The 56,318-nt window shown below is 71.4% G+C and carries 56 protein-coding genes (1 of these 56 running past the window's edge); 34 read left to right on the forward strand and 22 right to left on the reverse strand.

From position 1 onward, the window contains the following. Positions 1-317: 317 nt before the first annotated feature. From ACIA6T_RS04630 to ACIA6T_RS04645, 4 genes are all read left to right on the forward strand, one after another. Positions 318-1,391 (forward strand): nitronate monooxygenase, encoded by a 1,074-nt coding sequence (locus ACIA6T_RS04630; RefSeq protein ID WP_399445078.1) that lies wholly within the window; start codon positions 318-320, stop codon positions 1,389-1,391. Continuing rightward, positions 1,388-2,128, forward strand: a complete 741-nt coding sequence (locus tag ACIA6T_RS04635; protein WP_399445079.1) for a 16S rRNA (uracil(1498)-N(3))-methyltransferase — start codon at positions 1,388-1,390, stop codon at positions 2,126-2,128. Before ACIA6T_RS04630 ends, ACIA6T_RS04635 begins: the two co-directional genes overlap by 4 nt. Before the next feature lie 250 nt (positions 2,129-2,378). Beyond that, on the forward strand, positions 2,379-2,903 hold the full coding sequence (locus ACIA6T_RS04640; RefSeq protein ID WP_399445080.1) for a hypothetical protein: 525 nt from the start codon (positions 2,379-2,381) through the stop codon (positions 2,901-2,903). Positions 2,904-2,948: 45 nt separating this feature from the next. Continuing rightward, positions 2,949-6,191, forward strand: coding sequence for a S41 family peptidase (locus tag ACIA6T_RS04645; protein ID WP_399445081.1), 3,243 nt, complete (start codon positions 2,949-2,951; stop codon positions 6,189-6,191). Positions 6,192-6,465: 274 nt separating this feature from the next. Here the strand turns inward: ACIA6T_RS04645 and ACIA6T_RS04650 are convergent, their stop codons facing one another. The 5 genes from ACIA6T_RS04650 to ACIA6T_RS04670 form a co-directional block, all read right to left on the reverse strand. Next, positions 6,466-7,458 carry an adenosine deaminase gene (locus ACIA6T_RS04650; RefSeq protein WP_399445082.1) on the reverse strand — a complete coding sequence of 331 codons (993 nt, stop codon included), beginning with the start codon at positions 7,456-7,458 and terminating at the stop codon, positions 6,466-6,468. A 20-nt stretch (positions 7,459-7,478) separates the two neighbouring features. Continuing rightward, positions 7,479-8,384, reverse strand: a complete 906-nt coding sequence (locus ACIA6T_RS04655) for a ribonuclease Z (RefSeq protein ID WP_399445083.1) — start codon at positions 8,382-8,384, stop codon at positions 7,479-7,481. A 6-nt stretch (positions 8,385-8,390) separates the two neighbouring features. After that, positions 8,391-8,744: a histidine triad nucleotide-binding protein gene (locus tag ACIA6T_RS04660; protein WP_385049090.1), complete on the reverse strand. Its 354-nt coding sequence runs from the start codon at positions 8,742-8,744 to the stop codon at positions 8,391-8,393. A 95-nt stretch (positions 8,745-8,839) separates the two neighbouring features. Beyond that, positions 8,840-10,174 carry an MFS transporter gene (locus tag ACIA6T_RS04665; protein WP_399445084.1) on the reverse strand — a complete coding sequence of 445 codons (1,335 nt, stop codon included), beginning with the start codon at positions 10,172-10,174 and terminating at the stop codon, positions 8,840-8,842. Positions 10,175-10,360: 186 nt separating this feature from the next. Continuing rightward, the gene (locus tag ACIA6T_RS04670; protein WP_399445085.1) at positions 10,361-11,143 is read right to left on the reverse strand and encodes an IclR family transcriptional regulator; all 783 of its coding nucleotides are present in this window, start codon (positions 11,141-11,143) and stop codon (positions 10,361-10,363) included. A 110-nt stretch (positions 11,144-11,253) separates the two neighbouring features. Here ACIA6T_RS04670 and ACIA6T_RS04675 point away from each other — a divergent pair, with 110 nt between their 5' ends. The 10 genes from ACIA6T_RS04675 (at position 11,254) to era (ending at position 20,728) form a co-directional block, all read left to right on the forward strand. After that, positions 11,254-12,216, forward strand: coding sequence for a 5-dehydro-4-deoxyglucarate dehydratase (locus tag ACIA6T_RS04675; protein WP_399445086.1), 963 nt, complete (start codon positions 11,254-11,256; stop codon positions 12,214-12,216). Further along, positions 12,213-13,520 (forward strand): glucarate dehydratase family protein, encoded by a 1,308-nt coding sequence (locus ACIA6T_RS04680; protein ID WP_399445087.1) that lies wholly within the window; start codon positions 12,213-12,215, stop codon positions 13,518-13,520. Before ACIA6T_RS04675 ends, ACIA6T_RS04680 begins: the two co-directional genes overlap by 4 nt. 95 nt (positions 13,521-13,615) lie before the next feature. Further along, entirely contained in the window at positions 13,616-14,737 is a 1,122-nt protein-coding gene (locus ACIA6T_RS04685; protein WP_399445088.1) for a carbohydrate kinase family protein, read from the forward strand. A gap of 649 nt (positions 14,738-15,386) precedes the next feature. Then, positions 15,387-16,457 (forward strand): PhoH family protein, encoded by a 1,071-nt coding sequence (locus ACIA6T_RS04690; protein WP_399445089.1) that lies wholly within the window; start codon positions 15,387-15,389, stop codon positions 16,455-16,457. Between the two features lie 12 nt (positions 16,458-16,469). Then, positions 16,470-16,967 (forward strand): rRNA maturation RNase YbeY, encoded by a 498-nt coding sequence (ybeY, locus tag ACIA6T_RS04695; protein WP_073931956.1) that lies wholly within the window; start codon positions 16,470-16,472, stop codon positions 16,965-16,967. Then, entirely contained in the window at positions 16,964-18,274 is a 1,311-nt protein-coding gene (locus ACIA6T_RS04700; protein ID WP_399445090.1) for a hemolysin family protein, read from the forward strand. The genes ybeY and ACIA6T_RS04700 overlap by 4 nt, the downstream gene beginning before the upstream one ends. Then, positions 18,271-18,630: an MmcQ/YjbR family DNA-binding protein gene (locus ACIA6T_RS04705; RefSeq protein ID WP_399445091.1), complete on the forward strand. Its 360-nt coding sequence runs from the start codon at positions 18,271-18,273 to the stop codon at positions 18,628-18,630. The genes ACIA6T_RS04700 and ACIA6T_RS04705 overlap by 4 nt, the downstream gene beginning before the upstream one ends. A 20-nt stretch (positions 18,631-18,650) precedes the next feature. Further along, positions 18,651-19,004: a cytidine deaminase gene (locus ACIA6T_RS04710; protein WP_399445092.1), complete on the forward strand. Its 354-nt coding sequence runs from the start codon at positions 18,651-18,653 to the stop codon at positions 19,002-19,004. A gap of 184 nt (positions 19,005-19,188) precedes the next feature. Then, entirely contained in the window at positions 19,189-19,668 is a 480-nt protein-coding gene (locus ACIA6T_RS04715) for a hypothetical protein (protein ID WP_399445093.1), read from the forward strand. Positions 19,669-19,774: 106 nt separating this feature from the next. Beyond that, positions 19,775-20,728, forward strand: coding sequence for a GTPase Era (gene era / locus ACIA6T_RS04720; RefSeq protein ID WP_399445094.1), 954 nt, complete (start codon positions 19,775-19,777; stop codon positions 20,726-20,728). A 257-nt stretch (positions 20,729-20,985) separates the two neighbouring features. Here the strand turns inward: era and ACIA6T_RS04725 are convergent, their stop codons facing one another. Genes ACIA6T_RS04725 through ACIA6T_RS04735 form a run of 3 tightly spaced genes read right to left on the reverse strand, consistent with a single transcriptional unit; the run spans position 20,986 to position 23,713 of the window. Continuing rightward, the gene (locus ACIA6T_RS04725; protein ID WP_399445095.1) at positions 20,986-22,308 is read right to left on the reverse strand and encodes a GH1 family beta-glucosidase; all 1,323 of its coding nucleotides are present in this window, start codon (positions 22,306-22,308) and stop codon (positions 20,986-20,988) included. Between the two features lie 46 nt (positions 22,309-22,354). Further along, positions 22,355-22,621 (reverse strand): protealysin inhibitor emfourin, encoded by a 267-nt coding sequence (locus ACIA6T_RS04730; RefSeq protein WP_385049050.1) that lies wholly within the window; start codon positions 22,619-22,621, stop codon positions 22,355-22,357. A 21-nt stretch (positions 22,622-22,642) separates the two neighbouring features. After that, complete coding sequence (locus ACIA6T_RS04735) at positions 22,643-23,713, reverse strand: M4 family metallopeptidase (RefSeq protein WP_399445096.1); 1,071 nt, start codon at positions 23,711-23,713, stop codon at positions 22,643-22,645. A 346-nt stretch (positions 23,714-24,059) separates the two neighbouring features. Between ACIA6T_RS04735 and leuA the strand changes: the two genes are divergently transcribed. The 6 genes from leuA to ACIA6T_RS04765 all read left to right on the forward strand — a co-directional run bounded on the left by leuA (position 24,060) and on the right by ACIA6T_RS04765 (position 29,822). Beyond that, positions 24,060-25,781, forward strand: a complete 1,722-nt coding sequence (gene leuA / locus ACIA6T_RS04740) for a 2-isopropylmalate synthase (protein ID WP_399445097.1) — start codon at positions 24,060-24,062, stop codon at positions 25,779-25,781. Between the two features lie 185 nt (positions 25,782-25,966). Beyond that, on the forward strand, positions 25,967-26,668 hold the full coding sequence (locus ACIA6T_RS04745) for a TerB family tellurite resistance protein (protein ID WP_399445098.1): 702 nt from the start codon (positions 25,967-25,969) through the stop codon (positions 26,666-26,668). Positions 26,669-26,800: 132 nt separating this feature from the next. Next, positions 26,801-27,553, forward strand: a complete 753-nt coding sequence (locus ACIA6T_RS04750; protein WP_399445099.1) for an SCO2525 family SAM-dependent methyltransferase — start codon at positions 26,801-26,803, stop codon at positions 27,551-27,553. A gap of 55 nt (positions 27,554-27,608) precedes the next feature. Beyond that, entirely contained in the window at positions 27,609-27,824 is a 216-nt protein-coding gene (locus tag ACIA6T_RS04755) for a hypothetical protein (protein ID WP_399445100.1), read from the forward strand. 3 nt (positions 27,825-27,827) lie between these two features. Next, complete coding sequence (locus ACIA6T_RS04760; protein ID WP_399445101.1) at positions 27,828-28,745, forward strand: SCO2523 family variant P-loop protein; 918 nt, start codon at positions 27,828-27,830, stop codon at positions 28,743-28,745. Between the two features lie 132 nt (positions 28,746-28,877). Continuing rightward, the gene (locus ACIA6T_RS04765; RefSeq protein WP_399445309.1) at positions 28,878-29,822 is read left to right on the forward strand and encodes an FAD-dependent oxidoreductase; all 945 of its coding nucleotides are present in this window, start codon (positions 28,878-28,880) and stop codon (positions 29,820-29,822) included. Here ACIA6T_RS04765 and ACIA6T_RS04770 read toward each other — a convergent pair. After that, complete coding sequence (locus ACIA6T_RS04770; protein WP_399445102.1) at positions 29,815-31,062, reverse strand: GNAT family N-acetyltransferase; 1,248 nt, start codon at positions 31,060-31,062, stop codon at positions 29,815-29,817. The genes ACIA6T_RS04765 and ACIA6T_RS04770 overlap by 8 nt on opposite strands. A gap of 131 nt (positions 31,063-31,193) precedes the next feature. Here ACIA6T_RS04770 and ACIA6T_RS04775 point away from each other — a divergent pair, with 131 nt between their 5' ends. The 6 genes from ACIA6T_RS04775 (at position 31,194) to ACIA6T_RS04800 (ending at position 38,572) form a co-directional block, all read left to right on the forward strand. Beyond that, positions 31,194-32,156 carry an SCO2522 family protein gene (locus tag ACIA6T_RS04775; protein WP_399445103.1) on the forward strand — a complete coding sequence of 321 codons (963 nt, stop codon included), beginning with the start codon at positions 31,194-31,196 and terminating at the stop codon, positions 32,154-32,156. A gap of 1 nt (position 32,157) precedes the next feature. Next, positions 32,158-33,174 carry an SCO2521 family protein gene (locus ACIA6T_RS04780; RefSeq protein ID WP_399445104.1) on the forward strand — a complete coding sequence of 339 codons (1,017 nt, stop codon included), beginning with the start codon at positions 32,158-32,160 and terminating at the stop codon, positions 33,172-33,174. 73 nt (positions 33,175-33,247) lie between these two features. After that, positions 33,248-34,360, forward strand: a complete 1,113-nt coding sequence (locus ACIA6T_RS04785; protein WP_399445105.1) for a hypothetical protein — start codon at positions 33,248-33,250, stop codon at positions 34,358-34,360. 152 nt (positions 34,361-34,512) lie between these two features. Next, on the forward strand, positions 34,513-36,591 hold the full coding sequence (locus ACIA6T_RS04790) for an MMPL family transporter (RefSeq protein WP_399445106.1): 2,079 nt from the start codon (positions 34,513-34,515) through the stop codon (positions 36,589-36,591). Between the two features lie 62 nt (positions 36,592-36,653). Continuing rightward, positions 36,654-37,913, forward strand: coding sequence for a sensor histidine kinase (locus ACIA6T_RS04795; protein WP_399445107.1), 1,260 nt, complete (start codon positions 36,654-36,656; stop codon positions 37,911-37,913). Further along, positions 37,910-38,572, forward strand: a complete 663-nt coding sequence (locus ACIA6T_RS04800) for a response regulator (RefSeq protein ID WP_399445108.1) — start codon at positions 37,910-37,912, stop codon at positions 38,570-38,572. The genes ACIA6T_RS04795 and ACIA6T_RS04800 overlap by 4 nt, the downstream gene beginning before the upstream one ends. Positions 38,573-38,583: 11 nt before the next feature. Here the strand turns inward: ACIA6T_RS04800 and ACIA6T_RS04805 are convergent, their stop codons facing one another. The 6 genes from ACIA6T_RS04805 to ACIA6T_RS04830 form a co-directional block, all read right to left on the reverse strand. Next, positions 38,584-38,820 carry a hypothetical protein gene (locus tag ACIA6T_RS04805; RefSeq protein WP_399445109.1) on the reverse strand — a complete coding sequence of 79 codons (237 nt, stop codon included), beginning with the start codon at positions 38,818-38,820 and terminating at the stop codon, positions 38,584-38,586. Between the two features lie 156 nt (positions 38,821-38,976). After that, the gene (locus ACIA6T_RS04810) at positions 38,977-40,455 is read right to left on the reverse strand and encodes an alpha/beta hydrolase (RefSeq protein ID WP_399445110.1); all 1,479 of its coding nucleotides are present in this window, start codon (positions 40,453-40,455) and stop codon (positions 38,977-38,979) included. Positions 40,456-40,562: 107 nt separating this feature from the next. Then, entirely contained in the window at positions 40,563-40,811 is a 249-nt protein-coding gene (locus tag ACIA6T_RS04815) for a hypothetical protein (RefSeq protein ID WP_399445111.1), read from the reverse strand. Beyond that, positions 40,808-41,317, reverse strand: a complete 510-nt coding sequence (locus ACIA6T_RS04820) for a DUF4328 domain-containing protein (RefSeq protein ID WP_399445112.1) — start codon at positions 41,315-41,317, stop codon at positions 40,808-40,810. The genes ACIA6T_RS04815 and ACIA6T_RS04820 overlap by 4 nt, the downstream gene beginning before the upstream one ends. A gap of 129 nt (positions 41,318-41,446) precedes the next feature. Further along, positions 41,447-41,644, reverse strand: a complete 198-nt coding sequence (locus ACIA6T_RS04825; protein WP_399445113.1) for a DUF397 domain-containing protein — start codon at positions 41,642-41,644, stop codon at positions 41,447-41,449. Then, the gene (locus ACIA6T_RS04830) at positions 41,626-42,459 is read right to left on the reverse strand and encodes a helix-turn-helix domain-containing protein (protein WP_399445114.1); all 834 of its coding nucleotides are present in this window, start codon (positions 42,457-42,459) and stop codon (positions 41,626-41,628) included. Before ACIA6T_RS04830 ends, ACIA6T_RS04825 begins: the two co-directional genes overlap by 19 nt. Positions 42,460-42,574: 115 nt before the next feature. On the opposite strand from ACIA6T_RS04830, the gene ACIA6T_RS04835 reads away from it, so the two are divergent. Genes ACIA6T_RS04835 through ACIA6T_RS04855 form a run of 5 tightly spaced genes read left to right on the forward strand, consistent with a single transcriptional unit; the run spans position 42,575 to position 45,188 of the window. After that, positions 42,575-42,784 carry a hypothetical protein gene (locus tag ACIA6T_RS04835; protein ID WP_073931978.1) on the forward strand — a complete coding sequence of 70 codons (210 nt, stop codon included), beginning with the start codon at positions 42,575-42,577 and terminating at the stop codon, positions 42,782-42,784. After that, positions 42,781-42,996, forward strand: coding sequence for a hypothetical protein (locus ACIA6T_RS04840; RefSeq protein WP_399445116.1), 216 nt, complete (start codon positions 42,781-42,783; stop codon positions 42,994-42,996). Before ACIA6T_RS04835 ends, ACIA6T_RS04840 begins: the two co-directional genes overlap by 4 nt. Positions 42,997-43,017: 21 nt before the next feature. Then, positions 43,018-43,764: a DNA repair protein RecO gene (gene recO, locus ACIA6T_RS04845; RefSeq protein WP_073931980.1), complete on the forward strand. Its 747-nt coding sequence runs from the start codon at positions 43,018-43,020 to the stop codon at positions 43,762-43,764. Between the two features lie 21 nt (positions 43,765-43,785). Further along, positions 43,786-44,625, forward strand: coding sequence for an isoprenyl transferase (locus ACIA6T_RS04850; RefSeq protein WP_385048992.1), 840 nt, complete (start codon positions 43,786-43,788; stop codon positions 44,623-44,625). A 32-nt stretch (positions 44,626-44,657) separates the two neighbouring features. Next, complete coding sequence (locus ACIA6T_RS04855; protein WP_399445117.1) at positions 44,658-45,188, forward strand: YcxB family protein; 531 nt, start codon at positions 44,658-44,660, stop codon at positions 45,186-45,188. Between the two features lie 127 nt (positions 45,189-45,315). On the opposite strand, the gene ACIA6T_RS04860 is transcribed toward ACIA6T_RS04855, so the two are convergent. The 4 genes from ACIA6T_RS04860 to ACIA6T_RS04875 all read right to left on the reverse strand — a co-directional run bounded on the left by ACIA6T_RS04860 (position 45,316) and on the right by ACIA6T_RS04875 (position 48,498). Then, positions 45,316-45,729 (reverse strand): Fur family transcriptional regulator, encoded by a 414-nt coding sequence (locus ACIA6T_RS04860; protein WP_399445118.1) that lies wholly within the window; start codon positions 45,727-45,729, stop codon positions 45,316-45,318. Between the two features lie 65 nt (positions 45,730-45,794). Further along, positions 45,795-46,697, reverse strand: a complete 903-nt coding sequence (locus tag ACIA6T_RS04865; protein WP_399445120.1) for a metal ABC transporter permease — start codon at positions 46,695-46,697, stop codon at positions 45,795-45,797. A 5-nt stretch (positions 46,698-46,702) separates the two neighbouring features. Continuing rightward, complete coding sequence (locus ACIA6T_RS04870) at positions 46,703-47,473, reverse strand: metal ABC transporter ATP-binding protein (RefSeq protein WP_399445121.1); 771 nt, start codon at positions 47,471-47,473, stop codon at positions 46,703-46,705. Positions 47,474-47,496: 23 nt separating this feature from the next. Further along, positions 47,497-48,498, reverse strand: a complete 1,002-nt coding sequence (locus ACIA6T_RS04875) for a metal ABC transporter substrate-binding protein (protein ID WP_399445122.1) — start codon at positions 48,496-48,498, stop codon at positions 47,497-47,499. Between the two features lie 161 nt (positions 48,499-48,659). Between ACIA6T_RS04875 and ACIA6T_RS04880 the strand changes: the two genes are divergently transcribed. Beyond that, complete coding sequence (locus tag ACIA6T_RS04880; RefSeq protein ID WP_399445123.1) at positions 48,660-50,042, forward strand: glycine--tRNA ligase; 1,383 nt, start codon at positions 48,660-48,662, stop codon at positions 50,040-50,042. Between the two features lie 41 nt (positions 50,043-50,083). Here ACIA6T_RS04880 and ACIA6T_RS04885 read toward each other — a convergent pair whose 3' ends face one another. Continuing rightward, positions 50,084-50,326, reverse strand: a complete 243-nt coding sequence (locus ACIA6T_RS04885) for a hypothetical protein (protein WP_399445124.1) — start codon at positions 50,324-50,326, stop codon at positions 50,084-50,086. A gap of 313 nt (positions 50,327-50,639) precedes the next feature. Then, positions 50,640-52,085, reverse strand: coding sequence for an MFS transporter (locus ACIA6T_RS04890; protein WP_399445125.1), 1,446 nt, complete (start codon positions 52,083-52,085; stop codon positions 50,640-50,642). A gap of 106 nt (positions 52,086-52,191) precedes the next feature. Between ACIA6T_RS04890 and dusB the strand changes: the two genes are divergently transcribed. Beyond that, positions 52,192-53,346 (forward strand): tRNA dihydrouridine synthase DusB, encoded by a 1,155-nt coding sequence (gene dusB, locus ACIA6T_RS04895; RefSeq protein WP_399445126.1) that lies wholly within the window; start codon positions 52,192-52,194, stop codon positions 53,344-53,346. On the opposite strand, the gene ACIA6T_RS04900 is transcribed toward dusB, so the two are convergent. Further along, complete coding sequence (locus ACIA6T_RS04900) at positions 53,347-55,050, reverse strand: CDP-alcohol phosphatidyltransferase (protein WP_399445127.1); 1,704 nt, start codon at positions 55,048-55,050, stop codon at positions 53,347-53,349. It lies immediately after the preceding gene. Between the two features lie 482 nt (positions 55,051-55,532). On the opposite strand from ACIA6T_RS04900, the gene ppdK reads away from it, so the two are divergent. Continuing rightward, positions 55,533-56,318: the start of a pyruvate, phosphate dikinase gene (gene ppdK / locus ACIA6T_RS04905; RefSeq protein ID WP_399445128.1), read on the forward strand. 1,935 nt of this gene lie beyond the right edge of the window; 786 of the gene's 2,721 nt are visible here — the first part of the coding sequence; the start codon lies at positions 55,533-55,535; the stop codon falls past the right edge of the window.

Here is a 56,318-nt window from a genome sequence, read left to right on the forward strand (position 1 = left end):
TGCCGGGGGTCCGGGGGTCGTCCCCCGGGTAGGTACGGTCAGCCGGGGCGGCAAGGACTCTTCTCGCGGTTGAAGGATGCCTTCGACGGGCGTTGACCGGTTGGTGCCGGGCGCGCGCGGGTGGTGGTCTGCTGCCGGGGGTCCGGGGGTCGTCCCCCGGGTAGGTACGGTCAGCCGGGGCGGCAAGGACTCTTCTCGCGGTTGAAGGATGCCTTCGACGGGCGTTGAGGCCCGTTCCGCCGTCCTGTCGAAAAGTGGCTTATGCCAAGGGGAAGGGCAGATTCGGTGTTGGTCGGGGGACGTGACAACATGCCGTCATGTCCTCCGTACTGACCGATATCTGCCCGCACCCGATCGTGCAGGCACCCATGGCGGGCGGTGTCGCCGTGCCGCAGCTCGCCGCGGCCGTGTCCGAGGCGGGCGGGCTCGGTTTCCTGGCCGCCGGGTACAAGACCGCGGACGGGATGTACCAGGAGATCAAGCAGCTACGGGGACTGACCTCCCGGCCCTTCGGCGTCAACCTCTTCCTGCCGCAGCCGGAGACGGCCGACCCGGCCGCCGTCGGCGTCTACGCCCACCAGTTGGCCGGTGAGGCCTCCTGGTACGAGACCCCGCTCGGCGACCCCGACAGCGGCCGGGACGACGGTTACGACGCGAAGCTCGCCGTACTGCTGGACAACCCCGTGCCGGTGGTGTCGTTCCACTTCGGTGTGCCGGCCCGCGAGGTCCTGGACTCCCTGCGCCGCGTCGGTACGTTCACGCTGGTCACCGCCACGACCGCGGAGGAGGCACGGGCCGTGGAACGGGCCGGCGCGGACGCGGTGATCGCGCAGGGCGTGGAGGCCGGCGGCCACCAGGGCACCCACCGCGACGTCCCGGAGGCGGACGGCTCCGGCGTCGGACTGCTCTCCCTCGTCGCCCAGGTCCGGGAGTCGGTCGGCATCCCGGTCGTCGCCGCCGGCGGCATCATGCGCGGCGGCCAGATCGCCGCCGTCCTCGCGGCCGGTGCCACCGCGGCCCAGCTCGGCACGGCCTTCGTCGCCGCTCACGAGTCCGGCGCGCACGCCCTGCACAAGCAGGCCCTCACCAATCCCCTGTACGCCCGCACCGAGCTGACCCGCGCCTTCTCCGGCCGCCCGGCCCGTGCCCTGGTCAACCGTTTCCTGCGCGAGCACGGCCCGTACGCGCCCGCCGCCTACCCGGACGTCCACCACCTCACCGCGCCCTTGCGCAAGGCCGCCGCCAAGGCCGGTGACGCGCAGGGCCTGGCGCTGTGGGCGGGGCAGGGCCACCGGATGGCCCGCGAACTGCCCGCCGGGCAACTGGTGGAGGTGCTGGCCGCCGAACTGGCCGCCGCCCGCACGGCGTTGTCGGCGGGAGGTGCCCGATGACCGCGCCGGTGTTCGTCGTCGACCACTTCGACGCGGGCGGCGGGGGCCGTTACGTGCTCGACGGCTCCGAGGGGCGGCACGCCGTCTCCGTGAAGCGGCTGCGGGCCGGTGAGGATGTCGTCCTCACCGACGGCGCGGGCCGCTGGGCGGACTGTGTGGTGCTCGGCACCGAGGGCAAGGACCGTCTGATCGTCCAGCTGGACTCGGTGGCCGAGGAACCTCCGGAGGAACCCCGGCTCACCGTCGTCCAGGCCCTGCCCAAGGGCGACCGGGGCGAGGTGGCCGTGGAGACGATGACCGAGGTGGGCGTCGACGCGATCGTGCCGTGGGCGGCGTCCCGTTGCATCACGCAGTGGAAGGGCGAGCGGGGGGCGAAGTCCCTCGCCAAGTGGCGGGCGACGGCCCGGGAGGCCGGCAAGCAGTCCCGCCGGGTGCGCTTCCCGCGGGTCGCGGACGCGGTGACGAGCAGGCAGGTTGCGTCACTTCTCGCCGAAGCGGACTTCGCGGCCGTGCTGCACGAGAGCGGTACGGAGTTCCTGGCGACCGCCGAACTTCCCCCTTCCGGGGACATCGTGCTGGTCGTCGGACCCGAGGGCGGTGTCTCCCCGGAGGAGTTGGCGCTCTTCGAGGAGGCCGGCGCGCGTGCGGTGCGGCTGGGGCCCAGTGTGCTGCGCACGTCCACGGCGGGTACGGCCGCGGCGGCGCTGCTGCTCGGGCGTACCGGGCGCTGGTCCTGACCTGGGGGTTTCTTCGCCCCCGCCGCCCTTACCCGTCCCATCCCGGGGGCGCTGCCCCCGGACCCCCGCTCCTCAAACGCCGGAGGGGCTAAATTTCAGCCTCTCCGGGGGTACCCCCTCTGGGGGAGTTTGAGGAGCGGGGTCTGGGGCGGAGCCCCGGGTTCGGGACGGGAAGGGGCGGCGGGGGCGAAGAACCAAGTGGCCATATGCGCCCTACCGCCCCGCCGGTGACGGTGGCAGGCTGCCGTTCATGGGGGCGATGAGAAGGGTTCCACGTCGGTGGCGACGACAGGCGCTCGCCGTCGGCTTCGCCGTGGCCGCCGTAGCCGGCGTCACCGCGTGCGAGGGCGGCGGACTCAGCTCCGCGGCCGTCGCGTTCACGACCGACGAGACCGTGACCAAGGAGCTCAACCAGCGGAAGGCCGACGTGCGCTGGCTCAGCTGCACCGGCTCCTTCGGGGACAAGGACACGGCGAGCCGGAACACCGTCGCCTCCGTCGACTGCAAGGGCGAGACCCAGGACGGCAAGGAGATCACCGTCACCGGCAGGATCACCCATGCCGTCAACGGCGCCTGCGTACGCGGGAACATCACCGCGAAGGTCGGCGGGAAGCAGGTGTTCCGGGTCGACGGCCTGGGCGACTGCGACTCCACCAGCCCCCCGCGCGTGGGCGAACCCACGCACCGCGGCCCGAACCCCACCGTCACCGTGACCGTCACGACGACCGTGTGGTGCGAGCAGTACCCCTCCTGTCGCCCCGTCGAGGGCAAGTGATCCAAACCCCTGTCCAGGCAGCTCCCCCGTGCGTAGGGTGACCGGGTGACACAGCCCGCATCGGTCGCATCCGCCGCTTATCTCCGGTTCCCGCATCTGCACGGCGAGTTGGTCGCCTTCACCGCCGAGGACGACGTGTGGCTCGCCCCGCTCGACGGTGGCCGGGCCTGGCGGGTCAGCGCCGACAACGTGCCCGTGACCCAGCCCCGTATCTCGCCCGACGGCACCACCGTCGCCTGGACCTCCACCCGCGACGGCGCCCCCGAGGTGCACATCGCACCCGTCGACGGCGGCCCCACCAGACGCCTCACCCACTGGGGCAGCACCACCACCCGGACGCGCGGCTGGACGGCGGACGGCAGGGTCCTGGTGACCAGCTCCCAGGGCCAGGCCAGTTTCCGCCGCACCTGGGCCCGCGCCGTCCCCCTGGACGGCGGCCCCGCCACCACCCTGCCCTACGGCCCCGTCGGCGACGTCGCCCAAGGACCGCACACCGTGCTGCTGTCCGCGCCGATGAGCCGCGAGGCCGCCTGGTGGAAGCGGTACCGGGGCGGTACGGCGGGCAAGCTGTGGATCGACCGCGAGGGCGACGGCGAGTTCGTACGGCTGCACGAGGACCTCGACGGGAACATCGAGTGCCCGCTGTGGGTGGGGGACAGGATCGCGTTCCTCTCCGACCACGAGGGCACCGGCGCCCTGTACTCCTCCCTCGCCGACGGATCGGACCTCCGCCGGCACACCCCCCTTGGGGGCACCTCCCGCTCGAGCGAAGCCGAGAGTGGGGGAGGCTTCTACGCCCGCCACGCATCCACCGACGGCACCCGCGTCGTCTACTCCAGCGCCGGTGAACTGTGGCTCCTTGACGGCCTCGACGGGGACGGGCCGCGCCGCCTCGACATCCGGCTCGGCGGACAGCGCGTCGACCTCCAGCCGTTCCCGGTGAACGCAGCCCGCTGGTTCGGCGCCGCGGCCCCCGACCACACCGCGCGCGGCAGCGCCGTCTGCGTGCGCGGCACCGTCCACTGGGTCACCCACCGCGCCGGCCCCGCCCGCGCGCTCGCCGCTACCCCGGGCGTACGGGCCCGGCGGCCCCGCACCTTCCGCGCGGACGGCGAGGAGTGGGTGGTGTGGGTGACCGACGCCGAGGGCGACGACGCCCTGGAGTTCGCCCCCGCCACCGGACTCGCCCCGGGCGCCACCCCGCGCCGGATCGCCGCCGGGCGGCTGGGCCGCGTCGTGGGACTCGCCATGGCCCCCGACGGCAGCCGCGCCGCCGTCGCCTCCCACGACGGCCGGGTCCTTCTCGTCGAGCGGGAGACCGGCGAGGTCCGCGAGGTCGACCGCAGCGAGGACGGCGACGTCTCCGGGCTGGTCTTCTCGCCCGACTCCTCCTGGCTCGCCTGGTCCCACCCCGGCCCGCGCCCGCTCAGCCAGCTCAAGCTCGCCAACACCACCGACCTGTCGGTCACCGAGGCGACCCCGCTGCGCTTCCAGGACTACGCGCCCGCCTTCACCCTCGACGGCAAGCACCTCGCGTTCCTGTCGACCCGCTCCTTCGACCCGGTCTACGACGAGCACGTCTTCGACCTGGCCTTCGTCGAGGGCGTACGCCCGTACCTGATCACCCTCGCGGCGACCACCCCGTCGCCGTTCGGCCCGCAGCGGCACGGCAGGCCCTTCGAGACACCGGACCGGGACGAGACACCCGACAGCGAGGGCACCCCCACCACCCGGATCGACCTCGACGGTCTCGCCGACCGCATCGTGCCGTTCCCGGTGGAGGCCGCCCGCTACACCAACCTGCGCGCCGCCAAGGACGGCGTGCTGTGGCTGCGGCACCCGGTGCGCGGTGTGCTCGGCGCGTCCCGCGCCACGCCCGACGACCCGGACCCCAAGACCGACCTGGAGCGCTACGACCTGGCCCAGCAGCGCGTCGAGCACCTGGCCGTGGACGCCGACCACTTCGAGGTCAGCGGCGACGGCAAGCGGGTGCTGCTGTGGACCGACGGGCGGCTGAAGGTCGTACCCAGCGACCGGCGTGCCTCCGGCGACGACGACAGCGACACCAACATCACCGTCGACCTGGACCGCGTACGTCAGTTCGTCGACCCGGCCGTCGAGTGGCGGCAGATGTTCGACGAGAACGGCCGCATCATGCGGGACAACTTCTGGCGTCCCGACATGAACGGTGTGGACTGGGACGGGGTCCTGGACCGCTACCGGCCCGTGCTCGACCGGCTCGCCACCCACGACGACCTGGTGGACCTGCTGTGGGAGGTGCACGGCGAACTCGGCACCTCGCACGCCTACGTCATCCCGCGCGGCGGCTACGGCGACGGGGCGCGGCAGGGGCTGCTCGGGGCGGACATCTCCCGGCACGAGGACGGCGGTTGGCGGGTGGACCGGATCCTGCCCGCGGAGACGTCCGACCCGGACGCCCGGTCGCCGCTCGCCGCGCCGGGGGTCGCCGTACGGGTGGGGGACGCGATCGTCGCCGTCGCCGGGCAGCCGGTCGATCCGGTGACCGGACCGGCGCCGCTGCTGGTCGGGACGGCGGGGAAGCCGGTGGAGCTGACGGTGTCGCCCGCGGGGGGCGGCGAGCCGCGGCACGCGGTGGTGGTGCCGCTCGCCGACGAGGAGCCGCTGCGGTACCACGCGTGGGTCGCGGGCCGGCGGGCGTATGTGCTGGAGAGGTCCGGCGGGCGGCTGGGGTACATCCATGTTCCCGACATGCAGGCGCCCGGGTGGGCGCAGATCCATCGTGACCTGCGGGTGGAGGTGCTGCGGGAGGGGCTCGTCGTGGATGTGCGGGAGAACCGGGGCGGGCACACGTCGCAGCTCGTGGTGGAGAAGCTGGCCCGGCGGGTCGTGGGGTGGGACCTGCCCCGCGGGATGCGGGCGGAGAGCTATCCGCGGGACGCGCCCCGGGGGCCGGTGGTGGCTGTCGCCAACGAGTTCTCCGGGTCCGACGGGGACATCGTCAACGCGGCGATCCGCGCGTTGGGGATCGGGCCGGTGGTCGGTACCCGGACGTGGGGCGGGGTGATCGGCATCGACAGCCGGTACCGCCTGGTCGACGGGACGCTGGTGACCCAGCCCAAGTACGCCTTCTGGCTGGAGGGGTACGGGTGGGACGTGGAGAACCACGGGGTCGATCCGGACGTGGAGGTCGTGCAGCGGCCGCAGGACTACGCGGCGGGGCGGGACGTGCAGCTGGACGCGGCGGTGAGGCTGGCGTTGGAGGCGCTGGAGTCGACGCCGGCGAAGGTGCCGCCGGTGTTGTCGTGAGCCGGGGGTGGGTCGCGCGGCCCGGCGCCTGCCGGGTACCTCCCCCACTCTCGGCTCCGCTCGAGCGGGGGGACCCCCATCGCCCACCCGTGCCGTCTGGGGGTACCTCCCAGGCCCTTCGGGCACCGGGGGAGGCACGACTGCCCGCAGTTGCGGCGGCGCGAGTGCCCGCAGCTATGGGGGTGGGGCGCCGCCCCAGCGGCACGACTGCCCGCAGTTGCGGGGGTGGGCGCGACGGCACCCCGTGGACGCCGGTAAGCGAAACCCACCCCGTTCAGGCGAAGTCGTACGCCTCCACCTCGGCGAGGTACCGGGCCCGCAGATCCTCGTCGTCCTCCAGGAACGAGGCCAGGAAGGAGTTGCGGGCCAGTTCGCGCAGGCGTTCCGGGCCGAGGCCCAGACTCTCGCGCACCGCGTCGAAGTTGTCCCCGGCGTAGCCGCCGAAGTACGCCGGGTCGTCGGAGTTGACCGTGCACATCAGACCGGCGTCGAGCATCGCGGGCAGCGGGTGGTCGGCAAGGACGTCGACCGTGCGCAGCCGCACGTTGGACAGCGGGCACAGCGTCAGCGGCACGCGTTCCCGCACCAGCCGCTCCACCAGCGCCGGGTCCTCCACACACCGCAGCCCGTGGTCGACCCGCTCCACGCCGAGGACGTCCAGCGCCTCGGTGATGTACTCCGGCGGCCCCTCCTCACCGGCGTGCGCCACGCGCCGCAGCCCCAGCGCGGCGGCGGCCTCGTACACCTCCCGGAACTTCACCGGCGGATGCCCGACCTCCGCCGAGTCCAGTCCGACCCCGGTGATCCGGTCCAGATGGGGCTTCGCGGCGTCCAGCGTCGCCAGCGCCGACCCGGCGGACTCGTCCCGCAGGAAACACATGATCAGCCGGGTCGAGACACCGTGCGTCTCCTCGCTCCTGCCCAGCGCCCGCCACAGCCCCTCGACCACCGTGCCCATGCCGACCCCCCGCGCCATGTGCGCCTGCGGGTCGAAGAAGATCTCCGCGTGCCGCACACCCTGCGCGGCGGCACGGGCGAGGTAGGCGTCGGCGAGGTCCTCGAAGTCCCGCTCGGTGCGCAGGACGGCCATGAGCTCGTAGTACAGGTTCAGGAAGGACCGCAGGTCCTCGAAGCGGTACGCCTCACGGAGCGCGTCGGTGTCGGCGTAGGGCAGCTCGACACCGTTGCGCGCGGCGAGGGCGAAGGCCAGCTCGGGCTCAAGGGTGCCTTCGATATGAAGGTGCAGTTCGGCTTTTGGTACGGGCATCGAAATATCGTACGGCGTTTTCACCGACGCTTCGGAAGCGCCACCCGTTGCAGATCACGCGCCACGGTCAGCTCGCCCTCGTACCCGGCCGCCCGCGCCTGCCGCTCGAACTCCTCCGGGTCGGTGTAGCGCTGGCTGAAGTGGGTGAGGACGAGATGCCGTACGCCCGCCTCCCGCGCCACCCGGGCCGCCTGTCCGGCGGTCAGATGACCGAAGTCGACGGCGAGCGCCTCGTCCTCGTCGAGGAACGTCGACTCGATGACCAGCATGTCGCAGCCCTCGGCGAGCGCGTACACCCCGTCGCACAGCCGGGTGTCCATGACGAACGCGAACCGCTGCCCGCGCCGCACCTCGCTGACCTCCTCCAGCGGGACCCCGTCGAGCACGCCCTCGCGCTGGACGCGGCCGACGTCCGGACCCTTGATGCCGTGCGCGGCCAGCCGCTCGGGCAGCATGCGCCGGCCGTCGGGTTCGACCAGGCGGTAGCCGTACGCCTCGACGGGATGGGAGAGCCTCCGCGCCTCCAGCGTGTAGCCGGGGGTGCGGTCGAGGGGGCCGTCCGTGTCGACCGGGGCCTCGGTGAGGGCGACGGTCTCGCGGTAGGCGGTGGCGTAGCGCAGACGGTCGAAGAAGCGCTGTCCGGAACGCGGGTAGTGGGCGGTGATCTCGTGCGGCACCTTGTCGAGGTTGACGCGCTGGATCACCCCGGCGAGGCCGAGGGAGTGGTCGCCGTGGAAGTGGGTGACGCAGATCCGGTTGAGGTCGTGGGCGGCGACCCCGGCGCGCAGCATCTGGCGCTGGGTGCCCTCGCCGGGGTCGAACAGGATGCCCTCGCCGTCCCAGCGCAGCAGGTAGCCGTTGTGGTTGCGGTGCCGGGTGGGGACCTGGCTGGCGGTGCCGAGCACCACCAGTTCGCGTGCGGACAAGGCGGCTTATCCGGGGGGCCACTCGAGACCGCGACCGCCCAGGACGTGGGCGTGCGCGTGCCAGACGGTCTGGCCGGCGCCGCTGCCGGTGTTGAAGACGATCCGGTAGCTCTCCAGCTTTTCCTCGTCGGCGACGGCCTGCGTCTCCCGCAGCACGTCCGCGGCGAGTTCGGGCGCGGCGGCGGCGAGGGCGGCGGCGTCCCGGTGGTGCGCCTTCGGAATCACCAGCACATGGGTGGGCGCCTGGGGGTTTATGTCACGGAACGCGACCGTGGTCTCGGTCTCCCGCACGATCGTCGCCGGAATGCTCCCCGCGACGATCTTGCAGAACAGACAGTCGTCCTGAGGCTCCCCAGCCATGAACCCTCCTCAAGCCAGCTGATCAAGTACGAAGCATCGTACCCGCGCCCACTCCCGCGGGAGCGAGGGCGGAAGCGGGTGCGGGAACGGAGGCATTAGTGGGCGGCGCCCGGTGCCCGGGTGGCCGCCGCCGTGTCGTAGGCGCGCTGGGCCGGGGCCGGGGTGCCGTCGAGGGGGATCTCCACCACCGGCTGTTCCGGGGCGCCGACCTCGGGGACCGTACCCGTCGGGGTGCCCGGCGCCGCCGCGACCACCGCCGCCGGGTGACCACCGCGGCGGCGGACCGCGCCCGGCAGCAGCGGACGCCCCCCGGTGTGCAGCGCGACCGCGGTCATCGGCAGCGCGACCAGCAGCAGACCGACAGCGAGCACCGCGCCCATCACCGGGAACCCGGCCTGCGCGGACAGCACACTGCCGGTCAGCGGCCCCGCGGCGGTCCCCAGCGACGACGCCGAACCGACCAGCACCGCCCACCGCCCCCGCGGGTCCAGCGAGGCCGCCAGCCCGATCAGGTACGACAGCACCACCGGGTAGATCGTGTTCCAGGCGATCTCACCGGTGGCGAAGCTGCCGAGCCCGGTCGCGGAGGCGCTGAGCGCGATGCAGCCGGCGATGAGGACCGTGCCGCCGCCGATGGGCAGCGCCCGCCCCAGCCGCGACCCCAGCGCGCCCGCGCCCAGGACGCCCAGCAGCCCGGCGCCCAGCGCCACCGCGAACACGACACCCACGGTCGGCTCGGACAGGTGCGCCTGGCCGACCCCGATGCGCCCGCTCACGCCCCACAGCGCGTTCTGGGCGAGCGACCACAGCAGCATGGTGCCGGCCAGGACCATGCCGGAACGCCGGTGCGGCAGCCGGGCGGCGGTGTCGTCGGACTCGGTGCGGCGCGGACCGGGCGTGCCGGCCGGCAGCCGGGACGTCAGCGGCCACACGGCCAGCGCGGTCAGGGCGATGGCGGCCAGGGTGAGCCCGTGCCCCGGCAGACGCGGCACCGTCAGGTACACCACCCCCGCCAGCGCGGAGACGCTGAGCAGCCCGAGCGCGGACGCCCGGTGCGGATCGCGTTCGGCGGCGATCCGGGTGGCGGCGACCGTCGTGGCCGTGCCCGAGCCGAACCCGCCGATCACCGCGCCGGCGACGACGGCCGGTACGGCGGTGGTGAGGGCGGCCCCGCCGTAGCCGACGGCGGCCAGCAGCAGGCCCAGCCGGGCCAGGGTCCGCGCCCCGACCCGCTCCACGCGCGACGCCAGCAGGAACCCGGCGGTCGCGGAACTCAGCAGCAGCGCGCTGCCGACGGCTCCCGCCTGGGTGGCGGAGAGGCCGAGCCCGCGTTCCAGCCGGCCGACGGTGGTCGGCAGCAGATACGGGGCGAGGTACCCGGCCGTGAAAAGGGCGACGAGGGGCCAGGGGGTGGTGCGGGGGGCGAACACGGGCGTTCCCAGGGCGTGCGGAAGGGACGGTGCGAGGACCGTGGGGAGGGAGGGGGCGACGACCGTCGGCTGACAGGAGCGCGCGGGCAATTTGTATCAAGCGGGGGGAGGGCAACGGGAGCGCGCGAGGTGTGATCTGGAGCACTCTTGCGTTTGAGGCTCGGAGAGGTCGGGCAGCAGCGTCCGCTATCGCCAGTGAATGACCCCGCCACCTGCGGGAATCGTCGTCTCCACCTTCGTCCGGATCTCCCGCATCACGGCGACGATCCGCTCCTCCCGCTCCGGTGTCAGCCGGGCCACCGGTACCGAGCAGCTGATGGCGTCCTGTGCGGGGGAGGCGTACCGCAGGGCGAACCCGAAGCCGGCGATCCCGGGCACGCCCTCCTCGCGGTCCACGGAGTAACCGCGCTCCCGCACCCCGGCCAGATCGGCGGCCAGCGACTCCCGCGAGGTGTGCGTGTTCGGCGTGGCCGCCTCGTACGGCCCCTCGGGCAGCTCCTCGTCCGGCCGCTCCGCCAGCAGCGCCTTGCCGAGCGCGCCCACGTGCGCCGGCAGCCGCCGTCCCACCCTGCTGATCGTCCTCAGGTACTCGTGCGACTCGCGGGTCGCCAGGTACGCCACGTCGTGGCCGTCCAGCCGCCCCATGTGGATCGTCTCGCCCAGCGCGTCGGACGCCTCGTCCAGATACGGGCGTACGGCCCGCACGCGCGGGTCCGAGTCGAGGTAGCTGGTGCCGGTGAGCAGGGCGCGGATGCCGATGCCGTACAGCGAGCCGGTGACGTCGGTGCGGACCCAGCCGCGCGCGATCAGGGTCTGCAGCAGCGCGTACATCGAGCTGCGCGGCACCTTCAGCGCGTCCGCCAGCTCCTGGAGGCGCGCCGGACGGTCACCGCGCGCGGCGAGCAGTTCCAGTACCTCCATCGTGCGCGCGGCGGACTTGACCTCGCGCACGCCCCCTGTCTCCGGCATGCGCCGATCGTAGTCCGGCGGGGGGAGGACCGGGCCGGGCCATTGACGGCTCCTGTTCGCCTACCTAACCTTCATTTTCATACATGGATGTCATCTACATGGGGAGATGAGTGAGGGTGAGTCCCGATACGGACCCGAGCGGTACGGCCGCCGTGGCGCGACGCCTGAAGGACGGGATGGCGAACGGGGTGCTGTCCTTCCCGCTCACCGCCTTCCACGAGGACGGCTCCCTCGACCCGGACGGCTTCCGCGCCCACGTCGCCGAACGGATCGCCACCGCCCCCGGCGCCGTCTTCCCCGCCTGCGGCACCGGCGAGTTCTTCTCCCTGGACGAGGACGAGTACCGGCAGGTCGTCACCGTCACCGTCGAGGAGAGCGCGGGCCGCACGCCGGTCGTCGCCGGCGTCGGCTACGGCTGGGCGCAGGCCACCCGCTTCGCCCGCATCGCCGAGGAGGCCGGCGCCGACGCCCTCCTCGTCCTGCCGCACTACCTCGTCGCCGCCCCGCAGGACGGCCTCGTCGCCCAGCTCGAAGCCGTCGCCGCCCGCACCCGGCTGCCGCTGATCACCTACCAGCGCGGCCAGGTCGCCTACACCGCCGACTCGCTCAGGCGGATCGCCGCCCTGCCGAACGTCATCGGCCTCAAGGACGGCCACAGCGACCTCGACCGCCTCCAGCGCCTCACCCTCGCCGCCCCCGAGGGCTTCCTCTTCTTCAACGGCGCCGCCACCGCCGAGATCCAGGCCCGCGCCTACGCCACCGTCGGCGTCCCCGCCTACTCCTCCGCCGTCCACGCCTTCGCCCCCGAGATCGCGAACGCCTGCTTCACCGCCCTGCGCGACGGCGACCACGGCACCGTCGACAAGCTGCTGCGCGACTTCTACGTGCCATTCGTCGAACTGCGCGACCGCGTCCCCGGATACGCGGTGTCGCTGGTGAAGGCGGCGGCCCGGCTGCGCGGACGCCCCGTGGGCCCCGTACGCGCCCCCCTCACCGACCCCACCCCCGGCGACCTCGCCGACCTGAGCACTCTCCTCACCGCCGGACTCGACCTCGTAGGAGCCGCCCTGTGACCACGCCGACCTCCCGCGACCTGACCGTCACCGAGGTCCGCCTCACGCCGATCCTCGTCACCGACCCGCCCCTGCTCAACACCCAGGGCGTCCACCAGCCGTACACCCCCCGCCTGATCGTCGAGGTGGTCACCGCCGACGGCACCACCGGCCTCGGCGAGACCTACGGCGACACCAAGTACCTGGACCTGGCACGGCCCCTCGCGGACCGGCTCGTCGGCCGTCAGGTGGGCGACCTGAACCGGCTGTTCACCGAGGCCGACGAGGTGGCCGTCGACGCCTCCCAGGTCTCCGGCCAGGTCGACGTCGGCGGACTGCGCGGCGTGCAGACCGCCGACAAGCTGCGCCTGTCCGTGCTCTCCGCCCTCGAGGTCGCCTGCCTCGACGCCCTCGGCAAGAGCCTCGGCCTGCCCGTGCACGCCCTGCTCGGCGGCAAGGTGCGCGACGCCGTCGAGTACAGCGCGTACCTCTTCTACAAGTGGGCCGGCCACCCCGAGGGCGTGACCGCGGAGAAGGACGACTGGGGCGCCGCCGTCGACCCGGCCGGCGTCGTCGAGCAGGCCCGGATCTTCACGGAGCGGTACGGCTTCACCTCCTTCAAGCTCAAGGGCGGCGTCTTCCCGCCCGACGAGGAGATCGCGGCCGTACGCGCCCTCGCCGCCGCGTTCCCCGGACACCCCCTGCGCCTCGACCCCAACGGAGCCTGGTCCGTGGAGACCTCGCTGAAGGTGGCCGAAGAGCTCGGGGACGTCCTCGAATACCTGGAGGACCCCGCGCTCGGCACCCCGGCGATGGCCGAGGTCGCCGCCCGCACCTCGGTGCCCCTCGCCACCAACATGTGCGTGACGACGTTCGCCGAGATCAAGGAGGCGTTCACCCGGGACGCCGTCCAGGTCGTCCTCTCCGACCACCACTACTGGGGCGGACTGCGCAACACCCAGCGGCTCGCCGCCGTCTGCCGCGCCTTCGGCGTCGGCGTCTCCATGCACTCCAACACCCACCTGGGCATCAGCCTCGCCGCGATGACCCACGTGGCGGCCACCGTGCCCGACCTGCACCACGCCTGCGACTCCCACTACCCCTGGCAGTCGGAGGACGTCCTCACCGAGCGCCTCACCTTCGAGAACGGCACCGTGAAGGTCTCCGACGCGCCCGGCCTCGGCGTCGAGCTCGACCGCGACCGGCTGGAGGTCCTCCACCGGCGGTGGCTCGACGACGACGGCTCGCTGCGGGACCGCGACGACGCGGCGGCCATGCGCGTCGCCGACCCGGAGTGGGTCACACCGGCCGTGCCGCGCTGGTGATCCTTCCGGGGGTGGACGTGGAGTGACGGCCGTCACGTTGTCGGTGGTGTGGTGCACACTGGCCTGAACCGCACCACGTCAGGGAGCGCACCGTGATGGCGTTTACCGGGAAGGCACGCGTCGAGGGACCGCACTGCTCGTCCCAGGTCGATCCCCTCGCCGCCCTGCGCGCACCGGACGACCCGCCCTGGGACGTCTACCTCACCGGCACCGTCTTCCTCGACATCGTCTTCACCGGGCTCGGCTCCGCCCCGGCGCGCGGGACCGAGTCCTGGGCACGCGGGATGGGGTCGAGCCCCGGCGGCGTCGCCAACATGGCCACCGCCCTGGCCCGCCTCGGCCTGCGCACCTCCCTCGCGGCGGCCTTCGGCGACGACCACTACGGCGAGTACTGCTGGGACGCGCTGGAGCAGGGCGAGGGCATCGACCTCTCGCCCTCGCGCACGGTCCCCGGCTGGCACTCGCCGGTCACCGTCTCCATGGCGTACGACGGTGAGCGCACGATGGTCTCCCACGGCCACGAACCTCCGCCCGGGGAACCGGCCCCCGACTGCCCGCCCCGCGCGCGTGCCGCCGTCGCCTCCCTCACGCCCGGCCGCGGCGCGCCGTGGATCGCGCAGGCCGCGCGCAAGGGCGCGCGCATCTTCGGTGACGTCGGCTGGGACGACACCGGGGCGTGGGACCTGGCCGCGCTGCCCGACCTGCGGCACTGCGAGGCGTTCCTGCCGAACGCGGAGGAGGCGATGCGGTACACCGGCACGGACTGCCCCCGCACGGCGGCGCACGCCCTCACCGAGCATGTGCCGGTCGCGGTGGTCACCCTCGGCGCGGAGGGCGCGTACGCGGTGGACCGGCGTACGGGGGAGACGGCGTCGGTGCCGGCGATCGAGGTGGAGGCGCTCGATCCGACCGGGGCGGGGGACGTGTTCGTCGCCGGGTTCGTCACGGGATCGCTGGCGGGGTGGCCGCTGGCCGACCGGCTCGCCTTCGCGGGGCTCACGGCGGCGCTGTCCGTCCAGGAGTTCGGGGGGTCGCTGTCGGCGCCGGGGTGGACGGAGATCGGGGCGTGGTGGCGTCGGGTGCGGTCGGTCGAGGGGCAGGACCCCTCGGCGCTGGGGCGGTACGAGTTCCTGGCGGAGCTGATTTCGGGGGAACTGGTGCGGCCGTGGCCGCTGCGGCGGGCCGTGCCGACGATCGGCTTCCGCCGGTCGGCCTGATACGGGGGCCCGCCCCCGTGTCCCCGTATGGGGGCCCGCCCTCGTGTCCCCGGTATGGGGCCCGCCCCCACACTCCCGCAGCAGGGGCTCCGCCCCCGCACCCCCGCCAGGGGGCTCCCGCCCCTGGACCCCCGGCCTGTGCCCACCCACCACCCGACTCGGTCGGCTGGGAAGTGGGTCACGGGTCCGGGTGTCGTCCTGGCTCGGTGGGCCGGGGTGCGGGTTACGGGCCCGGGTGTCAGCCTGACTCGGTGGGCTGGGAAGTGGGTCACGGGTCCGGGTGTCGTTCTGGCTCGGTGGGCCGGGGCGCGGGTTACGGGCCCGGGTGTCAGCCTGACTCGGTCGGCTGGAAAGTGGGTCACGGGTCCGGGTGTCGTTCTGGCTCGGTGGGCCGGGGCGCGGGTTACGGGCCCGGGTGTCAGCCTGACTCGGTCGGCTGGGAAGTGGGTCACGGGTCCGGGTGTCGTCCTGACTGGGTGGGCCGGGGCGCGGGTCACCGGGTCCGGGGTGTGGGGGCGGCTCGGTGGGCGAGAGGTCGTGTAAAAGGCCTACGGGGTTGTCACTCCTCCGTCGTACCCTGGGAACCGCGAGGCCGCCCTCAGCCAGGCGGCCGTGACCAGGAGGATCCGCAGGCCTTCAGAGCCGGCCCATGACTCAGACACCCACAGCTCACACCCCCGCGCAGGGGCAGGCGAGAGTGCAGTTCACCGTCCCCGCCCAGCACCCCATGGTGACCGTGCTGGGGTCCGGAGACTCCCTTCTGCGCGTGATCGAGAAGGCCTTCCCGGGGGCCGACATCCACGTCCGGGGCAATGAGATCAGCGCGGTCGGCGACGCGAACGAGGTCGCCCTCATTTCGCGCGTGTTCGACGAGATGATGCTGGTGCTCCGCACCGGGCAGCCGATGACGGAGGACGCAGTGGAACGCTCGATCGCCATGCTCAAGGCGAGCGACAACGGGGAGAGCGACGGCCAGGAGACCCCGGCCCAGGTGCTCACGCAGAACATCCTGTCCTCGCGCGGCCGCACGATCCGCCCCAAGACGCTCAACCAGAAGCGCTACGTCGACGCGATCGACAAGCACACCATCGTCTTCGGCATCGGCCCGGCCGGCACCGGCAAGACGTACCTCGCCATGGCCAAGGCGGTGCAGGCCCTGCAGTCCAAGCAGGTCAACCGCATCATCCTGACCCGCCCCGCGGTCGAGGCCGGCGAGCGGCTCGGATTCCTGCCGGGCACGCTCTACGAGAAGATCGACCCGTACCTGCGCCCGCTCTACGACGCGCTGCACGACATGCTCGACCCCGACTCGATCCCCCGGCTGATGGCGGCGGGCACGATCGAGGTCGCGCCGCTCGCGTACATGCGCGGACGCACGCTCAACGACGCGTTCATCATTCTCGACGAGGCCCAGAACACCAGCCCCGAGCAGATGAAGATGTTCCTCACCCGCCTCGGCTTCGACTCGAAGATCGTGATCACGGGTGACGTCACACAGGTCGACCTGCCCAACGGCACCAAGTCCGGCCTGCGGCAGGTGCAGGACATCCTGGAGGGCCTGGACGACGTCCACTTCTCCCGGCTGACGTCCCACGATGTCGTCCGGCACAAGCTGGTGGGCCGTATCGTCGACGCGTACGAGCAGTACGACAGCCGGCACGGCACCCAGAACGGCACCCACCAGGGCGGCCGGGGCAAGTCCGGGCACAAGGGGAAGTAGACCGAGCACCAGATGTCGATCGACGTCAACAACGAGTCCGGAACCGAGGTCGACGAGCAGGCGATCCTCGACATCGCCCGCTACGCGCTCGCGCGGATGCGTATCCACCCGCTCTCCGAACTCTCGGTGATCGTCGTGGACGCCGGCGCCATGGAGCAGCTGCACATCCAGTGGATGGACCTGCCCGGGCCGACGGACGTCATGTCGTTCCCGATGGACGAGCTGCGGCCCCCGTCCAAGGACGACGACGAGCCCCCGCAGGGGCTGCTCGGCGACATCGTGCTCTGCCCCGAGGTCGCCACCAGGCAGGGCCAGGAAGCGGAGACGCGGCACACCATGGACGAGGAGCTCCAGCTGCTCACCGTCCACGGTGTGCTGCACCTGCTGGGCTACGACCACGAGGAGCCGGACGAGAAGGCCGAGATGTTCGGCCTGCAGGCCGCCATCGTGGACGGCTGGCGCGCGGAGAAGGGCCTCACCGGCCCGTCCCCGGCCCCGACCGTGTCATGAGTCCGACCCTCGTCCTCGGCGCGATCGCCCTGGTCGTCGTCGCCTGGCTGGCCGCCTCCGCGGAGGCCGGCATCGCGCGCGTCTCCAGCTTCCGCGCCGAGGAGGCCGTACGCTCCGGCCGCCGGGGCGGCGTCAGGCTCGCGCAGATCGCCGGCGACCCCACCCGCTACCTCAACGTGGCGCTGCTGGTCCGCGTCACCTGCGAGATGGCCGCCGCCTCCCTGATCACCTACGGCTGCCTGCGCGAGTTCGACGGGACCGCGGAGGCGCTGCTGATCGCCATCGCGATCATGGTCCTGGTGTCGTACGTCGCCGTCGGGGTGTCCCCGCGCACCATCGGCCGCCAGCACCCGCTGAACACCGCCACGGCCGCCGCGTACGTCCTGGTGCCGCTCGCGCGGGTCATGGGACCGATCCCGAACCTGCTGATCCTCATCGGCAACGCGCTCACCCCCGGCAAGGGCTTCCGGCGCGGACCGTTCGCCTCCGAGGCGGAGCTGCGCGCGATGGTGGACCTCGCGGAGGCGGAGTCGCTGATCGAGGACGAGGAGCGCCGCATGGTGCACTCGGTCTTCGAACTGGGCGACACGCTCGTGCGCGAGGTCATGGTGCCGCGCACCGACCTCGTGGTGATCGAGCGGTACAAGACCATCCGCCAGGCTCTCACCCTCGCCCTGCGCTCCGGTTTCTCCCGCATACCGGTGACCGGCGAGAGCGAGGACGACATCGTCGGGATCGTCTACCTCAAGGACCTGGCCCGCAAGACGCACATCAGCCGGGACGCCGAGAGCGAACTGGTGTCCACGGCGATGCGGCCCGCGTTCTTCGTGCCCGACACCAAGAACGCCGGCGACCTGCTGCGCGAGATGCAGAAGGAACGCAACCACGTCGCCGTCGCCGTCGACGAGTACGGCGGCACCGCCGGCATCGTCACCATCGAGGACATCCTCGAGGAGATCGTCGGCGAGATCACCGACGAGTACGACCGTGAGCTGCCGCCCGTGGAGGAGCTGGGCGAGGACCGCTACCGGGTCACCGCCCGCCTCGACATCGGCGACCTGGGCGAGCTGTACGGCCTGGAGGAGTTCGACGACGAGGACGTGGAGACCGTCGGCGGGCTGCTCGCCAAGCACCTCGGCCGGGTGCCGATCGCGGGCGCCTCGTCCCTGGTCGCACTCCCCGACGCCCGCGAGCTGCGGCTGACGGCCGAGGCGGCGGCCGGCCGCCGGAACAAGATCGTGACGGTGCTGGTGGAGCCGGTGGCCCCGGCGGACCCGCCCGCCGACGAGGAGGAGAAACCGGAGTGACCCCGCGGCAGCTGCGGGCCCTGTGCCTGTCCTTCGACGCGGCGGTGGAGGAGTTCCCCTTCAACCCGGAGACCTCCGTCTTCAAGGTCCGGGGCAAGCTCTTCGCCCTGACCGCCCTCGACGCCGAGCCCCTCACGGTCAACCTCAAGTGCGACCCGGAGGACGCGATTCGGCTCCGCGCCGAACACCCGGACCTGATCGTCCCGGGCTGGCACATGAACAAGCGGCACTGGAACACGGTGACGGCGGACGGCACCCTCCCGGACCGTCTGGTCCGGGAGCTGGTCGAGGACTCGTACGACCTGGTCGTGGCCGGTCTGCCACGAGCGGACCGCCTCCGCCTCGACCGCCCCTGAACCCCCCTTATGCTCGGATCATGACCGACACCACCGCGCTCGCCCCCGAGGACCGCAAGATCGTCACCCTGGCCCGCTCCGCGCGGGCCCGCAACGGTGTGCCCGAGGGGGCCGCCGTACGCGACGAGACCGGCCGGACGTACGTCGCCGGGACCGTGGCCCTGGACTCCCTGAAGCTCAGCGCCCTGCAGACGGCGGTGGCGATGGCCGTGGCGTCCGGCGCGAAGTCGCTGGAGGCGGCGGCCGTGGTGACGGAGGCGGAGTCGGCGTCGCCCGAGGACCGCGCGGCCGTACGGGACCTCGGCGGCCCCTCGACCCCGGTCCTGGTGGCCGGTACGGACGGCACGGTCCGGGAGACGGTCACCGCGGGCTGAGACCGTGGAGGGAACCCGTCTGTTACTGACGGTAAGTAGGCCGGAATCCCACCTTGTCGCGCGCTGCCTCTCGCGCATCAATGGAACCCGCCGGTACTGACGGCACGTCAGCCGGCGTGATCGCGGCGGGTCCGGACCCACGCTGCCGAGCAGTTCCCCCCACACGGAAAGGGACCGGAATCCCATGAGAGGCAAGCGATTCGGAACAGGTGTGTCCCTGGCGGCGGGCGCTCTCGCCGTCTGCGGGCTGGTCTTCGCCCCCACCGCCGTCGCCGTCGCCCCCGGGTCGGCGACCGTCGACGCCGACTGCGGAAGCTGGGGCGGCGGCGACGCCACCCTCACGGCCACCCAGAGCGGCACGTCCGCCACCGTCACCATCACCACCTCCGCGGTGACCGCGCCCCTCGCGATCGGCCAGGACTCCCTGGTCTCGAAGCTCACCCTGGTGAAGGCCGGCGGCGGCACGGTCACCTTCAGCGGCACCGAGAACCCGGCCATGGCGACCGGCGACGCCCTGGAGGTCGGCCCCCTCACCGGCACCGTGGCCTCCGGCGACAGCCTGGAGGCGTTCGGCGGCACGCTGAAGGTGACGGCGTTCGGCTTCATCACCATCACCTGCACGGCGACCGCACCGCAGGCACCGGGCCCGTTCGTCTTCGAGTGATCCCGCCGGGCGGACGGCCGGACCGGGCCCCCGCGGGGGCCCGGTCCGGCCCCCGTCCCGGACGGGTGGTACGACGGGGTCTCCCGCATCAGGGAGAATGGGCGGCATGAGTGTTCGTACCCAGTCATCCGAGCAGCCTGCCGAAGCTGTCCACCGGGCCGGCTTCGCCTGCTTCGTGGGCCGTCCCAACGCGGGCAAGTCCACCCTCACGAACGCTCTGGTCGGGCAGAAGGTGGCGATCACCTCGAACCGGCCGCAGACCACCCGGCACACCGTGCGCGGGATCGTGCACCGCGAGGACGCGCAGCTGATCCTGGTGGACACCCCCGGACTGCACAAGCCGCGCACCCTGCTCGGCGAGCGGCTGAACGACGTCGTCCGCACCACCTGGGCCGAGGTCGACGCGATCGGCTTCTGCATCCCCGCCGACCAGAAGATCGGCCCCGGCGACCGCTTCATCGCCAAGGAACTGGCCGGGATCAAGAAGACCCCGAAGATCGCGATCATCACCAAGACCGACCTGGTGGACGGCAAGGCGCTGGCCGAGCAGCTGATCGCCGTCGACCAGCTCGGCCAGGAGCTGGGCATCACCTGGGCCGAGATCATCCCGGTCTCGGCGACCGCGAACAAGCAGGTCGGCCTGCTGGCCGACCTCCTGATCCCGCTGATGCCGGAGGGCCCCGCCCTCTACCCCGAGGGCGACCTCACCGACGAACCCGAGCAGGTCATGGTCGCGGAGCTGATCCGCGAGGCGGCCCTGGAGGGCGTCCGCGACGAGCTCCCGCACTCCATCGCCGTGGTCGTCGAGGAGATGCTCCCGCGCGAGGACCGCCCCGCCGACAAGCCCCTCCTCGACATCCACGCCAACCTCTTCATCGAGCGCCCCAGCCAGAAGGGCATCGTCATCGGCCCCAAGGGCAAGCGCCTGAAGGACGTCGGCATCAAGTCCCGCAAACAGATCGAGGCACTCCTCGGCACCCCGGTCTTCCTGGACCTGCACGTGAAGGTCGCCAAGGACTGGCAGCGTGACCCGAAGCAGTTGCGGCGGCTGGGCTTCTGACGGGGGCGGGCGTCGGCGTCAGGTCCCGCAGGCAGATCGAAGTGCTCCTCGGCGCCCCGGCCGCGCGGCGGTAGCCGCATATCGGTGCAGCCTGGACCTGCACGTGAAGGTCGCCAAGGACTGGCAGCGTGACCCGAAGCAGTTGCGGCGGCTGGGCTTCTGACGGGGCGGGCGTCGGCGTCAGGTCCCGCAGGCAGATCGAAGTGCTCCTCGGCGCCCCGGCCGCGCGGCGGTAGCCGCATATCGATGCAGCCTGATCAGCGGCGCTGTGCGCGCAGCAGTTCCCCGAACCAGGCGTACGACGCCTTCGGGGTCCGTTCCAGCGTGTCGAAGTCGACGTGGACCAGGCCGAAGCGGCGGGCGTAGCCCTCCGCCCACTCGAAGTTGTCCATCAGGGACCACACGAAGTAGCCGCGCACGTCCACGCCCGCCTCCACCGCCCGGTGCAGTGCGCGGATGTGGCCGTCGAGGTAGGTGATGCGGTCCCGGTCGTCCAGGCCGTCGTACGCGCAGCCGTTCTCGGTGACGACCACCGGCGGGAGGCGGTCGCCGTACCGGGCGCGGAAGGCGGTGAGGAGCTCCGTCAGGGCCTCCGGGACCACCGGCCAGCCGAAGTCCGTCACCGGGTGTCCCTCGATCTCCCGCACCGAGAAGGGGAGTTCGGCCGGCATCCGGACCCCGCCGAAGTCGGTCTCCGTGCCCTGCGGGGCGCCCACGCCCGTCGGCGCGTAGTAGTTGATCCCGTACCAGTCCAGCGGCTCCGCGATGACCTTCAGGTCCGCCTCGACGTCGCCGGGCATCAGCTCGCCGATGCCCTCCGGGTAACGGCCGAGGAGCAGCGGGTCGGCGAACATCCCGTTCAGCAGGACGTCGTAGAAGCCGGCCGCCGCCACGTCCGCCTCGTCCTCGGAGGCCGGCCAGGTCGGCGCGTGCGAGTTCGCGATGCCGATGTCGTCCGCCCCGGCCGCCCGTAGCGCCCGTACCGCGAGCCCGTGCGAGAGGAGCTGGTGGTGGGCCACGGGAAGCGCGTCGAACAGCAGCTTCCGGCCGGGGGCGTGCACGCCCAGCGCGTGTCCCAGCAGGGTGTGCTCGGCGGGCTCGTTGAGGGTGATCCACTTCGTCACCCGGTCGCCCAGCCGCCCGGCGACCTCCGCCACGTACTCCGCGAACCGCTGTGCCGTACCGCGCTCCAGCCAGTCCAGCTCGGCCGGCAGATCCCAGTGGAACAGCGTCGGCACCGGCCGTACGCCCGCCGCGCACAGCTCGTCGACCAGCCGGTCGTAGAAGTCCAGGCCGCCCCGCGCCCGCACCCTCGGCCAGGAGACGGAGAAGCGGTACGCGTCCACGCCCAGGCCGGCCAGCAGCGCCACGTCCTCGCGATGGCGGTGGACGTGGTCGCAGGCCACCGCCGCCGTCGAGCCGTCCCGCACCCGCCCCGGTTCGTCCGAGAACACGTCCCACACGGACGGCTCGCGCGCCTCCACCGCCCCCTCGATCTGGTGCGCCGAAGTCGACACGCCCCACAGGAAACCGGCCGGGAAACGGGGGATCGGGTTGGTCGTCGCCATGGCCCGGATCATCCGTACCCGAGCCGGAACAAGTCAACGCCCATGCAAGACAAGCGAGTTACGCACCCTCCTTCAGCACCCTCCTGATCAGCTCCCGCTGCTCGTCCGTCAGCCGGGGATCCGCGCAGTACACCGACCTCCCGTCCACCGTGATCCGGTAGCCGAAACCGTCCGGCACCCCGGCCGGAGGCGTGCCCCGGCCGGAGGCCATGACCCGCTCGGCCAGGGCGTGCCACTCATGGGCGTCGGCCCGGCCCGAGGTGTCCACCTCGGCCCGCCGCTCGATCCCCGCGAACCCGCCCGTACGCCGCACCTGAATACGCATGGGTCCGTGTCTAGTACGGAACTACAGCGTCCGCACCCCCACCCGCTCCCAGGCCTTCGACACCGCCTGGAGTTCCTCGCCCTCCCCGTACCGGGCGCGCGCCGCCTTCACCGTCAGCGTCGCGAAGTCCGTGAACTTCGCGTCCTGCTCCAGCTCCCCGCCGGTCAGCACGTCGTACCAGACCTGCCCCGCCCGCTCCCAGGCGTGCCCGCCGAGGGTGGTGGCCGCCAGGTAGAAGGCGTGGTTCGGGATGCCCGAGTTGATGTGCACGCCGCCGTTGTCCCGGCCGGTGCGGACGTAGTCGTCCATCGTCGCGGGCTGCGGGTCCTTGCCGAGGACGTCGTCGTCGTACGCCGTGCCCGGCTCCTTCATGGAGCGCAGCGCCTTGCCCGTGACGCGCGGGGCGAGCAGCCCGGCCCCGATCAGCCAGTCGGCCTCGTCGGCGGTCTGGCCGAGCGTGTACTGCTTGATGAGCGCGCCGAAGACGTCCGACACCGACTCGTTGAGCGCGCCCGGCTGGCCGAAGTAGGTCAGGTTCGCGGTGTACTGCGTGACGCCGTGGGCGAGTTCGTGGCCGATGACGTCGACGGGGATGGTGAAGTCGAGGAAGATCTCCCCGTCCCCGTCGCCGAACACCATCTGCTCGCCGTTCCAGAAGGCGTTGTTGTACTCCTCGTCGTAGTGCACGGTCGCGTCCATCGGCAGCCCGTTGCCGTCGATGGAGTCGCGGGCGTACGCCTTCAGCAGCAGCTCGAACGTGGCGCCGAGACCGGCGTAGGCGCGGTTGACGGTGGCGTCCTGGCCGGGCTCGTCGCCCTCGCCGCGCACTTTCGTCCCCGGCAGGTCGGTGCCGTGCCGGGCGTCGTACACGGTGCGCTGCGGCTTGCCGGGCTCGGCCTCGGCGAGCAGGGCGACGGCCGGGGCGCCGGCGACCGTGGTCAGATGACGCTGGGTGCGCTCGTAGGCGTCGCGCCGGATGGTGCGGCGCGCGGGACCGTGGAGCAGGGGGTCCTCGGCCTGCGCGAGCCGGTCGAGGACGTGCGGCGGGACGATCGTGCAGAAGACGGGCTCGAAGCCCCCGTTCTTGGTCATGTCCGGAACGATGACACCGCGTCGGCGTGCTGTCACCAGGAGCAACCTTGATTGGGTGAAATGTCGGGACTCGGCCACCGTGGGGGTAGCCGTGTGTTATCTGTCCGGGTGGTTTGTGACCTATTGCGCAGTTTCCCGCGCCTCTTTCGGGTGTGACGGTCCCGCATACTGATACACGCGGCCCGCGTCAGGGAAAGCTCGGCTAGCATGCTCCGCATCATGCGTTTCGGGCTGCTTCTCCTTAGCTGCCGCGGTGAGGGTCTGCAGTAGAGGCCGACCCCCTCCCCGCGGAGTTCGGCGTGCGCCGTCGGCCGTCCATCAGGACACACCGAGGAGCCCCCGCATCATGGCGAACCGCCAGCAGCCCAGCCCCATGCCGATCCACAAGTACGGCCGCTACGAGCAGGTCGACATCCCCGACCGCACCTGGCCGGACAAGCGGATCACCACCGCCCCCCGCTGGCTCTCCACCGACCTGCGCGACGGCAACCAGGCCCTGATCGACCCCATGTCGCCCGCCCGCAAGCGCGCCATGTTCGACCTGCTGGTCAAGATGGGCTACAAGGAGATCGAGGTCGGCTTCCCGGCCTCCGGCCAGACCGACTTCGACTTCGTCCGCTCGATCATCGAGGACCCGGACGCCATCCCGGACGACGTCACCATCTCCGTACTGACCCAGGCCCGCGAGGACCTGATCGAGCGCACGGTGGAGTCCCTGAAGGGCGCCAAGCGGGCCACCGTCCACCTGTACAACGCCACCGCTCCCGTCTTCCGCCGCGTGGTCTTCCGCGGCTCCAAGGACGACATCAAGCAGATCGCCGTCGACGGCACCCGCCTGGTGATGGAGTACGCCGAGAAGCTGCTGGGCCCGGAGACGGAGTTCGGCTACCAGTACAGCCCGGAGATCTTCACCGACACCGAGCTGGACTTCGCGCTGGAGGTCTGCGAGGCGGTGATGGACACCTACCAGCCCGGTCCCGGCCGCGAGATCATCCTCAACCTGCCCGCCACCGTCGAGCGCTCCACCCCGTCCACGCACGCCGACCGCTTCGAGTGGATGGGCCGCAAGCTGTCCCGCCGCGAGTACGTCTGCCTGTCGGTCCACCCGCACAACGACCGCGGTACGGCGGTGGCGGCGGCCGAGCTGGCGCTGATGGCCGGCGCCGACCGCGTCGAGGGCTGCCTGTTCGGGCAGGGCGAGCGCACCGGCAACGTCGACCTGGTCACCCTGGGCATGAACCTGTTCTCCCAGGGCGTCGACCCGCGGATCGACTTCTCCGACATCGACGAGATCCGTCGTACGTGGGAGTACTGCAACCAGATGGAGGTCCACCCGCGCCACCCGTACGTGGGCGACCTGGTCTACACGTCCTTCTCCGGCTCCCACCAGGACGCCATCAAGAAGGGCTTCGACGCCATGGAGGCCGACGCCAGGGCCAAGGGCGTCACCGTCGACGACATCGAGTGGGCGGTCCCGTACCTGCCGATCGATCCCAAGGACGTCGGCCGCTCCTACGAGGCCGTCATCCGCGTCAACTCGCAGTCCGGCAAGGGCGGCATCGCGTACGTCCTGAAGAACGACCACAAGCTGGACCTGCCGCGCCGGATGCAGATCGAGTTCTCGAAGATCATCCAGGCGAAGACGGACGCCGAGGGCGGCGAGATCACGCCGGCCGCCATCTGGGACGTCTTCCAGGACGAGTACCTGCCCAACCCGGAGAACCCCTGGGGCCGTATCCAGGTCGCCAACGGCCAGTCCACCACCGACCGCGACGGCGTGGACACCCTCACCGTCGAGGCCACGGTCGACGGCACGGAGACCACCCTGGTCGGCAGCGGCAACGGTCCGATCTCGGCGTTCTTCCACGCGCTGCAGGGCGTCGGCATCGACGTACGGCTGCTGGACTACCAGGAGCACACGATGAGCGAGGGCGCCTCCGCGCAGGCCGCCTCCTACATCGAGTGCGCGATCGGCGACAAGGTGCTGTGGGGCATCGGAATCGACGCGAACACCACGCGGGCCTCGCTGAAGGCGGTCGTCTCGGCCGTCAACCGCGCATCGCGCTGACCAGCCGAATCGGCGGTTTGAGGCCCCGCCCGCCGGAAACCGGCGGGCGGGGCCCCGTCATATACCGGCCATATATCCGTGATGGTCACGGAAAGGTCTCGTCCTGGGTGCTGACTCCACCTCCCTGATGTGGCTAACATCACGCAAGCGCGGCGACGACGCTGTGGCGGTTATGGAGGTGCGACGTGCTGCCAGGACGGGGACCCAACGGCCGTGCCGCTGCCACCAGACTGTCGCGCCTGCTGGGCACCCGCACCGTGTGGACGGCCGTCGGTGACGGGGAGTTCTTCTGCCCCGGCTGCGGCGGCGACCGCAACTACCAGCGGCTGACCGGACACCGCCGCTTCGCCCTCCTCGGCGTGCCCGTGCTGCCGCGCGGCGGGACCGGGCCGGTCGTCGAATGCGCCGCCTGCCGCCGCCACTTCGGCACCGACGTCCTGGACCACCCCACCACCACCCGCTTCTCCGCGATGCTCCGCGACGCCGTCCACACCGTCGCCCTCGCGGTGCTGGCCGCCGGCGGCACCTGCTCGCGCGCCTCCCTGGAGACGGCCGCGACCGGGGTGCGCGCCGCCGGCTTCGACGACTGCACGGAGGAGCAGCTCGCCGCGCTCGTCGAGGCGCTGGAGGCGGACACCGGCCGCTTCACCGGGGAGCCCTGTACGGCGGGCCTGGCGATCGAGCTGCACGAGGCCCTGGACCCGCTGGCCCCGCACCTCGCCGCGCCGGGTCGCGAGTCGATCCTCCTTCAGGGCGCCCGTATCGCCCTCGCCGACGGCCCCTACATCCCCGCCGAACGCGACGCCCTGGCCACCGTGGGCGCGGCCCTCACCATCTGCTCGGACGACGTGACCCGCCTGCTGGCGGCGGCCCGCACCCCGTCCTGAGACCGTGTCTTCGCGCGCCGACCGGACCTACCATGTGAGCACCGGAGTCGCCTCTTCGCCCGCTGACGTCCGCTGAGGACTCGTGCGTCGACGCACGGCCTTGTCCGACACTGAAGGAGACGTGGCAGGGTGATGATGGATCGTAACGCCGACGCGCCATGGTCGCAGTTCGATCCGGAGGTGTACGTCGACCTCAACTACCGCACCCCGCTCGAGGTCGATCTGCTGATCGTGCGGCTCATGCGCGACCATTTCAGCCGCTGCTACGCGCAGGGCGTTCCGGCATCGGTCCGGGGAGTCGACGTGGGTGCCGGCGCGAATCTCTGTCCGGCCCTTTCCATGCTGCCCTGGTGCGAGAAGATCCTCCTTCTGGAATACGCGACTCCGAATGTCGAATACCTGGAGAAACAGGCGTCCGGCGGGGGATACGACACGGCGTGGGACGCGTTCTGGGACGTACTGGGTGAGGCTCCCGCCTACCGGGACGTCGAGCCGCGGAGCCGGTTCGGCGAGATCGTCCGGGTGGAGCGCGCCAACCTGCTGGACCTCGACGGACAGCGGCGCTGGGACATCGGCACGATGTTCTTCGTCGCCGACTCGATGTCCGAGTGCCCCGACGAGTTCCGGCGGGGAGTGGAGTGCTTCATGGACGCGCTGAACGAGGGAGCGCCCTTCGCCGCCGCGTTCATGAAGGAATCCCTCGGATACCAGGTCGGCGCACACAAGTACCCCGCCTACCGGGTCAACGCGGACCGGATCCGGGAGAGCCTGGAACCCTTCGCTGTCGAGTTGGAAATCCACGACATGGACCACATGGTGCGGCCGGGTCACGGGGAAGTGTTTCTCGCCCTGGGGCGGCGGAATTCGGCGATTGTCACCCCGTAGGAACGGGGATCATGTCTGAACACAGGGCAACAAGATCTGTACGAGGGGTGCGGGCATGCAGATCAAGCCACGGCAGCACCTGCTGGACATCTGGAGGGTCATGGCCCGCCGTTCGTTCGATAAAGGAAGCATTGTCCGGGAGAACGCCGACGGACTGAACAGCGCCGCCGACACCGAGCCGCTGCTGACCACATTCGTCCTGGCCCTGCCCGTGCTTTGGGAACTTGACACTCTGCCCCAGGCACGGGGCGCAGCCGCGCAGGAGGTGTGAGCCGTGCTCGTCTTCGCCGCCTCCGACAAAGGGGGCACCGGCCGTTCGGTGACCAGCGCCAACCTGGCCTACCAGCGCGCCCTCGCCGGCGACCACGTGGCCTACGTCGACTTCGACTTCGGCTCGCCCACCACCGCCGCCGTCTTCGACGTACCCGGCGCGATGCGCGGCACCGAGGAACGCGGCCTGCACTCCTACCTGGAGGGCGCGGTCACCGAACCGGCCAGGATCGACGTCTGGCGGCAGACCGAGCACCCCCAGCTGCGCGCCCGCCCCAACCAGGCCGGCCGCCTGGTGCTGCTCCCCGGCGACGCCGGCGGCGGCGAGTTCGTCGTCGGCGAGGACGCCCTCGAACGGTGCGTCGACCTCCTGCTGCGGCTGCACGGCGAGTTCGACCTGATCGTCGTCGACCTCAGCGCCGGCCGCAGCTACGCCGTCGACATGGCCCTCGCCGCGACCGCCCACCCCCGGATGCGCTACGTCCCCTTCCGCTGGCTGGTCTTCCACCGCTGGACCCGGCAGCACGTGATCGCCGCAGCCGGACTCGTCCACAAGGACCACGGCATCATCAGGGGCGGCGTCGAACGCGGCCACGACGAGGAGGCGCTGCAGGGCGCCGTCCGCTTCGTCCGGGCCGCCGTACCCGACCCGGACTCGCCGCTGTGGTCCCAGGGCACACCCGCCCAGGCCGCCTGGATGCAGTCCTGCGACGAGGCGCTGCGCCGGCTCGCCGCGGAACACGGCATCGGCGACAGCGTGGTGCTCGGCGCCGTACCCCTGGAACCCGCCCTACAGTGGTGTGAACGGCTCATCACTGATGAGGACGTCCTCTCCGTGCAGATCGCCAACAAGGAGACGCTGGCGGCGCTGGAGGAGATAGCTCGACGTTTGACGGACGACTCGTACTGGGGGCGACCTTGACAGCAGTGCCGGTCGTGGACCGTGGCATGTGCGACGGTTCGGACAGCCTCGATGAACTGGAAGACGGCGTTGGCCGAGCAGAGCTTTGACAACTGCGCATGACGGAGGCGAGCAGTGTCGGCCGATGCGGTCGTGATCGGTGCCGGAGTTTCCGGGCTGACTACAGCGGTGTGTCTCGCGGAGGCCGGGATGAGAGTCCGGGTGGACACCGATCGTCTCCCCGGCGCGACGACCTCGGCGGCCGCCGGCGCGATGTGGGACCCCTATCTCGCCGAGCCCAGCGACCTGGTCGAGCGTTGGAGCCGGGCGACCCTGTCCGAGCTCGTCGCGCTGAGCGCCGACGAGGACACGGGTATCCGGCTCGTGGAGGGAACGCAGGAGTCCAGAATTCCGTATGCCATGCCGGCGTGGAGCGGCTTGGTCGGCGGGCGCCTGTGCGCGCCGGAGGGCCTTAAGCATGGGTTCGTGAGCGGATGGCATTACCGCGCGCCTCTGGCTGATATGCCCCGTTACCTGCACTATCTTGTTCGACGGCTAGTGAAGGAAGGCGGCTCCATTCGCAGCCACCGGTACGGCGCGGTCGAGGAGGCGATGCGTGAGGCACCGGTAGTCGTCAACTGCTCGGGCACCGGGGCCAGGGCGCTGGCGAACGACCCCTCGGTCGAGGCGGTGCGGGGCCAACTCGTCGTGGTGGAGAACCCCGGCATCGAGTCGTTCTTCTGCGACGACACTCCTGGTGCCGACGAGCTCACCTACATCTACCCGCACGCTCACACGGTGGTTCTCGGCGGGACGTCGGACCGGGGCAACTGGGATCTATCACCCGACGACGAAGCGGCCCGCCGGATCATCGCGCGTTGCGTCGCCGTGGAACCGTCGATTTCCGGAGCCCGGATCCTCGAACAGCGGGTGGGGCTGAGGCCGGCACGGACACAGATCCGACTGGAGGAAGAACGCCACGGGGGCAGGCTGCTGGTACACAACTACGGTCATGGCGGAGCCGGACTGACCCTGTCCTGGGGATGCGCCCGCGAGGTCGTGGAGCGGATCCGCCGGGTGATCACAGCGACTACCTGATCTGCCACTGTCGACGCTCAGCGACGTCCGCCTCAGTGCCTCGGTGGAAGAGGTACAGCCATGTCCGGGCCGAAAGGGTGACGACCAGTACCGTGGTCCACGGCCAACTCGTGGCGTTCGCCGCCACCAGGCCCGCGCCCACTGTCGGCGAAGCCGCGGTGAGCACCATCAAGGCGAGCTCGCCCGGGCTCCGGCGAAAGCGATGGGCGATGGAGAACTCGGACCGTTCGTACCAGGCAATGGCGGTGCTGAGCACAAGGGCCAGGGTCATGGTGGTCCAGGGGTTCCCGCTGGCTTGTGCGTAGGTCACGGGGAGCGAGATCAGAAAAGGGAACACACCGCCGTACTCGGACAGCACGTTCCCCCACTTCATGATTTTACCGAACGAGTTGGAGCGGATCCGGGCGAGTTCGCCGGAAGCGCTCGCGTACACGATCAGGGAGAGCACGGTGCTGAACGTCGCTCCGATGAGGAGCAGGCGTACGTCGTCCGGGAAGCGGGTCGACGAGAAGGCGAAGCCGAGGAGGAAGGTGATGGCGGCAAGAACGGAACCGGCGAAGGCGATGCCGGCTGCGGCTTCTCCGGACTGAAGCGTTGCGGGGTCGTCCTGCTCGAACCTCGCTACTTCGAACGCCGAACCGTCCTCCAGGGGCACCAGCGCCGTCACCGCGTGATCGGACGGTGCCAGGGACTCGGCGAGCTGCTCCTGATCACCGACAGGTACGAGGTGGCGGGAATCCGGATCCAGATACGCGACGCGCGACTGGTGCTGGTAGTGAATGCGGACACCGGAGCCCGGACCGCTGCCACGCATGAGCCGGGTCCCTAGGAAGCCGCACGCCAGGAAGAGCCGCGACAGCGCAGTGCCCTCCAGACCGACCAGGGCGGATATGAGCGGTGGCTCGGAAGACCGGTGGGCCTTCACGGTCTCGGCCAGGAGCAGGGTGGCCACGCCCTGCCGTCGCACGCTGGGGTGGACCGCGATCACCGACAGCCGTACATGCCCCGGGGATGGAGTCTCGGTGACGACGCACCCCAGCAACGCACCGGCGGATTCGGCGACCCGCACCGAACCACGCTCGACGGCCGTGTCGAGAGAAGTCGACGAGGGGATGACCGACGGCTCGCACGAATCGACCAGTAGAGAGCGAAGTTGAGCCAGATCCGCCGAGTCGGCTGTCCTGGTCGACCACGCAGTCATGTCCGTCCGTTTGGTCAGCTCGAGGTTCCGGTCTTGCATGCTACCGATCGGCGCGTGCTCCTCGGCCTTTGGCCATGGAACACCGCTGCCGACAGCATATCGTCAAGTCGACTGCTAAATGGATGACTTGGGATGCCGGCACGACCATGACCTACATGAGTGGAGACGCCATGACGGAGTCCGTGTTCCAGGAGACCACTTCCAGGCCACGCACCCAGGCCGTGCCCCTGTCCCACCTCTCCCTGGAACTCGGCCACCTCTACATGGAGGACTTCGAGGCCGGCCCCGGGCACCTGCGGCGGCACTTCGAGCGGGTGCGCCCCTGGGCGGAGGCGGCCCGCGCCACCGCCGCCGCGACCGGCGGCAAACGCCCCCGGATCAGCACCTGCTTCCTGATCGACGACTACTTCACCCGCTTCTCCACCCCCGCCGAAGTCGTCCCCATGCTGCTCCAGGAGGCCGACCGGGCCGGGCTCGTCGTCGACTACCTGGCCCGCGAGTCCGGCTGCGCCGTCGCCGGCAAGGTACCGGTCGCCGAGGCCGTGGCCGGACGGATCGTCGAGGAACCACCACCCGGCAGCTACGGCCTGCGCCCGCCGGCCGCGCAGACCGGCTGGCTGGCCAACGGCGAGCGCGGCCCCGTCGCACGGGCCCCGCAGGCCATGAAGAAGGCCACCGCCTGGCAGCCGCCGAAGGAGACCGCCGCCCGCCGCCACTCCGTCTTCCTGGACGTCGAACTCTGGGACGACGGCCCCGACGGACACCGCACCTGGTCCTGCCCCTTCCTCGCCGCGGTGTGGCAGCTGGCCCGCCTCGGCCTGCTGCGCAACGAGGGCGAGGCCGTCCTCGTACCCCAGCCGCACACCGCCGACGCCTTTCCCGACGACTGGGACGAACTGCCCCCGCTGCTTCGCCTCAACCCGCGCGCGGACCCGTTCGCCGCCTACCGGACCTGCTCGGTGATCCCCAGCCGGTTCTTACCCGTCGAGCACGCCGTCCGCGTGATCCTCGACCAGATCGAGGTCGACCCCGGAGCACTGGCCCAGACCGCCGAGCGCTCCGCCCGCGAGAACACGGCCGTCCCCGACTCGGTGGCCGACCGCGTCTCCTACGTCTTCTACGCGGGGCGGTGACATGACGCCGGGGGACATGACGCCGGGGGAGACACAGCCACCCGTCGTGCTCGCCTGCGGCGAGGTCCGCACCTGCCTGCTGCCCGCCCTGCAGGCCCTCGACAGCCGCTCCGCCGCCCAGCTCCTCGGACTGCGCGCCGACGAACGCGTCCTGCTCTCCGAACGCCCCAACCTCTACGGCCGTTCCCCGGACACCCTCACCGGCGTCGACTGCCCCCTGCCCAGCGCCGACGGCGCCAGGATCCGCGCCGTCGGCACCGTCGCCGCCCGGGCCTCCCTCACCGAGGGGCGCGTCCTGCAGAGCTCCGCCTACTTCCGTGTCCCCGCCTCCGGCCCCGACCACCGGCGCCCCTGGGGCCACTACCTCGTACGGCCCGCGACGGTCGAGCCGTTCGGGAAACTGCCGTACGAGGCGGTCGCCCAGGGCCTGCTGAACGGCGGGCGGCACGGCGAACTCGACGTCGGGCTGATCGCCGACGGACTCCTCACCCGCCTGCTGCGCCACCCCCTGCTCGACCACCGCCCGCCCCTGAAGTCCCGCCCCACCCGGCTGCGCTGGGTCGCCCTGCCCGCCGAGCGCGACGAGGGGCCGTCGATCGAGCGGTTCACCCTCGCCGAGGACGAGCTGCGCACCGTACGGCTCCGCGTCCCCGCCGGCACGCCCGCCGGTGAGATCGCCGGGCTCTGCGACGACCTCGCCCTGCACGACTGGCTGCTCACCACCGTCGTCCGCGTCCTGGACGGCATCCGGCTGGGCGCCGCGGAACCCCCCGCACGGACGAGGGCCCGGACCGGCGAGGACCGGCCCGCCGTCGTCGCCGCGCTGCGGCCCGCCGTCGACCACCTGCTGCACCTGTGGATGCCACGGGCCCGTGTCGCACACGAACTCGCCCCGCTCTGGGAGGCGCTGGAGGACCGCCCCGGCTTCACCCGGCAGTGGCGCACCCTGGTGCAGCGCATCCGGGACCAGCTCGCCCTGCACGCGATTCCCCACCGGGAGGCCGAGTTGAGCCCCTGAGCGCGCCGCCACGGCCCCGACGCACATCCCCGCACCCCGATCCGACGCGTATCCCAACGGGGGGAGAAGCGAGATGAGCACGGCACAGTCATCCCAGCCCGAGGAGACGGCACCCCCGCCCGGCGCGGGCGCACGTTCCCGGGCACAGTCGCCCGACCGGACCGAGTGGACGCGCAGACTCCTGACCGGCCTCACCGTCGGCCTCGTCGTCTGGGGCGTCGCAGCACTGCTGAGCCCCGGGGGCGGAGCGCTCCGGCAGCTCTCCGCCGCCGCACTCTGCGCCGCCGCCACGGTGGCCCTCCAGCACCTCCTCGCCCGCGACCGGAAACCCGACGAACAGGCCCTGCGGACACAGAGCGTCCTCGCCGAGACCGCCGCCACCGTGCGGGACGGGCTGGCCCGGCACGACGACCACCTGCGGACCGGCCTGGCCCGGCACACCGAGGACATCCGGCAACTCGTCGAGACCCGCCTCGCCCAGCAGGACCCGGCCCCCGAGTCCTACCCGCCGCTCGACCGCGTCCGCACCGACGGCGTACCGGAACTGGCCAAGCGCTTCGCCGAGGCCCTCGCACCCGGACCGTCGATCCTCTACACGTTCGTCCGCCTGGAGATGCAGCGGGTGGTCGGCCACATGGCGGCGCTCACCAGCATGAGCGTGGAGTGCCACGGCGAGAACCACGACTGGATGCTCACCCTCACCCACGCCGCCGAACGCTCCGTCGACGCCATCAGCACCTCCGTCGACCGCGAGTTCTGGAACAGCGAACCCGCCAGCCGCTACCTCGACGCCCAGCGGGAGGCGATCGAGGAACACGGGGTGCCGGTACGGCGGCTGTTCCTGCTGGCGAGCGCGCGCGAACTCGACGACCGGCTGCTGCGGCTGTGCGACGAACAGCAGGCACTGCACATCGAGGTCCGGGTGGCGGTGCTGCCCGAACTGCCGCCGCACCTCCAGCGCGGCACCACCGACGACTTCATCGTCTACGACGAGGAGGTCTCCTTCGAGATCGAACAGGACCTGCGCGACGTCAACGTCAGGACCCGGCTCATCGCGCGACGCGACCACGTCCAGGACCGCATGAAACGCTTCCGGGAACTGTGGGAGGCGGGCATGAGCGTCCGCGAACTGGAGGTACGGGTCGACGACGAGGAGGACGGCACCTGGATGGTCGACCGGGCGTAGCCTCCGGGCGGTTACTCCCGGGGGAGTAACCGCGCCCCCGTGCCGCCCCACGCAGTACTCCGCAACTCGATCCCACGTCCGACGACCCGCGCCCCTTCCGCCGGGAGTCTGGGAACCGACCCAGACACCCGACCGGAGGGGAGCCCCGACTCATGGGGGACGCAAGGACACACGCACGGCGACGGCGCCTCGTGCCCTGGGCGGTGGTCGGGCTGTGGCTGGCCGCGCTCGTGCTCGTCGGACCGCTCGCCGGCAAGTTCGGCGAGGTCCAGCAGAACCGGGCCGTCGACTACCTGCCCGACAGCGCCGACTCCACCCAGGTGGCCCGCATCCAGGACGAGCTGCCCGGCGGCGAGTCCACCGACCTCGTGCTCGTCTACCACCGGGACGGCGGACTGAGCGCCGCCGACCGGCAGGCCGCCGCCGCACAGGTCGCCGAGGTCGAGGGCGCGTACGACCTGACGGACATCCCCCGGGGCGTCCCCTCCACGGACGGCAGCACCCTCATGTACCCGGTCTCCAGCACCCAGCCGGGCCAGGACGAGGAGGCCCGGAACGCCTTCGTCGACGGGGTGCGCGAGATCGCCGACGGCACCGGCGGACTGAGCGTCGAGGTCGGCGGGCCCGGCGCCCTCGGCACCGACATGGGCAAGGTGTTCGAGACCATCGACGGCACCCTGCTGCTGGCCACCCTCGGCGTCGTCACCGTGCTGCTCGTGCTGATCTACCGCAGCCCGTTCCTGTGGCTGGTCCCGCTCACCGTCGCGGGTGTCGCCGCCGGTGTCGCGATGGCCGCCGGATACGGCCTGCACGAACTCTTCGACGTCACCGTCACCGGCCAGAGCGGCGGCATCATGACCGTCCTCGTCCTCGGCGCCGGCACCGACTACGCGCTGCTGCTCGTCTCCCGCTACCGCGAGGAACTGCGCCGCCACGAGCGGCCGTACGACGCGATGAGCGCCGCCCTGCGCGGCTGCGGACCGGCGATCCTCGCCTCCTCCGGCACCGTCGCCGCCGGACTGCTCTGCCTGCTCGCCGCCGACCTCAACAGCAGCAGCGGCATGGGCCCGGTCGGCATGATCGGCGTACTCGCCGCACTCGTCGCCATGACCACCCTGCTCCCCGCGGTCCTCGTCCTGCTCGGCCGCCGTGTGTTCTGGCCGCTGATTCCCGCCTTCGGCAGCGCCCCCAAGGCCCGCCGGTCGCTGTTCGCCGCCATGGGCACCTCCGCCGCGCGCCGCCCCGCCGCCGTCCTCGCGGGCGGCGGGCTCCTCCTCGGCGCCCTCGCCCTCGGCACCCTCAACCTCACCGGCGACCTCAAGCAGGAGGACTCCTTCACCGACCGGCCCGAGTCCATCTCCGCGATGCGGACCCTGGCCGAGGAGTACCCCGAGCGCAGCAGCCGCCCCCTCACCGTGATGGCCCCCACCGACCGGGCGGACGCCGTCCTGGCGAAGGCCCGCACCACCGAAGGGGTCGCCGACGCCACCGTCGTACGCGACGGCGGGGGCTGGGCCGAGATCGCCGTGTTCGCCACCGCCGCCCCCGAGACGGCCGGCGAGACCCGCACCATCGAAACCCTGCGCGACACCCTCGACGGCCACGGCGCCCACGTCGGCGGCCTCAGCGCCCAGCAGCTCGACCTCGCCCACAGCGAGTCCCGCGACCGTTCGGTCATCGTGCCGCTGGTGCTCGCCGCCGTGTTCGTGATCCTCATGGTCCTGCTCCGCAGCCTCGTCGCACCGCTGCTGCTGCTCGCCGCGGTCGTCGCCGTCTGGGGCGCCGCCCTCGGCATCGGCGGACTGGTCTTCGAGCCGCTGCTCGGCTTCTCCGGCACCGACCCCGGACTCGGACTGCTGTCCTTCGTCTTCCTGGTCGCCCTCGGCGTCGACTACGGCATCTTCCTCCTGCACCGCATGCGCGAGGAGTCCCTGAACGGCGCCGAACCCGAGGCCGCCGCGCTCACCGCCCTGCGCACCACGGGCGGCGTGATCGCCTCCGCCGGCGTCGTCCTCGCCGCGACCTTCGCCGTACTCACCACGCTGCCCCTGGTACCGCTGGTCGAACTCGGCTTCGTCATCGCGGTCGGCGTCCTCCTCGACACCTTCCTCGTCCGCACCTACCTCGTCACCACGGCGAGCGTGCTGCTGCGCCGCCGGCTGTGGTGGCCCGGCGGGCTCTCCCGGAACCCGGAGCCCGTCCCGCGCGAACGGCAGCCGGAACCGGTGTGACCGCCCGCGTGCCGATCACAAGGGCGCCCCTCCCTCCCGGAGGGGCGCCCTCCTCCCGGAGGATGTACCCCGTGCACACGAAGACAGCGCGGGCGGCGGAACGCCCCCGCACCGGCGAGCGGATCATGGCCGCGATCAACCGCGACCCCCTGACCGCCCCGCACGCCGTCCGCAACGACGCGATCCTCGCCGTGTGCACCGCCGCGCTCGCCACGGTCGTCGCGCTGCTCGTCGACCACGGCCACCGGCCCGACGCGCTCGGCTGGACGCTGCTGCTCGCCGCCCACGTACCGCTCGCGTGGCGGCGGCGCCGGCCGCTGCCGGTGCTCCTGCTGGTCCTGGCGCCGGTCGTGCCGTACCACGCCCTCGACAACAACCACGGCGCGCCCGTCGCCGGGTCCATGGTCGCCCTCTACACGGTCGCCGCGACCAGCACACCGCGCCGCACGCTCACCGTCGGCGCCCTGGTCATCGGCACGACCCTCACCATGAACGCCCTCACCAACCCCGACGGCTTCGTGGAACTGCTCCGCATCACCGGCTGGGTCGTCGCCGTGCTCTTCCTCGGCGTCGACGTCCGCTTCTACCGCCAGTACGTCACCGCCATCGTCGAGCGCGCCGAACGCGCCGAACGCACGCGCGAGGAGGAGGCCCGCCGCCGGGTCGCCGAGGAACGCCTGCGCATCGCCCGCGACCTGCACGACCTGCTCGCCCACAGCATCACCCTCATCGGCGTGCAGACCTCCGTCGCCGCGCACGTCCTGGCCGCCGACCCCGAACGCCTCGACCGGGAGACCGTCGCCAAGGCCCTCGACGACATCGCCGAGACCTGCCGGACGGCCCGCGGGGAGCTCCGTACGACCCTGGAGGTACTGCGCGACAACGGCGGGCCCTCGGACACCCGCGGCCCGCTGGCCGGTCTCGACGGCGTCCCCGACCTGGTGGAGGCCGCGCGCCTCGCGGGCGCCCGCGTCGAACCGGCCGTCCGGGTGACGGGCCCCGTACCGCCCGCCGTCGGTGCCGCCGCGTACCGTCTCGTCCAGGAGGCGCTGACCAACGCGGTCCGGCACGCCGGACCCGAACCGGTGGTCCGCGTCGACCTGCGCGAGGAGGACGGCGCCCTGCGCCTGTCCGTCACCGACGACGGCACCGGCCCCACCCCCGGCACCACTCCCGGCTTCGGTCTGGTCGGGATGCGGGAACGGGCCCGCAGCGTGGGTGGCACACTCGACGCCGGACCACGGGCGGGCGGCGGCTTCCAGGTGGCGGCGACCCTGCCGCTGACGCCCGCGACGACTCGGGAAGGAACAGGAACCGGATGACCATCCGCGTGCTGCTCGCCGACGACCAGACCCTCGTACGGGAGGCCTTCGCGATGCTCGTCGAGTCGGCGCCCGACATGGAGGTCGTCGGCCAGGCCGCCACCGGCCGGCAGGCGGCGGAACTGGCCCGCACCGAGCGCGCCGACCTCGTCGTCATGGACATCCGCATGCCCGACCTCGACGGTATCGAGGCGACCCGCCTGATCGCCGCCGACGACGACCTCGCGGGGGTCAGGGTCCTCGTCCTCACCACCTACGACACCGACGAGAACATCGTCGACGCGCTGCGCGCCGGCGCCTCCGGCTTCCTGGTGAAGGACACCAGACCGGCCGAACTCCTCGACGCCATCCGCACGGTGGCGGCCGGCGAGGCCCTGCTCTCACCGGGCCCCACGGCCCGGCTCATCGAACGCTTCCTGCGCAGCCCGTCCGCGCCGGTCACCGCCGGCCCCGAGTGCCTCTCCGACCGCGAGCGCGAGGTGCTCGCCCTGGTCGCGCGCGGCCTGAACAACGCCGAGATCGCCGACTCGCTGGGCCTGAGCCCGCTCACCGCGAAGACCCACGTCAGCCGGACCATGGGCAAGCTCGGGGCGCGGGACCGGGCCCAACTCGTCATCGTGGCGTACGAGTCGGGGCTGGTGGCACCGGGGAGGCCGTGAGCCGGCCGGCTTCACAGAGTGTGGTGCAGCCACCGCTGGATGGTGCTGTTGATGCTGCCGGACAGGGCGCTCAGACTCTCGATGGCCTCACGGTCCTCGGGCCGGGGCGGGATACCGGCGGCGGTCAGGGCGGCGTGGAGCTCCAGCCGACGCCGGTCGCGCGGGTCGATACCGGTGCCGATCCGGTCGGCCGGGCGCGGCGGGGCCAGCAGGTAGTCGCCCTCCAGCGTGAACGCGGTCGCGGTCATAGCGGTCTCCTCACCAAGAGGTGTCGGTACTGCAGGACAGGAGGCCGGCTGCGGGAGCCCCGGTTCCGCACGGGGCGAAACGTCACGCCAACGGCGTCATCGACAGCTCATCGTCCGGTCGGACGAACAGCCCGGAGAACGCTTGAACACCTGTCGTCAGCGGCAGTACACGTCCCGGCCGGGGCGCTCGCCGGTGGCGAGGAAGCGGGAGACCGTGCGGTCGCCGCACTCGTTGCCGTTGGCGAGGTAGGCGTCGTGGCCGGTGGAGTTCACGGTGACCATGACCGCCCGCCGGCCGAGTGCCTCCCGCATCCGCATCGCGCCGGCGAGCGGGGTGTTGACGTCCCGCTCGTTCTGGACGAGCAGGATGTCGGACGGCCCCCGGTCGGTGATCCGCACCGGCGCCTCACGCGGCGGGTACGGCCAGGCCGCGCAGAGCATCGCGTTGCGGGGCATCCCGGCGGTGAGCGGGTACTTGGCGCGGCTCTCGGCGACGCCCTTCTCGTACAGGGCCTGCGACGTGGGCCACGACACGTCGTTGCAGAGCGTCCCGGCTCCCACGGCGGTGACGTTCTGCAGCAGTTCCTCGGGCGGCGCCCCGGGCGCGGGCGGCACGGTGCCCTGCGCCGCGGCCCGCATCAGCCCGGCGAGCGTCGGGTAGCGGCTGGGGGAGGCGAGACTGTCCAGCATGGTCTGGCGCAGCACGTTGCCGTTCAGCTCCTCGGGATTGGCTCCGGGCCACGGGATGGGCTCGCGGTCGAGCCGGGCGGCGAGGCGCAGGAACAGCGGGCGTACGTCGGCGGCCCGGCGCGCCACGCGGTCGGGGTTGCCGGGCTTCGACGCCCATGCGGCGAAGTGCGGGAAGGTGTCCTCGACCCCCTGCTCGTGAGCTGCGAGCCAGGCGCGATTGACACGGGTCGGGTCGGGGTCGTCGACGCTGTCCAGCACGATCCGGTCGGTGCGGTGCGGGAACAACTGCGCGTACACGGCCCCGACGTACGTCCCGTACGACACTCCCCACGCGGAGATCTTCCGCTCGCCCAGCGCGGCCCGGAGGCGGTCGATGTCGCGGGCCTCGTTGGCGGTGCTGATGTGTTTGATCAGCTCACCGCCGTTGCGCGCGCAGGCGTCGGCCGTGCGCCGGGCGGTGGCCATGTTCCCGTCCACCGAGCCGTCGGGGGCGGGCCAGGGACGGAGCCTGGAGGTGGCGAGGTCGCCGTACTCCAGCCCGCAGTCGACGGGGGTGGACGGGGCGAGCCCGCGCGGCGCGAACCCGATGAGGTCGTGGGTGTCACGGACCTCCTGGGGGAGTTTCTGCCCCTTCCCCGAGGGGTCGTTCAGACTCGACCCGCCCGGCCCGCCGGCGATGAGCAGCAGGGCCCCGCGCCGGGCGTCCGGCTTCTCGGCGGGGACACGGGAGACGGCGAGGGAGATCTGCGGTCCGTCGGGGTCGGCGTGGTCCATGGGGACCCGCAGGGTGGCGCACTCCTGGCGGGGACCGGCGCCGGCCGTACCCGCGCAGGGTCCCCAGTCGAGGGACGTGGGTACGGCCTGGGCGGTCAGGGGTGGGAGCAGGGCGACGAGGAGGGCGGCGGGTACGGCGGTGAGGGCGAGGGTGCGTGTGGTTGACGGCATGTGTACGAGCTTTGTCGCGGCACGGCCCCGCTCACATCCGGGCAACGCCCTTGTTTTTGTTGGGGTTTACCCCAGGGGGCTGTGAGGGGCGTCTGCTCGCACGTGGTTCAACGGTGCGTATGAACTCCGTCCAGGGAAGCGCCCCGGCCCTCGGCCGCCTTCAGTCGTTCCAGGGCTGCCAGCCGTACCGTGAACACCACGGCGGCCCCTGCAGTGGCGGCGTACAGGAGGTCGGTGACGAGGGACAGCGTCAGGACGTCGCTGACCTCGGCGAACGAGTCGACCATGTCGACGCGCGCGGCGGCGAACCGGCCGAGCAGTGTCGTTCCGACGAACAGGCCCCACCACAGGTTCACCGGCCACATCGGCAACCGGTGCGATTTCCCCTCGGTCGGCAGCAGTGCGCAGGCATTCCACATGTCGGCAGCAGTGCGCAGGCATTCCACATGTCGGCCGCGATGCGGTACGGCAGCCACAGGTTGGCCACGGGGATGAACCAGGCACCGATCGCCCATCCGGGTCCCTTGCGGAACCAGTTCGGTGCCAGGAGCTCGGTGCGGCGGCGCGTCTGGAAGAACCAGGTGATGAAGAGCGCCGCGCAGAGCAGGCTTGTGACCAGCTGGACCTGTCCCGCCCTCTCGTACAGCGAGTACGCGGCGTCCAGGTCCGACGCGGTCGTGGCGGTCACGTCACCGTCGACCACCGCGCGGAGCCGGACATCGGTGTACACGGCGAACAGGTCACTGAGCGCGGCGACGGCGAACGCCGCCACCACGGCGATGAGGAGGCCGCGCGAGGCGCGCGGCGGCACGCTGCTGGGCAGCGGGTGATGCGGGCTGAGCCCGTCTTTGGACGCGAGCATGACGATGGCCCCCCACGGGCGGTAAGACGGCAGACACCCGCGGAAGATCGCGCGCGGACGCACGATACGCCGGACGGCGAGAGGCCGCCCACATCAATTCGCCTGCGGTCAGGGCCGGTCAGGGGCCGGTCAGCGACCGATGCCGCCCATGAACTCCGTCCAGGCCACCGCCCCGACGACGATCACCGGACCGTCGGTCACTTTGCTGTCCCGGACGGGGACGACACCGGGGAGTCCGACGGCGACTTCGACGCAGTCCTCGCCGCCGTCGCCGCCGCTGTAGCTGCTCTTGCGCCAGCATGCGTTGCTCAGGTCGAACTCGCGCATCGTCTGTAGTCCTCCGCAGCCGACTCGATCAGGGGCAGGGACGCCTCCGACGACAGCGCGGCGGCCCTGATGTGATCGTAAGACGCCCGGACTCGCTTCACCAGCGCCGGTTCGTCCAGCAGGCTTCCCGAAAACACGCCCTCTGTATAGACGGTTGGTGGTGCGTCCTCGAACTCCATGAGCTTCATCTGCTTGCCCATGGCCGGGTGCGCCCCTGCGGAGAACGGGAGTACCTGGAGCAGCACCTTGCGCTCTCGTGCCATGGCCGCGATGTGGTCCAGTTGGTGCGCCATGACCGCCGGACCGCCCACGGGGATGCGCAGCACCGTCTCGTGCAGTACCACCCAATACACGGGCCGTGTGGCGTCCTTGAGGACCCGCGTCCGCTCCATGCGCCCCTTGATGAGTTCCTCGATGTACTCGGCGGCGGCGAACGGATTTCCCGCCAGGAACATCGCCTGCGCGTACTCCCGTGTTTGCAGGAGTCCTGGGACCACAGCAGGCGCGTACTCGCAGATTTCCGTCGCCAGTCGCTCAAGTTCCGCCGCGTGCGCGAAGTACTCCGTATAGGTCTGGTCCTTGATGAGCTTGCGCCACATCCGCTCGAAAATACCGTCGGTTTGCAACGCGTCGTCGATCCGCTGGGCCACATCCAATTGCGGCTTGCGAATCGCCTGTTCGAACTGGCCGATGTAGCCGCCCGACACGAACACGCGCGTACCCAGCTCCACCTGCGTGAACCCCGCGTCCTCGCGTCGGCGCTTCAGTTCCGCGCCGAAGAACTCCCACGCCGCCTGACGTGAACCGTTGGCCATAACCAACCCCCTTGTGCTGACTCGCACTTGTAGAACGCGAGCCCCTCCCAAGTGTAGACACGGAATGTCACCCTTGGGGTACGAAGAGTGAAAGCCGAAAGGAAAGGGGAGCACGGTGAAGGCACGACACTCGGCGCTCTGCGTCGAAGAAGCGGAGGAAGTGGTGAAGGAATTGCGGGCGGCACTCGCGAAGGCCGGAATTTCCCTGCCGTCACTGGGGCTGGACCCGGTGAGTCTCGCGCGGGAGGCGCCCTGTCCGCTCATCGAACTGGGGCGGTGTTCGGTGGAGACCGCGCGGCGGATCGCGGCGGCGGTGATGCGGTGAAGCCGCCCGTCGGCGCGTATGTCGTGGACACCAGGACCGAGCGGATCGGTGTGGTCATGGGGCATGAGGGGCCCTATGTCCAGCTGAGGCCGTACGGCGGCGGCCGGGAGTGGGACGCCGATCCCGGTGTCGTACGGCATGCGACCTCCGCCGAGCGGCTGCGCGCGGCGACGGCGTACGCCAACGCCCGGAGTCGCGGTGAGGTGCCCTGAACGTGGGCGACAATGGATGCCATGAGTCTGTTCCGCGACGACGGCATCGTGCTGCGCACCCAGAAGCTGGGTGAGGCGGACCGGATCATCACACTGCTCACGCGCGGTCACGGGCGGGTACGCGCGGTGGCGAGGGGCGTGCGCCGGACGAAGTCGAAGTTCGGTGCGCGTCTCGAACCGTTCTCGCACGTGGACGTGCAGTTCTTCTCGAAGGGGAGCGAGCTGATCGGGCGCGGCCTGCCGCTGTGCACGCAGAGCGAGACGATCGCGCCGTACGGCGGCGGGATCGTGACGGACTACGCGCGGTACACGGCCGGGACGGCCATGCTGGAGACGGCCGAGCGGTTCACCGATCACGAGGGCGAGCCGGCGGTGCAGCAGTACCTGCTGCTGGTCGGGGCCCTGCGGACGCTGGCGAGGGGCGAGCACGCCCCGCATCTCGTACTCGACGCGTTCCTGCTGCGCTCCCTCGCCGTCAACGGGTACGCGCCCAGCTTCACCGACTGCGCGAAGTGCGGCATGCCCGGACCGAACCGGTTCTTCTCGGTCGCGTCGGGCGGTGTCGTCTGCGCCGACTGCCGGGTGCCCGGCAGCGTCGTACCCTCGCCGCAGGCCCTGGGGCTCCTCGGAGCGCTGCTTACGGGAGACTGGGAGACCGCGGACGCGTGCGAGGCGCGGTACGTCCGGGAGGGGAGCGGGCTGGTGTCCGCCTACCTGCACTGGCATCTGGAGCGCGGGCTGCGCTCGCTGAGGTACGTAGAGAAGTAAGCACGAGGAGACGAGAGACACATGGTGGTACGCGGGTTCCTGGGGCGTCAGCGCCGGGAGTACAGGACGCCGGAACCGCACCCGTCCGGCGCGCGGCCTCCGAAGATCCCCGGGGAACTGGTCCCCAAGCATGTGGCGATCGTCATGGACGGCAACGGGCGGTGGGCGAAGGAGCGGGGGCTGCCGCGTACCGAGGGGCACAAGGTCGGCGCCGAGCGGGTGCTGGACGTGCTCCAGGGCGGGGTCGAGATGGGGGTCGGCGCGATCTCGCTGTACGCCTTCTCCACCGAGAACTGGAAGCGGTCGCCGGACGAGGTGCGCTTCCTGATGAACTTCAACCGGGACTTCATCCGCAAGACGCGCGACACGCTCGACGAGCTGGGGATCCGGGTGCGGTGGGTCGGGCGGATGCCCAAGCTGTGGAAGTCGGTGGCCAAGGAGCTCCAGGTCGCCCAGGAGCAGACGAAGGACAACGACCGGCTGACGCTGTACTTCTGCATGAACTACGGCGGGCGGGCGGAGATCGCGGACGCCGCGCAGGCGCTCGCGGAGGACGTGCGGGCCGGGCGGCTCGATCCGTCGAAGGTCAACGAGAAGACCCTGCAGAAGTACATGTACTACCCGGACATGCCGGACGTGGACCTGTTCCTGCGGCCGAGCGGGGAGCAGCGGACGTCGAATTACCTGCTGTGGCAGAGCGCGTACGCCGAGATGGTCTTCCAGGACGTGCTGTGGCCGGACTTCGACCGGCGCGACCTGTGGCGGGCGTGCCTGGAGTTCGCCTCCCGCGACCGGCGGTTCGGCGGGGCGATCCCGAACGAGGAGCTGCTGGCCATGGAGGGCACGCAGCCCGACGGCTGACGCCGGGACGCGGGAGGTTAGGGTTCCGCCTCATGGATCACCAGGGGCGGGACACTCTTCAGGACAGTGGCACCGATGCCGTCGAGCTGGTCTACCGGCCGACGCGCACCGACATCCTCCGGGGCATCCAGACGCGTGCACGTGTGCGGGGGCTGGCGCCGGTGCGGTGGATGTTCGTCGTGCTGTTCGCCGGATTCGCCGCGTTCACCGCGCTCGGAGGGGCGGACGCCGCGGTGCTGACCGCGCTCTCGCTGCTGACCGCGGTCCTGATCTGGGGCACGCCCCGGCTCCAGGCAGGCCAGGTGTTCCGGGCCGTCTCGTGGCAGGGCGAGTACCGCGTCACGGTGACCGACGCCGGGATCACGGTCGAGACCGAGCACACGACGGTGGTGCAGCGTTGGACGCTGTTCCGCGGCTACCGCGAGACTTCCGAGCACGTGGTACTGCTCAGTCGTGACCCGGGCATCCTGGTGCTGGAGGTCGAGCCCAAGCGCGGTCTGCGCGGCGAGGAGGACCTCCGGCGTCTGCGGGCTCTGCTCGATAGGCACCTTGCGCGCGTGTGACGGCTTTCCGCGGGTTGGGGCCGGGCGGGGGGTGTTCGCGCTGCCCGGCGCCCGCCGGGTGCCGTCGCGCCCACCCGTGCCGCCCCAGCGGCACGATTGCCCGCGGCCGGCGGGCGGCTGCCTGCGGTTACGACGCCCCCGCGCAGTCCGCGCAGGTGCCGAAGATCTCCACCGTGTGGGCCACGTTGACGTAGCCGTGTTCCGCCGCGATGGCTTCCGCCCATTTCTCCACCGCCGGGCCCTCCACCTCCACCGCCTTGCCGCAGTTGCGGCAGACCAGGTGGTGGTGGTGGTCGCCGGTGGAGCAGCGGCGGTAGACGGACTCGCCGTCGGCGGTGCGCAGGACGTCGACCTCGCCCGCGTCGGCGAGGGACTGGAGGGTGCGGTAGACCGTGGTGAGCCCGACCGAGTCGCCCTTGTGCTTGAGCATGTCGTGGAGTTCCTGCGCGCTGCGGAACTCGTCGACCTCCTGAAGGCAAGCCGCCACAGCGGCACGCTGCCGGGTGGAGCGGCCCTTCACGGGCGGTCCTGCGGTCGTCACCGGATTGCCTCCTCACATCTGGCCCCGTCTGCCCGGGCCATTGTGCCAGTCCGGGCGGAGGGCGGTCAGGCGCCGACCGTGTCGCCGGCCTCGCGGCCGGCCGGAATCGCGCACTCCGCGGGGTCGCCGCCGGGTTGCGCGGCGGCCAGTGCCCGGGCGCGGCGGCGGGCCAGCGGGGCGGCCAGCGCGGTCAGTGCGATGAACGCGGCGATGGTCAGCAGCACGATCGTCGCGCCGGGCGGCACGTCCTGGTAGTACGAGGTGACCGTGCCGCCGATGGTCACGCTCACGCCGATCGCGACGGCGATGGCGAAGGTGGCGGCGAAGCTGCGGGTGAGCTGCTGGGCCGCCGCGACGGGCACCACCATGAGCGCGCTCACCAGCAGCAGGCCGACCACGCGCATCGCGACGGAGACGGTCACCGCGGCCGTGACCGCCGTGAGCAGGTTCAGGAACCGCACCGGCAGGCCGGTCACCCGCGCGAACTCCTCGTCCTGGCTGACCGCGAACAGTTGCCGGCGCAGACCGACCGTGACGAGGACCACGAAGGCCGCCAGCACACAGATCGCGGTGACGTCGGACGTGGAGACCGTCGACAGCGAGCCGAAGAGGAACGAGGAGAGGTTGGAGGTGGAGCCGCCGGGGGCGAGGCTGGTGAACATGACGCCGCCGGCCATACCGCCGTAGAAGAGCATCGCGAGGGCGATGTCGCCGCGGGTCCTGGCGTACCAGCGGACCAGTTCCATGAAGACGGCGCCGAGGACGGAGACGAGCGTCGCCATCCACACCGGGGACCAGGAGAACAGGAAGCCGAGGCCGACGCCGGTCATGGCGACGTGGCCGATGCCGTCGCCCATGAGGGCCTGGCGGCGCTGGACGAGGTAGATGCCGACGGCGGGGGCGGTGATGCCGACCAGGACGGCGGCGAGCAGCGCCCGCTGCATGAAGGCGTAGTCGAGGATGTCCATCGGATTCAGCTCAGCAGTCCTGTGCGGATCGGTTCGGCGCCCGCGGGGGCGTGCGGGTGGACGTGGTCGTGGCCGGGCAGGGCGTGCTGGCCGACGGCCTTGGGGGGCGGGCCGTCGTGCAGGACGCAGCCGTCGCGGAGCACGACCGCCCGGTCGATCAGGGGCTCCAGGGGGCCCAGTTCGTGCAGGACGAGGAGGACCGTGGTGCCCTCGGCGACCTGGACCTTGAGCGTCTCGGCGAGGATCTCCTGGCTGGCCAGGTCGACGCCCGCCATGGGCTCGTCCATGATCAGCAGTTCGGGGGCGGCGGCGAGCGCGCGGGCGATCAGGACCCGCTGGTGCTGGCCGCCGGAGAGGGCGTCGACGGAGTCCTTCGCCCTGTCCGCCATGCCGACCAGGTCCAGGGCGTGGCGTACGGCCTCGTGGTCGGTCCTGCGGAAGAGGCCGAAGCGGGTGCGGGCCAGGCGGCCGGAGGAGACGACCTCGGTGACCGTGGCGGGCACGCCGCCGGCGGCGGTGGTGCGCTGCGGGACGTAGCCCACGCGCGCCCAGTCGCGGAACCGGTGCCGCGGGGTGCCGAACAGCTCGACCTCCCCGGCGCTGACGGGTACTTGGCCGATGACGCTGCGTACGGCCGTCGACTTGCCGGAGCCGTTGGCGCCGAGCAGCGCGACGACCTCACCGCGGTGCACGGTGAGGTCGATGCCGCGCAGGACGGGGCGCGAGCCCAGCTCGGCGCGGACGCCGCGCAGGGAGATGACGGGCTCGGTCGTCATGCCGTCCTCCGGTGGTTCGTCGGTCACTTGGTTCCCAGGGCCGTCTGCAGGGCCTTGAGGTTGACTTCCATGACCTGGAAGTAGTCGTCGCCGCGGGAGGCGTCGGTGATGCCCTCCAGCGGGTCCAGGACGTCCGTCTTCAGTCCGGTGTCGCCGGCGAGGGTCTTGGCGGTCTTGTCGCTGACGAGCGTCTCGTAGAAGACGGTGGTGACGCCGTCGGCCTTCGCCATCTCCTGGATTTCCTTCACGCGCGCCCCGCTGGGCTCGGACTCGGGGTCCAGGCCGCTGATGGACTCCTCGGTCAGTCCGTAGCGCTCGGCGAGGTAGCCGAAGGCGGCGTGGGTGGTGATGAAGACGCCGTTCTTCTTGTCCGCGAGGCCGGTCTCGAACTTCTCGTCGAGGTCGTTCAGCTTGCCGACCAGGGTCTCGGTGTTCTTCCTGTAGTCGGCGGCGTGGTCCGGGTCGGCCTTCTCGAAGGCCTTGCCGACGCCCTCGGCGACCTCGGCGTACCTGACCGGGTCGAGCCAGATGTGGGGGTCCTTGCCGCCCTCGTGCTCGTGCTCGTGGCCGTGCTCCTCCTCGGCGTGCTCCTCCTCGGCGTGCTCCTCCTCGGCGTGCTCCTCCTCGTGGCCGCCGGCCTCGGTGCCGTGCTCCTCCAGGGAGGTCAGGGTCGCCGCGTCGATCTTCGTCCCCACCGGGGACTGGCCGATGGCCTCGTCGACGGAGGGCTGGAGGCCCTTGAGGTAGAGCGCCGCGTCGGACTCCTCGAGCTGCGCGGTCTGCTTCGCGCTGATCTCCAGGTCGTGCGGCTCCTGGCCGGGCTGGGTGAGGCTGGTGACGCTGACGTGCTCGCCGCCGATCTGCTCGGCGAGGAAGGCCATCGGGTAGAACGACGCGACGACGTCGAACTTGTCGGTGTTGCCCGCGGCGGCACTGTCGGAGGAACAGGCGGTCAGGGTGCCGAGACCGAGGGCGGCGACCGCGGCCAGAGCGGCCGCGGATATGTGAGGTCGTCGTACGTTCATGACAGTCATTTTCAACAAATATGGAAACCGTTGTCAACAAAGCACGTGAGGGAGCTGTAGGGGGCACCGAATTGGTCGCGGGGCAGGCCGCGCCGGTAGCCTGAGGACTTCGCTGGAAGCAAACTCGCTTCGTCGCCCGTCGTCGTAATGAAGAGAGCACCGTGGCCGCCGACAAGATCGACACCATCGTCAGCCTGAGCAAGCGCCGTGGCTTCGTATTCCCCTGCAGTGAGATCTACGGCGGCCAGCGTGCCGCCTGGGACTACGGGCCGCTGGGTGTCGAGCTCAAGGAGAACCTGAAGCGCCAGTGGTGGCGCTACATGGTGACGTCGCGCGAGGACGTGGTCGGTATCGACTCGTCCGTCATCCTGGCCCCCGAGGTGTGGGTGGCCTCCGGCCACGTCGCCACCTTCACGGACCCGCTGACCGAGTGCACCTCCTGCCACAAGCGGTTCCGCGCGGACCACCTGGAGGAGGCGTACGAGGAGAAGAAGGGCCACGCCCCGGAGAACGGCCTCGCCGACCTCAACTGCCCCAACTGCGGCAACAAGGGCACCTTCACCGAGCCCAAGCAGTTCTCGGGCCTGCTCTCCACCCACCTCGGCCCGACGCAGGACTCCGGCTCCATCGCCTACCTGCGCCCCGAGACCGCCCAGGGCATCTTCACCAACTTCGCCCAGGTGCAGACCACTTCGCGCCGCAAGCCGCCGTTCGGAATCGCCCAGATGGGCAAGTCCTTCCGCAACGAGATCACGCCCGGCAACTTCATCTTCCGCACCCGCGAGTTCGAGCAGATGGAGATGGAGTTCTTCGTCAAGCCGGGCGAGGACGAGAAGTGGCAGGAGTACTGGATGGAGCAGCGCTGGAACTGGTACACCGGTCTCGGCATGCGTGAGGAGAACATGCGGTGGTACGAGCACCCGCAGGAGAAGCTCTCCCACTACTCCAAGCGCACCGCTGACATCGAGTACCGCTTCCAGTTCGGCGGCAGCGAGTGGGGCGAGCTGGAGGGTGTCGCCAACCGCACCGACTACGACCTCTCCTCCCACTCCAAGGCCTCCGGCCAGGACCTCGCCTACTACGACCAGGAGGCCGGGGAGCGCTGGACGCCGTACGTCATCGAGCCGGCGGCCGGTGTCGGCCGGGCGATGCTCGCCTTCCTGCTCGACGCGTACGTCGAGGACGAGGCGCCCAACGCCAAGGGCAAGATGGAGAAGCGGACCGTGCTGCGGCTCGACCACCGCCTCGCGCCGGTGAAGGTGGCGGTGCTCCCGCTGTCCCGCAACGCGGAGCTGTCGCCGAAGGCGAAGGGGCTCGCGCAGGCGCTGCGCCAGCACTGGAACATCGAGTTCGACGACGCCGGTGCGATCGGGCGCCGTTACCGTCGCCAGGACGAGATCGGTACGCCGTTCTGCGTCACCGTCGACTTCGACACGCTGGACGACAACGCGGTGACGGTGCGTGAGCGCGACACGATGAAGCAGGAGCGGGTGTCGCTGGACCAGATCGAGGGGTACCTCGCGTCCCGTCTGATCGGCGCGTAGTCGCCGCGCGGGCTTGTGCCGGGCCCCCGGTACCGGACCACTCAGTGGTCCGGTACCGGGGGCCTCGTCGTGGACGCCCGCCGGTTCGACGGGTCCACCGTCGCCTGGTGCGCCTCCGTCAGGTGCTCCTGTGCCTTGAGCCAGGGCAGGAACTGGGCGCCTCTGCGCCAGCCGCAGGTGTCGCACCGGATCGTCCGCTGCACACCGGTGCGCTGGACGCGCACGATGTACTCACGGCCGTGCAGGTCCCAGCGGCTGACCTTGCTCGTGTCGATCTGCGACATGGCTCCTCCGGAGTCCGGGCGGGGTGTCCCCGTTCTACTGCCCCGCCCCCACCACGAGCAGTCGTACCCCCCCGGCCCGCCGCGGGCGGTCACGCCTCCCCCCGCCCTCCGCGGGCAGTCACGCCTCCCCCGCCCCCGCCCTCCGCTCTCCGCGGGCAGTCGTGCCGCTGGGGCGGCACGGGTGGGCGCGACGGCACCCCGCAAGCGCCGGGCAGCGCGAACACCCCCCGGACCGCACCAACACGGGACACCCCGTACGGCGCCGGGCGGCGCGAACACCCCCGCCCCGCATGCTGAAGCACCGCCGAACAGATCAGGCGCTCACGCCCGCACTCCGCCGCATCTCCCTCGACTCCAGCCGCTCCGCCGTGCGTTCGGCGGTCCCGCGGGCCCAGCGGCCCGAGCTCGCCGCGCCCACGACCAGCACCGCGAGGCCGCACCCCGCGAGGATCCACCACCCCGGCCGCGCCGCCGTCACGAACGCGTCCGCGTACGACGACGACCCCACCCCCGCCGCCAGCACCGCGCCGATCACCGCGACGCCCAGCGCCTGCCCCAGCTGACGGCTGGTGGACGCGACCGCCGAGGCCACCCCCGCCTGCGCGGTCGGCATGCCGGAGACGGCGGTGTTGGTGATCGGGGCGTTGACGAAACCGAAGCCGACGCCGAACAGGACGTACCCGATGAAGAGGGTGACGTCGGACGTCTCGGCCTCGAACAGGGCGAAGAGGAGCCCGCTGACCGTCATCGCGCCGCCGGCGATCAGCAGCGGCAGCCGCGGCCCCCGGCTGCCGACCAGCCGGCCGGAGAGCGGGGCGCACAGGAAGGTCGGGACGGCCATCGGAAGCATCCACAGGCCCGCGTCCAGGGCGCTCAGCCCCCGTACGTTCTGCAGGTACAGCGTGGACAGGAACAGGAAGCCGCCGAGCGAGGCGAACGCGCTCACGGCTATCACCGTGGCCCCGCTGAACGGAGCGGAGCGGAAGAAGCGCAGGTCGATGAGGGGTTCGCGGCGGCGCGGCTCGTACCACAGCAGGGTGAGCAGGGAGACGAGCGCCACGGCGGCGAAGGGCGCGGTCGCCGGGAGGGAGGCGTGCGGGGCCTCGATGATCGCGTACGTCAGGGAGCCGAACAGGACGATCACCAGGAACTGGCCGACCGGGTCCGGGCGGCGGGCCCTGGGCGCGCGGGACTCCGGGACGAAACGCCAGGTGAGCAGCAGTGCGGCCAGCCCCACCGGCAGGTTGATCCAGAAGATGGAGCGCCAGCCGACCGACTCCACCAGCAGCCCGCCGACCAGCGGTCCCGCGGCCATGGAGATGCCGACGACCGCACCCCACGCGCCGATCGCGCGGGCCCGTTCACGGGGGTCGGTGAAGGTGTTGGTGATGATCGACATGGCGACCGGGTTGAGCATCGAGCCGCCGACCGCCTGGATCATCCGGAACACGACCAGCGACGTCAGGTCCGGCGCCAGTGAGCACAGCACCGAGCCGAGGGTGAAGATCACCAGGCCCGCCATGAACACCCGTCTGCGGCCGATCCGGTCGGCGGTGGAGCCGGCCGGCATCAGCAGGGAGGCCAGGACGAGGGTGTACGCGTCGACGGTCCACTGCAGACCCGCGGTGCTCGCGTCGAAGTCCCTCTGCAGGGTGGGCAGGGCGACGTTGAGGACCGTGTTGTCCAGGCTCACGATCAGCAGGCTCATGCAGCAGATCGCGAGCACCAGCATGCGTCGGCCATGGCTGAGCTCGGGCATGGGGGCCATCGTACGCGATTTCGATAGTGCGGTTAACTAATGACCGTTACACGATCATCGGGCGCCGACGTGCCGGGTACCCCTCGGCATACGGGACAATGGGGGAATGCCCACTTCCTCGCCGACCACGGACACGACCCTGCGCATCGGCCCGCACACGGTTCAGCCGCCCGTCGTGCTCGCCCCCATGGCCGGGATCACCAACGCGCCCTTCCGTACCCTGTGCAGGGAGTGGAGCGGCGGCAAGGGCCTGTTCGTCAGCGAGATGATCACCACCCGGGCGCTGGTCGAACGCAACGACAAGACCATGCAGCTCATCAGGTTCGACGAGACCGAGAAGCCGCGCTCCATCCAGCTCTACGGCGTCGACCCGGCGACCGTCGGCAAGGCCGTCCGCATGATCGCGGAGGAGGGCCTCGCCGACCACATCGACCTCAACTTCGGCTGCCCGGTCCCCAAGGTGACCCGCAAGGGCGGCGGCTCGGCCCTCCCGTACAAGCGGAACCTGCTGCGGTCCATCCTGCGCGAGGCGGTCAGCGGGGCCGGGGACCTGCCGGTGACGATGAAGATGCGCAAGGGCATCGACGACGACCACCTGACCTACCTGGACGCCGGCCGGATCGCCGTCGAGGAGGGCGTGACCGCCATCGCGCTGCACGGCCGTACCGCCGCCCAGCACTACGGCGGCACCGCCGACTGGGAGGCCATCGCCCGGCTGAAGGAGCACGTCCCGGAGATCCCGGTGCTCGGCAACGGCGACATCTGGTCGGCCGAGGACGCGCTGCGGATGGTGCGCGAGACCGGCTGCGACGGGGTGGTCGTGGGGCGTGGCTGCCTCGGCCGGCCGTGGCTGTTCTCGGACCTGGTGGCCGCCTTCGAGGGGCGCACCGACGCCTTCGTACGGCCCACGCTCCGCGAGGTCGCCGACGTCATGGTCCGGCACGCCACGCTGCTGGGGGAGTGGATCGGCGACGAGTCGCGCGGGGTGATCGACTTCCGCAAGCACGTGGCCTGGTACCTGAAGGGCTTCGCGGTCGGCTCCGAGATGCGCAAGCGGCTCGCGATCACCTCCTCGCTGGAGGAGCTGCGGGCCGGGCTCGACGAGCTGGACCTCGACCAGCCCTGGCCGGCCGGCGCCGACGGCCCCCGCGGCCGTACGTCCGGCAACAACCGGGTGGTGCTGCCGGACGGCTGGCTGAAGGACCCGTACGACTGCGCGGGCGTCGGCGAGGAGGCGGAACTGGACACCTCCGGCGGCTGATCAGCCCTCGGTGGGGTGCGGGACGGAGCCGTAGGCCGTCAGGAAGCGGTCGCGGAACGAGCTCATCTTCCACACGGGCGCGTCCCGCGCCGGGCGGAGGCCCTCCGTCCAGTTCCAGGCGTCGATCTTCTCCAGTACCTCCGGGTCCTTGGCGACGATCGACACCGGCACGTCCCGGCCCGCGTTCCTGCCGCTGACGCGGCTGATGGGCTGGTGGTCTCCGAGGAAGACGAGGACGGTGTCGTCGGTGCCGTAGCGCTCCAGCCACTGGGTGAGGCTGGTGAGCGAGTACTCGATCGACCTGCCGTACTCCCGCCGGGACTCGGTGGAGTCGGCCATGACGTCGGACGTCTTCCTGCCCGCCTTCTCGATGGCGTCGAAGACCGAGCCGTCGCCGAGCTCGTCCCAGCCGACCAGTTCCGGGATCGGCGCCCAGGGCTGGTGGCTGGAGGTGAGGATGACCTCCGACATCAGCGGTCTGTCGCGCTTCCTGCCGTGCTCCAGGCGCTGGAAGGCTTCCAGGGCGTACTGGTCCGGCATGGTCGACCAGCTGAACTTCGGCCCCTCGTAGCCGAGGTCGAAGGCGTCGTAGACCTTGTCGAGGCCGTGCCACTCCGCCTCCGGCCAGGCCTTCTGCACGCCCGGCATGACGCCGACGGTGTCCCAGGCGCCGGTCTTCCGGAACGCCTTGGTGAGGGTGAGGTGGTCGCCGGAGGTGACGGTGCGGTAGCGCTGCTGGTTGTCGATCCACAGGCCGGACAGGGTGGTGGAGTGGCCGAGCCAGCTGTTGCCGCCGTACGTCGCCGAGGTGAGCCAGCCGCTGCGGGCGTGGTAGCCGGCCTTCGTGAGCGCGGCGGTGCGGGTGTCGAGGGTGTGGACGACGCCGGGGGCGATCAGCGGGTCCTCGACGGCGACGCGGCCGTAGCTCTCGATGAAGGCGAGGACGACGTCCTTGCCGCGCAGGTCCGGGACGAGCTGGTCGGGGGGAGTGGCGCCGAAGGTGTCCGCCCGCGCCTCCTTCGCGAACGCCGCCTCGTCGCGCAGGGTGTCCACCACGCGCTGCGTCTGCCCCGTCAGGGCGTCCACGGCGGGGTCGGAGGCGACCGGCATGCCGGAGACCTGGACCCCGAGCGCCGCGCAGGTGACCCACACCGTCCCGGCGACCAGCGCGCCCGGGGTGGCGTGGCCGCGGTGCCGGGCCAGCAGGTTGCCGAGCCGGACGGTGGCCAGCGCCATGACGCCCACGAGGAGCAGGACGAGGACGACCGCGCCGACGGCGGCGGCGGTCGCGGCCGTGGAGCCCATCGAGTCCGCGACGTAGCTCTGCGCGTCGTCGAGCAGCCCCCAGTCGAGTACGACGTTGAAGCCGCGGCCCAGGTATTCGGTGAACCCGATGTCCAGCAGGTTCAGCACGGTCAGGACGCCGATGCCCGCCCCGTACAGCGCCGCCACGACGATCCGCGGCCGGCGGGGCAGGGCGAGCAGCAGGACGGCCCCGGTGATCGCCTCCGCCGGTATCCGGGTGAACCGGTCGGGCCGGAGTCCCGGTGCGGTGTTCGGCATCAGGAGGGCGCCGACGACGAGGGCGGCGGCGAGGACGTGGACCGCCCGGCGGAGGGCGCGGGCGGCGACGGGGTGCGCGTCCCGTGCGTCGCGCAGGCGTGTGCGGATGCGCGTGTCGCGCAGGCGTGTGAAGACAGGCACCCCGGAGGTTCCTTCCGTGCCGAGCCCGGTGGGAGGCGGACCCGGCGTGGGGGTCCGGGTCCGCCGTCCTTCCGTACGGGCGGCGGGAACGGTGTGTTCACCTGGTCCGCATGGTGAAATCCGGTCCGCTGTGGCAGCGTGATTCTCGCCACCCTTGATAAGGGTGACGCTCAGATGAGCGGATTGTGGACGACTGCACTTCTCAAAGGGTGGCACTCAGTGCCACCTCTTGATCGTTCATCGAGCGAAATCAGACGTGGCTATTGCCGCTCGTATGAGCGCTGAAGGGTCGATGGGAAGGCTTGTGCGTTCAAGAAGTGAAAACATTCGGCCGTCACGGCTTGCCAAGCTTTGACTTTCGATCCGCTGGCGGACGGCTGGTTACAGGCGTATGACGCACAAGTGGACGTACCCAGAAGCCTTTGATCTGGGTACATTCTCGCCGTCAGGGCAGCCACCGCGTCCTCGAGGAGTCGAGACCCGTGTCGGAAAACAAAGATCCCCACGTAGCGAAGTTCGTTTACGACTTCACCGAGGGCAACAAGGACCTGAAGGACCTCCTGGGCGGCAAGGGCGCCAACCTCGCCGAGATGACCAGCCTGGGCCTTCCCGTCCCGCCCGGCTTCACCATCACCACCGAGGCCTGCAAGACCTACCTCGACAGTGGCGAGGAGCCGGCGGCACTGCGTGACGAGGTGAGTGCGCACCTCGACGCCCTCGAGGCGACCATGGGCAAGAAGCTCGGCCAGGCCGACGACCCCCTCCTCGTGTCGGTCCGCTCCGGGGCGAAGTTCTCCATGCCGGGCATGATGGACACCGTCCTCAACATCGGCCTCTCCGACAAGTCCGTGCAGGGCCTCGCCCGGCAGGCCGGCGACGACCGGTTCGCGTGGGACTCCTACCGGCGCCTCATCCAGATGTTCGGCAAGACCGTGCTCGGCGTCGACGGCGAGCTGTTCGAGGACGCGCTGGAGGCGGCGAAGGCGGCCAAGAAGGTCACCGTCGACACCGAGCTGGAGGCGGCCGACCTCAAGAAGCTCGTCACCAAGTTCAAGAAGATCGTCAAGACCGAGGCCGGCCGGGACTTCCCGCAGGACCCGCGCGAGCAGATGGACCTCGCCATCAAGGCGGTCTTCGACTCCTGGAACGGCGACCGCGCCAAGCTCTACCGCCGCCAGGAGCGCATCCCGCACGACCTCGGCACCGCCGTCAACGTCTGCTCCATGGTCTTCGGCAACCTCGGCCCGGACTCGGGTACGGGTGTCGCG

It is taken from the genome of Streptomyces sp. NPDC051740 (assembly GCF_044453165.1).
GTDB classification, from domain to species: domain Bacteria; phylum Actinomycetota; class Actinomycetes; order Streptomycetales; family Streptomycetaceae; genus Streptomyces; species Streptomyces atrovirens.

Bases quoted from the DNA above. Each gene is read 5' to 3' on its own strand.
- ACIA6T_RS04630 (WP_399445078.1), top strand. From the start codon at position 318: ATGTCCTCCGTACTGACCGATATCTGCCCGCACCCGATCGTGCAGGCA.
- ACIA6T_RS04635 (WP_399445079.1), top strand. From the start codon at position 1,388: ATGACCGCGCCGGTGTTCGTCGTCGACCACTTCGACGCGGGCGGCGGG.
- ACIA6T_RS04640 (WP_399445080.1), top strand. From the start codon at position 2,379: ATGGGGGCGATGAGAAGGGTTCCACGTCGGTGGCGACGACAGGCGCTC.
- ACIA6T_RS04650 (WP_399445082.1), bottom strand. From the start codon at position 7,458: ATGCCCGTACCAAAAGCCGAACTGCACCTTCATATCGAAGGCACCCTT.
- ACIA6T_RS04660 (WP_385049090.1), bottom strand. From the start codon at position 8,744: ATGGCTGGGGAGCCTCAGGACGACTGTCTGTTCTGCAAGATCGTCGCG.
- ACIA6T_RS04670 (WP_399445085.1), bottom strand. From the start codon at position 11,143: ATGCCGGAGACAGGGGGCGTGCGCGAGGTCAAGTCCGCCGCGCGCACG.
- ACIA6T_RS04685 (WP_399445088.1), top strand. From the start codon at position 13,616: ATGGCGTTTACCGGGAAGGCACGCGTCGAGGGACCGCACTGCTCGTCC.
- ACIA6T_RS04690 (WP_399445089.1), top strand. From the start codon at position 15,387: ATGACTCAGACACCCACAGCTCACACCCCCGCGCAGGGGCAGGCGAGA.
- ybeY (WP_073931956.1), top strand. From the start codon at position 16,470: ATGTCGATCGACGTCAACAACGAGTCCGGAACCGAGGTCGACGAGCAG.
- ACIA6T_RS04700 (WP_399445090.1), top strand. From the start codon at position 16,964: ATGAGTCCGACCCTCGTCCTCGGCGCGATCGCCCTGGTCGTCGTCGCC.
- ACIA6T_RS04710 (WP_399445092.1), top strand. From the start codon at position 18,651: ATGACCGACACCACCGCGCTCGCCCCCGAGGACCGCAAGATCGTCACC.
- ACIA6T_RS04715 (WP_399445093.1), top strand. From the start codon at position 19,189: ATGAGAGGCAAGCGATTCGGAACAGGTGTGTCCCTGGCGGCGGGCGCT.
- era (WP_399445094.1), top strand. From the start codon at position 19,775: ATGAGTGTTCGTACCCAGTCATCCGAGCAGCCTGCCGAAGCTGTCCAC.
- ACIA6T_RS04725 (WP_399445095.1), bottom strand. From the start codon at position 22,308: ATGATCCGGGCCATGGCGACGACCAACCCGATCCCCCGTTTCCCGGCC.
- ACIA6T_RS04730 (WP_385049050.1), bottom strand. From the start codon at position 22,621: ATGCGTATTCAGGTGCGGCGTACGGGCGGGTTCGCGGGGATCGAGCGG.
- ACIA6T_RS04735 (WP_399445096.1), bottom strand. From the start codon at position 23,713: ATGACCAAGAACGGGGGCTTCGAGCCCGTCTTCTGCACGATCGTCCCG.
- leuA (WP_399445097.1), top strand. From the start codon at position 24,060: ATGGCGAACCGCCAGCAGCCCAGCCCCATGCCGATCCACAAGTACGGC.
- ACIA6T_RS04750 (WP_399445099.1), top strand. From the start codon at position 26,801: ATGATGGATCGTAACGCCGACGCGCCATGGTCGCAGTTCGATCCGGAG.
- ACIA6T_RS04755 (WP_399445100.1), top strand. From the start codon at position 27,609: ATGCAGATCAAGCCACGGCAGCACCTGCTGGACATCTGGAGGGTCATG.
- ACIA6T_RS04770 (WP_399445102.1), bottom strand. From the start codon at position 31,062: ATGCAAGACCGGAACCTCGAGCTGACCAAACGGACGGACATGACTGCG.
- ACIA6T_RS04775 (WP_399445103.1), top strand. From the start codon at position 31,194: ATGACGGAGTCCGTGTTCCAGGAGACCACTTCCAGGCCACGCACCCAG.
- ACIA6T_RS04780 (WP_399445104.1), top strand. From the start codon at position 32,158: ATGACGCCGGGGGACATGACGCCGGGGGAGACACAGCCACCCGTCGTG.
- ACIA6T_RS04785 (WP_399445105.1), top strand. From the start codon at position 33,248: ATGAGCACGGCACAGTCATCCCAGCCCGAGGAGACGGCACCCCCGCCC.
- ACIA6T_RS04790 (WP_399445106.1), top strand. From the start codon at position 34,513: ATGGGGGACGCAAGGACACACGCACGGCGACGGCGCCTCGTGCCCTGG.
- ACIA6T_RS04795 (WP_399445107.1), top strand. From the start codon at position 36,654: ATGTACCCCGTGCACACGAAGACAGCGCGGGCGGCGGAACGCCCCCGC.
- ACIA6T_RS04800 (WP_399445108.1), top strand. From the start codon at position 37,910: ATGACCATCCGCGTGCTGCTCGCCGACGACCAGACCCTCGTACGGGAG.
- ACIA6T_RS04805 (WP_399445109.1), bottom strand. From the start codon at position 38,820: ATGACCGCGACCGCGTTCACGCTGGAGGGCGACTACCTGCTGGCCCCG.
- ACIA6T_RS04810 (WP_399445110.1), bottom strand. From the start codon at position 40,455: ATGCCGTCAACCACACGCACCCTCGCCCTCACCGCCGTACCCGCCGCC.
- ACIA6T_RS04820 (WP_399445112.1), bottom strand. From the start codon at position 41,317: ATGCTCGCGTCCAAAGACGGGCTCAGCCCGCATCACCCGCTGCCCAGC.
- ACIA6T_RS04825 (WP_399445113.1), bottom strand. From the start codon at position 41,644: ATGCGCGAGTTCGACCTGAGCAACGCATGCTGGCGCAAGAGCAGCTAC.
- ACIA6T_RS04830 (WP_399445114.1), bottom strand. From the start codon at position 42,459: ATGGCCAACGGTTCACGTCAGGCGGCGTGGGAGTTCTTCGGCGCGGAA.
- recO (WP_073931980.1), top strand. From the start codon at position 43,018: ATGAGTCTGTTCCGCGACGACGGCATCGTGCTGCGCACCCAGAAGCTG.
- ACIA6T_RS04850 (WP_385048992.1), top strand. From the start codon at position 43,786: ATGGTGGTACGCGGGTTCCTGGGGCGTCAGCGCCGGGAGTACAGGACG.
- ACIA6T_RS04855 (WP_399445117.1), top strand. From the start codon at position 44,658: ATGGATCACCAGGGGCGGGACACTCTTCAGGACAGTGGCACCGATGCC.
- ACIA6T_RS04865 (WP_399445120.1), bottom strand. From the start codon at position 46,697: ATGGACATCCTCGACTACGCCTTCATGCAGCGGGCGCTGCTCGCCGCC.
- ACIA6T_RS04870 (WP_399445121.1), bottom strand. From the start codon at position 47,473: ATGACGACCGAGCCCGTCATCTCCCTGCGCGGCGTCCGCGCCGAGCTG.
- ACIA6T_RS04875 (WP_399445122.1), bottom strand. From the start codon at position 48,498: ATGAACGTACGACGACCTCACATATCCGCGGCCGCTCTGGCCGCGGTC.
- ACIA6T_RS04885 (WP_399445124.1), bottom strand. From the start codon at position 50,326: ATGTCGCAGATCGACACGAGCAAGGTCAGCCGCTGGGACCTGCACGGC.
- ACIA6T_RS04890 (WP_399445125.1), bottom strand. From the start codon at position 52,085: ATGCCCGAGCTCAGCCATGGCCGACGCATGCTGGTGCTCGCGATCTGC.
- dusB (WP_399445126.1), top strand. From the start codon at position 52,192: ATGCCCACTTCCTCGCCGACCACGGACACGACCCTGCGCATCGGCCCG.